At 47.9% G+C, this 45,530-nt stretch carries 38 protein-coding genes and 1 pseudogene (1 of these 39 only partly in view); 34 read left to right on the top strand and 5 right to left on the bottom strand.

What is annotated here, in order from left to right; translation table 11 throughout:
- Positions 1–105: pseudogene (locus WG89_RS32035) on the top strand (IS5/IS1182 family transposase); the annotation flags it as partial.
- A gap of 317 nt (positions 106–422) precedes the next feature.
- Positions 423–1,832 (top strand): ankyrin repeat domain-containing protein, encoded by a 1,410-nt coding sequence (locus WG89_RS09570; RefSeq protein ID WP_216638460.1) that lies wholly within the window; start codon positions 423–425, stop codon positions 1,830–1,832.
- Between the two features lie 56 nt (positions 1,833–1,888).
- Here the strand turns inward: WG89_RS09570 and glnD are convergent, their stop codons facing one another.
- From glnD to WG89_RS09555, 3 genes are all read right to left on the bottom strand, one after another.
- On the bottom strand, positions 1,889–4,600 hold the full coding sequence (gene glnD, locus WG89_RS09565) for a [protein-PII] uridylyltransferase (protein ID WP_062264777.1): 2,712 nt from the start codon (positions 4,598–4,600) through the stop codon (positions 1,889–1,891).
- Between the two features lie 119 nt (positions 4,601–4,719).
- Complete coding sequence (gene map / locus WG89_RS09560; protein ID WP_062264774.1) at positions 4,720–5,520, bottom strand: type I methionyl aminopeptidase; 801 nt, start codon at positions 5,518–5,520, stop codon at positions 4,720–4,722.
- 206 nt (positions 5,521–5,726) lie between these two features.
- Complete coding sequence (locus WG89_RS09555) at positions 5,727–6,722, bottom strand: TLC domain-containing protein (protein ID WP_062264771.1); 996 nt, start codon at positions 6,720–6,722, stop codon at positions 5,727–5,729.
- A 352-nt stretch (positions 6,723–7,074) separates the two neighbouring features.
- On the opposite strand from WG89_RS09555, the gene rpsB reads away from it, so the two are divergent.
- From rpsB to rpoS, 30 genes are all read left to right on the top strand, one after another.
- Positions 7,075–7,866: a 30S ribosomal protein S2 gene (rpsB, locus tag WG89_RS09550; RefSeq protein WP_062264768.1), complete on the top strand. Its 792-nt coding sequence runs from the start codon at positions 7,075–7,077 to the stop codon at positions 7,864–7,866.
- 176 nt (positions 7,867–8,042) lie between these two features.
- Entirely contained in the window at positions 8,043–8,903 is an 861-nt protein-coding gene (gene tsf / locus WG89_RS09540; RefSeq protein WP_062264763.1) for a translation elongation factor Ts, read from the top strand.
- Between the two features lie 296 nt (positions 8,904–9,199).
- On the top strand, positions 9,200–9,946 hold the full coding sequence (gene pyrH / locus WG89_RS09535; RefSeq protein ID WP_062264760.1) for a UMP kinase: 747 nt from the start codon (positions 9,200–9,202) through the stop codon (positions 9,944–9,946).
- A complete protein-coding gene (gene frr, locus WG89_RS09530) occupies positions 9,943–10,500 on the top strand; it encodes a ribosome recycling factor (RefSeq protein WP_062264758.1) in 558 nt (185 codons plus the stop codon). The genes pyrH and frr overlap by 4 nt, the downstream gene beginning before the upstream one ends.
- Before the next feature lie 286 nt (positions 10,501–10,786).
- Positions 10,787–11,560: a polyprenyl diphosphate synthase gene (gene uppS / locus WG89_RS09525; protein WP_062264810.1), complete on the top strand. Its 774-nt coding sequence runs from the start codon at positions 10,787–10,789 to the stop codon at positions 11,558–11,560.
- A complete protein-coding gene (locus WG89_RS09520; protein WP_062264755.1) occupies positions 11,554–12,354 on the top strand; it encodes a phosphatidate cytidylyltransferase in 801 nt (266 codons plus the stop codon). The genes uppS and WG89_RS09520 overlap by 7 nt, the downstream gene beginning before the upstream one ends.
- Before the next feature lie 2 nt (positions 12,355–12,356).
- A complete protein-coding gene (gene ispC, locus WG89_RS09515; RefSeq protein ID WP_216638459.1) occupies positions 12,357–13,544 on the top strand; it encodes a 1-deoxy-D-xylulose-5-phosphate reductoisomerase in 1,188 nt (395 codons plus the stop codon).
- 176 nt (positions 13,545–13,720) lie between these two features.
- Positions 13,721–15,097 (top strand): sigma E protease regulator RseP, encoded by a 1,377-nt coding sequence (gene rseP, locus WG89_RS09510; RefSeq protein WP_062264750.1) that lies wholly within the window; start codon positions 13,721–13,723, stop codon positions 15,095–15,097.
- A 47-nt stretch (positions 15,098–15,144) separates the two neighbouring features.
- A complete protein-coding gene (bamA, locus tag WG89_RS09505; RefSeq protein WP_062264808.1) occupies positions 15,145–17,460 on the top strand; it encodes an outer membrane protein assembly factor BamA in 2,316 nt (771 codons plus the stop codon).
- A gap of 355 nt (positions 17,461–17,815) precedes the next feature.
- Positions 17,816–18,313, top strand: coding sequence for an OmpH/Skp family outer membrane protein (locus WG89_RS09500; RefSeq protein ID WP_172806763.1), 498 nt, complete (start codon positions 17,816–17,818; stop codon positions 18,311–18,313).
- A 3-nt stretch (positions 18,314–18,316) separates the two neighbouring features.
- Positions 18,317–19,345, top strand: a complete 1,029-nt coding sequence (gene lpxD, locus WG89_RS09495) for a UDP-3-O-(3-hydroxymyristoyl)glucosamine N-acyltransferase (RefSeq protein WP_062264744.1) — start codon at positions 18,317–18,319, stop codon at positions 19,343–19,345.
- A 150-nt stretch (positions 19,346–19,495) separates the two neighbouring features.
- On the top strand, positions 19,496–19,936 hold the full coding sequence (fabZ, locus tag WG89_RS09490; protein WP_062264802.1) for a 3-hydroxyacyl-ACP dehydratase FabZ: 441 nt from the start codon (positions 19,496–19,498) through the stop codon (positions 19,934–19,936).
- A gap of 2 nt (positions 19,937–19,938) precedes the next feature.
- On the top strand, positions 19,939–20,754 hold the full coding sequence (gene lpxA / locus WG89_RS09485) for an acyl-ACP--UDP-N-acetylglucosamine O-acyltransferase (RefSeq protein ID WP_079253750.1): 816 nt from the start codon (positions 19,939–19,941) through the stop codon (positions 20,752–20,754).
- 156 nt (positions 20,755–20,910) lie between these two features.
- Positions 20,911–22,068, top strand: a complete 1,158-nt coding sequence (gene lpxB, locus WG89_RS09480; RefSeq protein WP_062264742.1) for a lipid-A-disaccharide synthase — start codon at positions 20,911–20,913, stop codon at positions 22,066–22,068.
- A gap of 1 nt (position 22,069) precedes the next feature.
- A complete protein-coding gene (rnhB, locus tag WG89_RS09475; protein ID WP_062264800.1) occupies positions 22,070–22,687 on the top strand; it encodes a ribonuclease HII in 618 nt (205 codons plus the stop codon).
- 105 nt (positions 22,688–22,792) lie between these two features.
- A complete protein-coding gene (gene dnaE / locus WG89_RS09470) occupies positions 22,793–26,302 on the top strand; it encodes a DNA polymerase III subunit alpha (RefSeq protein ID WP_062264740.1) in 3,510 nt (1,169 codons plus the stop codon).
- A 289-nt stretch (positions 26,303–26,591) separates the two neighbouring features.
- Entirely contained in the window at positions 26,592–27,542 is a 951-nt protein-coding gene (locus WG89_RS09465) for an acetyl-CoA carboxylase carboxyltransferase subunit alpha (protein ID WP_062264738.1), read from the top strand.
- Complete coding sequence (gene tilS / locus WG89_RS09460) at positions 27,542–28,885, top strand: tRNA lysidine(34) synthetase TilS (protein WP_062264736.1); 1,344 nt, start codon at positions 27,542–27,544, stop codon at positions 28,883–28,885. The genes WG89_RS09465 and tilS overlap by 1 nt, the downstream gene beginning before the upstream one ends.
- Before the next feature lie 189 nt (positions 28,886–29,074).
- Positions 29,075–30,706 (top strand): CTP synthase, encoded by a 1,632-nt coding sequence (locus WG89_RS09455; RefSeq protein ID WP_062264733.1) that lies wholly within the window; start codon positions 29,075–29,077, stop codon positions 30,704–30,706.
- Positions 30,707–30,715: 9 nt separating this feature from the next.
- Positions 30,716–31,570 carry a 3-deoxy-8-phosphooctulonate synthase gene (kdsA, locus tag WG89_RS31120; RefSeq protein WP_062264729.1) on the top strand — a complete coding sequence of 285 codons (855 nt, stop codon included), beginning with the start codon at positions 30,716–30,718 and terminating at the stop codon, positions 31,568–31,570.
- 554 nt (positions 31,571–32,124) lie between these two features.
- Positions 32,125–33,417: a phosphopyruvate hydratase gene (gene eno / locus WG89_RS09445; RefSeq protein WP_062264726.1), complete on the top strand. Its 1,293-nt coding sequence runs from the start codon at positions 32,125–32,127 to the stop codon at positions 33,415–33,417.
- A 184-nt stretch (positions 33,418–33,601) separates the two neighbouring features.
- Entirely contained in the window at positions 33,602–33,874 is a 273-nt protein-coding gene (locus WG89_RS09440; RefSeq protein ID WP_062264723.1) for a septum formation initiator family protein, read from the top strand.
- Between the two features lie 92 nt (positions 33,875–33,966).
- Complete coding sequence (gene ispD, locus WG89_RS09435) at positions 33,967–34,701, top strand: 2-C-methyl-D-erythritol 4-phosphate cytidylyltransferase (RefSeq protein WP_062264720.1); 735 nt, start codon at positions 33,967–33,969, stop codon at positions 34,699–34,701.
- Complete coding sequence (ispF, locus tag WG89_RS09430; protein ID WP_062264798.1) at positions 34,701–35,204, top strand: 2-C-methyl-D-erythritol 2,4-cyclodiphosphate synthase; 504 nt, start codon at positions 34,701–34,703, stop codon at positions 35,202–35,204. Before ispD ends, ispF begins: the two co-directional genes overlap by 1 nt.
- Positions 35,205–35,310: 106 nt before the next feature.
- Complete coding sequence (truD, locus tag WG89_RS09425) at positions 35,311–36,369, top strand: tRNA pseudouridine(13) synthase TruD (protein WP_079253748.1); 1,059 nt, start codon at positions 35,311–35,313, stop codon at positions 36,367–36,369.
- Entirely contained in the window at positions 36,347–37,093 is a 747-nt protein-coding gene (gene surE, locus WG89_RS09420; protein WP_479686491.1) for a 5'/3'-nucleotidase SurE, read from the top strand. Before truD ends, surE begins: the two co-directional genes overlap by 23 nt.
- Before the next feature lies 1 nt (position 37,094).
- Positions 37,095–37,763 (top strand): protein-L-isoaspartate(D-aspartate) O-methyltransferase, encoded by a 669-nt coding sequence (locus tag WG89_RS09415; protein WP_062264715.1) that lies wholly within the window; start codon positions 37,095–37,097, stop codon positions 37,761–37,763.
- 107 nt (positions 37,764–37,870) lie between these two features.
- Entirely contained in the window at positions 37,871–38,806 is a 936-nt protein-coding gene (locus WG89_RS09410) for a polyprenyl-phosphate transporter (protein ID WP_079253747.1), read from the top strand.
- Positions 38,807–39,504: 698 nt separating this feature from the next.
- Positions 39,505–40,236 carry a peptidoglycan DD-metalloendopeptidase family protein gene (locus tag WG89_RS09405; protein ID WP_216638461.1) on the top strand — a complete coding sequence of 244 codons (732 nt, stop codon included), beginning with the start codon at positions 39,505–39,507 and terminating at the stop codon, positions 40,234–40,236.
- Positions 40,237–40,336: 100 nt separating this feature from the next.
- Entirely contained in the window at positions 40,337–41,365 is a 1,029-nt protein-coding gene (gene rpoS, locus WG89_RS09400; RefSeq protein ID WP_062264709.1) for an RNA polymerase sigma factor RpoS, read from the top strand.
- Positions 41,366–41,488: 123 nt separating this feature from the next.
- Here the strand turns inward: rpoS and fdxA are convergent, their stop codons facing one another.
- Both fdxA and mutS read right to left on the bottom strand, forming a co-directional pair.
- Positions 41,489–41,812: a ferredoxin FdxA gene (fdxA, locus tag WG89_RS09395; RefSeq protein ID WP_062264706.1), complete on the bottom strand. Its 324-nt coding sequence runs from the start codon at positions 41,810–41,812 to the stop codon at positions 41,489–41,491.
- Between the two features lie 187 nt (positions 41,813–41,999).
- Positions 42,000–44,606 (bottom strand): DNA mismatch repair protein MutS, encoded by a 2,607-nt coding sequence (gene mutS, locus WG89_RS09390; RefSeq protein ID WP_062264703.1) that lies wholly within the window; start codon positions 44,604–44,606, stop codon positions 42,000–42,002.
- A 240-nt stretch (positions 44,607–44,846) separates the two neighbouring features.
- Here mutS and WG89_RS09385 point away from each other — a divergent pair, with 240 nt between their 5' ends.
- Together WG89_RS09385 and recA are read left to right on the top strand one after the other, a co-directional pair.
- Positions 44,847–45,341 (top strand): CinA family protein, encoded by a 495-nt coding sequence (locus tag WG89_RS09385; RefSeq protein WP_062264700.1) that lies wholly within the window; start codon positions 44,847–44,849, stop codon positions 45,339–45,341.
- Positions 45,342–45,460: 119 nt separating this feature from the next.
- Positions 45,461–45,530 carry the 5' end (the start) of a recombinase RecA gene (recA, locus tag WG89_RS09380; RefSeq protein ID WP_062264698.1) on the top strand. 986 nt of this gene lie beyond the right edge of the window, so only the first 70 of its 1,056 coding nucleotides appear in the window; the start codon lies at positions 45,461–45,463; the stop codon falls past the right edge of the window.

Raw genomic sequence — 45,530 nt, 5'->3', positions numbered from 1 at the left:
AAAGCCAGGTATCGAGGTTTGAAGAAGAATGACAATAAACTGTCTACTTTATTTGCCCTGGCGAATATTGTTCGACTGGATCAAATGATCCGGGCACAGGGTTAGTCCGCCCTGAAGTCACGAAAGTGGCTAAATATCATACAAATAAGGGGTTGAGACCTCTGATTTCAGTCCTACTTCGAACTCGATTCAAGAAGGGAAGTAAATTAGAGGTTATTCGCAGGTTCCTTAGCTATCGATGAGGCTAAAGCTCGATACAAACAATTTCAAGATTCTCATAAATCGTCAGAAAGCGGACTTTTTTTTTTGATAGATTCGCTGATGCGGAGCCTGAAGCTTTCAGGCTTCTTGAGTTACGCCCGTGGATCGAGATGTTACTATTGAATCAAGAGAGCTTCTGTACATCACTAAAGCCATTCACTTTGATTCAGGATTTGGCTGACTTGAGCAAATGGTCGGCTTCAAGAGATTTAGGGCATGCCACAAAGGGTTCTGGTTGTAATTCAATATGGACTAGTCAATATCAAATTCTTATCTTAGATATGAAAGGTTTGGAGCAGCTGTTAGAAAAACTGCCAAGGGGGCACTTTATTATAAGTACAGAAAAGCATGCCCTTGCACTCTCTGTGACTGGAGAAACTTATACCCTGTTCGATGTGAATAACCGCTTGTACTTCAGACAATACCCGTGTGAAAGAAAAGGCCTTTGTTCCCGGGAACTCTTTGAGGCTTTAACCGATAGCATGCCTGCACAGTTTGATTACCCGGCTTTTGGCCTTGCTTGTGTCTATCCTGATGCAGGATCATTTAATAAGTTTTATCGAAGAAAAGAAAATCAATTGAAAGAGATTGCCTGTCAGGTCAGGAAGGACAGACCTGTCAGGATTTCTAAAGAGGATCATAGAGAACTGGTTTTGGCCAGTAAGATGGGTAACGCTGAGGAAGTTAGAAGACGTTTGGAGCAGTCTCCTGAACTGCTTCATAGTATTGGAAGTCAACTGCTATGCAAGACACATAGCTCTGCAGTGGTATTGAGCTTAATGGAAATGAAAGTTGATCCGAATCAGGAGTACGATGGAATAACGCCATTATCATACGCGATAATGCGAAGTAATGTAAAGGGGGTGCGTATTCTGCTTGATCACAAGGCTGACCCGAACAAAGCCTTTGGTGAAGACAATCCGCTTTGTACAGCATGTCGTAATGGTAATCTTGAGATGGTAAAGATGCTGATTGCCAATGGGGCTAAAGTCAATACTCGAAGTAAGAAAGGAGTCAGTGCGCTTGAAGTGGCTATTTTATGCTGCAATCTTCCCTTGGTTAAGTGTCTTGTTGAGTCTGGAGCAGACATTGATCAGTCTTATAAGGGTAAAACTCCGCTCATGTATGCTTGCAAACAAGGATATCTGCCCATTGTAAACTATTTACTGGAAAAGGTAGAGGATGTTGATAAGGTCGCCAAGGGTAGTACTGCGCTTCGATATGCCAGTAAGAAGGGTAATCTACCTGTAGTTGATGCCTTACTTAAGGCTAAAGCCAAACCAGATCATATAGGTAATCTAACCACTCCATTGCAAGATGCCGTTATGAATGACCATCTGGAGGTGGCAAAAAGACTGGTTGAAGGTGGCGCAAAGGCAGATCTTCGCAGACAGAACAAAACGCCACTTTTCATTGCCTGTGAACAAGGGAATCTGCCGTTTGTTCAATGGCTGCTAGAGCAGGGGGCAAACCCGGATAGGAAGTTGGAAAATGGGCTTACCCCTTTGCAGAAAGCCCATAGTTGTGGTCATTCAGAAATAGTTAAATGTATTAAAGCTTATAAAAAGTAGTGCAGAACTTTCTGCCCTCAATGATTGAAGGCAGAATTTGGCGTACTTATAGCTTCTTAATGTCGAATAACATCCTGCTCGGAAGCCTGTTGCAAAATCTCTTTTAGCGTTTCGCAAATATGTTCTGCAACGGCAGGATCGCTGATAGGGTTGTTATCTTTATCAGTAATAAAGAAACTGTCTTCCAGTTTTTCACCAAAAGTGGCGACTTTTGCGTTGTGAACCTGCAGTTCCAGGTCAACAAAAGTTCGTACGACTCGAGCCAGAAGGCCGGGGCGGTCCGTGGCTTTTATCTCCAGCAGGGTTTTCTTAACACCGGGCAGATTACTGATGGTGATTTGCGGCTCTTTGGCGAAGTGTCTGAGCTGGCGTGGGGTTCTCCGTTGAGAGGAGGATGGCATCTTGTCTTTTTGGCTGAGCACCTGTGTCAGATAGTCTTTGATTTGATGAATACGAGATTCGTTGGGCCCGATAGCAGAACCGTCTTCTTCCAGTACAGTGTAGGTATCCAGGCTGAACTGGTCTTTGGAGGTTATGATTCTTGCGTCCTGAATGCTCAGATGAAGCAGGTCCAGTCCTGCCAAAGTAGAGGCAAACAAGTTAGGGCGATCAGGCGTATAAATAAACACCTGAGAACCACTGTGTTCCCGGTCAGTATCGGTTTCCCGGGTGAGGATTAATGGTCCCTGTTCCTTGTGATTCAGAATGCCCTGGGTGTGCCAGGCAATTTCGTGAGGATCGTGTCTGGAGAAATAGTCGTCATCCAGACTGTCCCAAAGCGTTTCAATGGATAGAGTATCCAGATTTTCGTCTTCGAGCAGATCCAGGGTTTCCTGCTGAATATCCTGCAGTCTTTCGTCACTGTCTGGCATATTCTCAATGCCGTATTCCAGAACCTGACGGGTTTGACTGTAGAGTTGCTGCAGCAAGGAAGATCGCCAGCCGTTCCAGAGTTCAGGGTTGGTGGCGTTAATGTCGGCAACGGTGAGCAGATAGAGGTGGTTCAGGTTGTTAAGGTTGCCCACTTTGCGGGCAAAGTCGTGAATCACTTCGGGGTCTGAAAGATCTTTTTTCTGAGCTGTAACCGACAGGGTAAGATGTTCTCTTACCAGCCAGACAATTAATTTGGTGTCGACTCGGCGCAAACCATGTCGACGACAGAAGACTTCTGCATCCACGGCGCCTAGCTGTGAGTGGTCTCCACCTCTTCCTTTACCAATGTCATGATAAAGGCTTGCCACGTAAAGCAGTTCAGGTTTTTTGATGTCGTTAATAATGCGTGAAGCAATCGGGTAGCGTTGCTTGTTCTCTTCATAACGAAAACTGCGCATGTGTTTGATGAGTAGCAGAGTGTGAGCATCAACCGTGTAGGTGTGGAACAAATCAAACTGCATTTGTCCGATAATGCGGCCAAACTCAGGCAGATAACGCCCAAGAACGCCGTAACGAGCCATGCGTCGCAGGCTGATGGTTAAACCGTAAGGTGCCTGGAGAAGTTGCAAGAACAACTTGGCGCATCTGGGGTCTTTTCTGAACTGGTTGTCTACGGTGTGTCGGATGTCGCGCAATAAACGGATGGTTTCCGCTCTGGGTCCGAGTATGTCGGGGTTGCGGGTCATCAGGACGAACATTTCAAGAATCGCAGGTGGGTGCTCTGTGAACACCTGGTCGTGAGTGACTTCAATATACTGATTATGTATCTGAAATCGTTCATTAATGGGAATGATGGTTTGGGCTTTGTCGGCGTTAAGAATCTGATCGTCAAAGTTTTGCAGAATCAGATCCTTTAACTGGGCAACGATCAGGACGGTACGAAAATAGCTCTGCATGAATTGCTCAACGGCCAGGGAGCCAGGGTGATCCTGATAGCCAAACTGTTCAGCCAGAGTGCGCTGGTGATCAAACAGAAGTCGGTCTTCACCACGGCCTGCATGGGTGTGAAGAGCCCACCTTACTTTCCATAAAAATGCACGACAGCGGATTAACTGCTCATACTCGGCTTCAGTCAGAAAGTTCAGCGCCATCAATTTAATGGGGTCCTGAGTGCCGAAGTGGCGTCGTGCAGCCCAACCCAGCATGTGCAGATCCCTGATGCCACCGGGGGAGCCTTTTACGTTGGGTTCCAGGCTGTACTCAGTATCTGCATACTTCTTGTGACGGGCTTTTTGCTCTTCAAATTTGGCCTGCAGATACGTTTTGCTGGGCCACATCTGACTGACATCAATCTTTTTCTGAAGCGCTTTGTTAAGGTTTTCCGGATCGGACAGTGCCCGTGCTTCCATCAGGTTGGTGATGATGGTCAGGTCATTGCTGGCCTGATCGGCGCATTCCTGAATGGATCGAACGCTGGAGCCTACTTTCAGGCCGATGTCCCAGAGAGTGGTAAGAAAAGCCTCGATCTCTGTCTGATGATCCTGGTAACTATCGCTTTCCAGAAGAATTAGGATATCGATGTCAGAGCCCGGATGAAGTTCTCCGCGACCATAGCCCCCCACGGACAGCAGGCTGATGGCAGTAGAATCCTTCCAAGGCAACTGTTCCCATGCGGTAATCAGAACTTGATCAATAAGCCATGTGTGACTGTAGACCAATTGATCAATGCTGACTTCTTCCTTGAACCACTGATTCAGGGTCTCTCTGCCCACCTTGATGATGTTCTTATAGAGTGGAATGGCTGGCTCGCCGGCTTCCAGTGAGGCGATAAAGGCATCTTTATCATAGAGGGCAGATTTGAACTGATCCGGGACCAGTGGGCTTGCATGATTCATAGTGGGTCTTTGTGTCGAGCTGGTTTGTTATCTTGCATTCCGTCGCTTGGCGGTCATGAGCTTTTGCTTCATGAATTTTGCGCAAAAAAAAGGCCCGCCATTGGCGAGCCTGTCAGGAATCAGAAAGGTAAGGTTTCATCATTCCTGAGCGTTAATATTTCTACGCCGTCTGCTGTCACCAGGATGGTATGTTCCCATTGTGCAGAGGGGCGACGGTCTTTGGTGACGGCTGTCCAGCCATCACCGAGTAGTTTGGTGAATTTCTTGCCGGCGTTGATCATGGGTTCAATAGTGAAGGTCATGCCTTCCTGCAGAACGCAGTCGTTGTGATCGCCGTAGCCATCGTAATGAAGTACCTGGGGGTCTTCGTGGAAAACCTGGCCAATACCGTGGCCACAGTATTCTTCAACTACAGAGTAGTGGTTTGCGTGTGCGTGTTGGGCAATAACGCGGCCTATGTCACTCAGGCGAACGCCAGGCTTCACTATTTCAATGCCTTTGTACATGCATTCCTGGGTGACTTTTACCAGCTTTTCAGCAAATGGCTGGGCGGAACCCACCAGAAACATCTTGCTGGTGTCACCGTGGTAACCATCCTTAATAACGGTGACGTCAATATTGAGCATGTCGCCGCTTTTCAAAGCCTTCTTGTCATTGGGGATGCCGTGGCAGACAACATGATTCAAGGAGGTGCAGATGGATTTCGGGAAACCGGGGCGACCAGGTGCAGCACCGTAGTTCAGAGGCGCCGGAATAGCGTCCTGTTCGTTGACAATATAATCGTGACAGATCCGATCAAGCTCACCCGTGGTAATACCGGGTTTGACGTGAGGGGTGATCATCTCAAGTACTTCAGCTGCCAGCTTGCCGGCAATGCGCATTTTTTCGATGTCTTCAGGAGTTTTGATCGTAACGTTCATTTCAAATGTTCTTTGTGGTGCCAGGTGTCTGCTCAATAATCGGTTATCGGCATTTTTCCGGGCTATACGGATACACTGACGGAAATTCTACCAGAAAACTATGGATGGTTGGGCATACTGGCCCGGAAATTTCATAAAGTGTCGAGCTTCACTTCTCCGGCCTTGAACCCGTTGAAAGCGATTTTATGAATTTTCCGGGCTAATGCTCAGAGATATTTTTTTACGCTTCTTAGAATCAATATGCCCCAATAAAGGTTGAGAATATCGCCGGCAAAACCTGTTACGGTTATAACTGTATTCATAAAAGGAGCCTTGCGGTATTCCTCCTCAACCATATAGGTGTCTCTAATAAACTTGTAATGTTCCCATGGAAAGATGATCCAGCGGGAGCCAAAGAAAAAGAGCGTGAAAGGAACAAAGAATTTTTTGGAAGGACGCTTTCTCTGATAATAAGTCTTGTGCAGGTAGCCAGCATTAAAAAATACCTGGGACGTCTCTGTTACCATGCCGTATATAGCCAGACGGATTTTACCTTCGTGATGAGTTGCTGCACAGCCTGTAATCATGGCAAAGCCGTGAGCGATATACTCTACTTTTCCCGTCAGGAGAGCTTCGGAAAACTCATAAATGGCATAGGAATAGAGAACGAGGGGGGACAGGTTCTCCAGGTTGTTCTCATAGGATGAGGGTTCTGCAGCAATGCTGGTCATCGTTCTATTGTTCTGTCTGTTATCAAAATAGGTGTACGCTGCTGCTGGTGCGGTAATCATGGAATTAACCAGTGAGGGGGCATTAGTGTGGCCAGTCAAGAGGCGAATGGTGACAAATCCGGTGGTCATGAATAAAACGTAGTATTGCTGATTTCTGGACTGTCGTGCTTGAAGTGCGGTTACGGCATCGGACAGGGGTACTGCTTGATGGTTTTCTCCGATTTGGCAAATGGCTAATAGCTTCGGGGTGTCATCATTTGCATCTTCGTGCTCGTTCAGGATGCAGTCTTTTACCGGGAGGAATTCCGGGTTTTCTGTGCATTCGTCTTCCAGGGCGAAACGGATGGCGCTCTCCATAACAGGGGTAATTGAGGAAGCCTCAGCTGAAGAAGGTCCGATGGGGTGCGGGTTGTTAATGGTTTGAGGTGTTGCGATGAGTAATGTCGGGTTGAGGCTGACCATAAACAGGACCACAAGCCTGAGGGTTTTCATAAGGATGGCGCCTTATTTGCTGGGAGGGTGTATGGGGCTATGAGAGCCATACAGTTGAGTACTGAACGTTTTAGCAGTCGAGCGGAGATAAAGAGTAGTATCAATGTGAGGAGGCTTCACGATTCTTCGGCAAAGAGTGGTCTTCTGCTTTGAAAATTCGTCCGTTTATGGTATAAATCCGCGTCCTCGTGATCAGGGTCTCCTGAATGCGAGGTTTTTTATTGATTTTGTAAACAGAACTCACATACACCGACACATGATTCAGGGTGCCCGGGTGCTATCAGTTCACGCTGATCATCGGGTCGAACTCATGGGGTGTGTGGAGGCCTAACCCTGTAACAGGAGAATTCTCATGTCTCAAGTCACTATGCGTGACATGCTCAAGGCTGGCGTGCACTTTGGTCACCAGACTCGTTTCTGGAACCCAAAGATGAACAAGTTCATCTTCGGTGCTCGCAACAAGATTCATATCATCAACCTTGAGCACACCATGCCTGCCTTTAATGAAGCTATGAGCTTCATTCGCAAGCTGTCTGAAGGTAAGAACAAGATTCTGTTCGTTGGTACCAAGCGTGCTGCCGGTAAAATCATCCGTGAAGAAGCTGCTCGCTGCGCTATGCCATTCGTGGCTCACCGCTGGTTGGGTGGTATGCTGACCAACTACAAGACCATTCGTCAGTCCGTTCGTCGTCTGCGTGACCTGGAAGTTCAGGCTGAAGACGGAACGTTCGAAAAACTGACCAAGAAAGAAGCCCTGATGCGCCGTCGTGATCTGGAAAAGCTGGATCGCTCTCTGGGTGGTATCAAGGAAATGGGTGGTCTGCCAGACGCACTGTTTGTAATCGATGTTGAGCACGAGCGCATCGCTATCCAGGAAGCCAACAAACTGGGCATTCCTGTAATCGGTATCGTTGACACCAACTCCAGCCCGGAAGGTGTTGACTACGTTATCCCAGGTAACGACGATGCGATCCGCGCTATCCAGCTCTACATCAAGGCTGCTGCTGATGTTATTCTCGAAGGTCGTGCGGCTGCCAATACTGGTGCTGAGAGCGAATTCGTAGAAGTAGAAGCGGAAGCAGAAGCTGTTGAAGCAGCTGAAGCCAAGGCTGACGACGGTCAGGAAGAAGCTAAGGAAGCTTGATTTTCTGAGCGTTTTGAAAAGGGGGCGTAGCCCCCTTTTTCAGATTTAAAAAAGCGTTTGTCATATCGGGATGGTCTTTGACAAGAGCTTCTGCATACGCAAGCTTCTGTGTATGTCTTAAAAGCTTGAAAGCTGTCCTGAACCCCTTATTTGAATATTTGCGAGAGGAACCCACCATGGCAGCAATTACTGCAGCACTGGTTAAGGAACTGCGTGAACGCACTAGCCTGGGCATGATGGAGTGCAAGAAGGCTCTGGTTGCTTCTGAAGGCGATATCGAAAAGGCGATTGAAGAGCTGCGTAAATCTGGTCAGGCTAAAGCCGCCAAGAAAGCAGGTCGTACTGCCGCTGAAGGTATTGTCGCTACCAAGGTTGCTGAAGACGGCACCTTCGGTGTAATGGTTGAAGTTAACTCCGAGACCGACTTCGTTGCTCGTGATGACAACTTCCTGAACTACGTTCAGAAAGTAGTGGATGCTGCTTTTGATCGTAAGGAAGCTGACGTAGCCAAGCTGATGGAAGGTGAGCTGGAAGAAGCTCGTCTGGCTCTGGTTCAGAAGATCGGTGAAAACATCGGTGTTCGTCGTATTGAAATCGTTGAAGGTGGCGTGATCGACGCTTACGTTCACGGTAATAAGCGTATCGCTGTTCTGGTTAGTCTGGACGGTGGTAACACTGAACTGGCTCGCGACGTTGCCATGCACGTTGCTGCTGTTAACCCTCAGGTGGTTAACAAGGACGACATGCCAGCTGATCTGGTTGAGAAAGAGAAGGAAATCTTCAAGGCTCAGGCTGAACAGTCTGGCAAGCCAGCTGAAATCATCGAGAAGATGATCGTTGGTCGTATCAACAAGTTCCTGGCTGAAAACAGCCTGACAGAACAGCCTTTCGTTAAAGATCCTGATGTTAAGGTTGGTGCTCTGGCCAAGAAAGCTGGCGCTACTATCACTGGCTTCGTTCGTTACGAAGTGGGTGAAGGTATTGAGAAAGAAGAAGTGGACTTCGCTGCAGAAGTTCGCGCTCAGGCTGGACTCTAATCCTGATACTGGTTATTACTGGTTAATGGATGGTGCCTGACCTGTTAGCTGAATAGACTCTTGGGAGTTTCTTCAGTAGGTCTGCAGGTTTATCCCTTATTCTGGTGTCTGAGCTAAAGATGACACTTAGAAGACCTTTAAAGTCTTCTCTCGATAAGCTGATTAGCGACGTTTTAACGACATATGTTAGCGGCTTATAAAAAGTGTCATAAGCTCATTCATCAGGGTGTGGGCTGAGCCGGCAGGCTGTCGGGGTCGGGTGCTTCTTCGCCTAACTCTGAATCGGAAAGCTGAAAATGCCGGCAAATGATCGACAACCGAAATACAAGCGCATTCTGCTCAAACTCAGTGGCGAGGCCCTTCAGGGAGAAGGGGACTTTGGTATTGATCCCAGTGTTCTTGACAGAATGGCCCTGGAGATCGGCCAGCTGGTAGGTATCGGCGTTCAGGTTGGTATCGTAATCGGTGGCGGAAACCTCTTTCGTGGAGCAGCGTTAAGTGCTGCTGGCCTTGACCGAGTGACTGGCGACCATATGGGTATGCTGGCCACCGTCATGAATGCTCTGGCCATGCGTGATGCCCTTGAGCGTTCAAACATCAATACCCGTGTCATGTCTTCCATTCCGATGGATGGTGTTCTTGAACACTATGATCATCGTCGTGCAATGCGCTACCTCAGTGGTGGTGATGTAGTGATCTTTTCTGCGGGTACCGGTAACCCTTTCTTTACAACAGATTCTGCGGCCTGCCTGCGTGGCATTGAGGTTGAGTCTGATGTCGTTCTGAAAGCAACCAAGGTTGACGGTATTTACGACAAGGATCCTGTCAAACACCCGGATGCAGTAAAGTTTGAATCCCTGACCTATGATGATGTGCTGGAGCGCAAGCTCGGGGTTATGGATTTGACGGCTATCTGTCTGGTCAGGGATCAGCAGATGCCTGTTCGGGTTTTCAATATGAATAAATCCGGTGCTCTGCTCAATGCAGTGGTAGGTGGCGAAGAAGGAACACTGGTCTCTGGGGAAAGTGTGGGTGATAAATGATTGAAGAAATTAAGCAAGATGCGCAAGAGCGCATGAGCAAAAGCGTAGATTCTCTGGATGGTGCATTTGCCAAGATTCGTACTGGTCGTGCTCACCCAAGTCTGCTGGATAGTGTTCGGGTTTCCTATTACGGTTCCGAGACACCCCTGAGTCAGGTATCCAATATCTCGACCGAAGATGCAAGAACTCTGGCCGTTCGTGTCTGGGAAAGACAGATGGTGCCTGATGTTGAAAAAGCCATTCTGAAGTCCGATCTGGGTCTGAATCCTTCTACTGCTGGTGAGGTGATTCGTATTCCTCTGCCACCACTGACGGAAGAAACTCGAAAAGGTTATACCCGTCAGGCTCGTCAGGAAGCTGAGAACGCGAAGATCGCTATCCGCAATATTCGTCGTGATGCTCTGGCTGATATCAAAGAGCTGGAGAAGGAAAAGGAAATCAGTGAAGACGATGAGCGTCGTGCACAGGATGATATCCAGAAGGTAACTGACCGATATATCGCTGCTGTTGATTCAGCGCTGGCCAGCAAGGAAAAAGATCTGATGGAAGTCTAAGGGCTTTCTCTTCTTTTTATAGGATTGCTCCTGATTAAACTCTGTTTAAAGAGTGGCGGATGACTTTACAGTGGCTGTCTGTTTGTCTTTTTAGAAAGGGTTTTAGGGCTTGGGAGTGAGTGCCTGGAGGAGCTTGCATTTTATTGTGAGCTCCTGCAAGGTGTTGTAAATAGATTGTTTTTTCAGATCAACAAACAGCCTTGAGCTGGAAATACTGTTCGTTCCGGACCATGAAGATGAGTGCAGAACATGGGAAGGCAGTATTTTTTATAGATAGTGAATGGCCATGATATCGCAAGAGGAAAACGGCAGCTTAGAGGGAGTTTCGATAAAGAAGTTGCCCCGCCATGTGGCCATCATTCTCGATGGAAATAACCGCTGGGCTAAACGACGAATGCTCCCCAGTCTGGCTGGTCATCGTGCTGGTGTTAAGGCAGTCAGGGAGGTGGTTGAAGCCTGTGGTGAAGTGGGTGTTGAAGTTCTGACTCTGTTTGCTTTCAGTAGTGAAAACTGGAATCGGCCAAAGAATGAGGTCGACGGTTTGATGGAGTTATTCCTGAGAACCCTGCGCAGAGAAACCCGTAAGCTCAAGAAGAATAATATCAGGCTTAAGATTATAGGCGACATAAGTCGCTTTAGTCCTGCAATTCAGGAACATATTGCTGAAGCAGAAGCCCTTACGGCGGACGAAGCGAAAGTGACATTAGTGATTGCTGCCAATTACGGTGGCATGTGGGATGTTGCTCAGGCTACACGCAAAGTGGCTAAACTGGTAGAGCAGGGAGAGCTGTCCGCAGATCAGATTGATGAATCAATGATCGGTGAACATCTGAGTACTGCAGGTTTGCCTGACCCTGATCTTCTAATCAGGACCAGTGGCGAGCAACGTATCAGTAATTTCCTTTTATGGCAGTGTGCCTACAGCGAATTTTATTTTACCAAAACCTTATGGCCGGATTTCGGTCGCAAGGAATTTGAGAGTGCGCTCCTGTCTTATGTGAATCGTCAGAGACGTTTCGGTAAGACCAGTGAGCAAGTGGAGGCTGAGGCTACGTGTTAAAACAGAGAATTCTCACGGCGGTGGTTCTGGCGCCATTAGCCCTGGCGAGTGTGATTTTCCTTCCTCCTTCTATTTTTTCGGTTCTTATTGCATTGGTCATCATGCTGGGAGCGTGGGAGTGGGCTAATCTGTCCGGTTTTGAAGATTCAATGACCCGGATAGGTTATGTGTTGCTGACAGGTGTGGCCTGTTGGCTCGTAAAAGATGTATCGGCTCACCTGCTGCTGGCTATTTCTGTGGTCTGGTGGCTGGTGGCCTTTGCTCTGGTTAAAGGCTATCCGGGCTCGGCTCGTTTTTGTAGCAGTCGGGTGCTGAGATTGGTCATGGGCTTTTTGACACTGGTTCCAGCCTGGTTCGCCCTTTCAAAGCTCAAACTTCATGATCAGCAGGGGTGGACTATTATTCTCGTCTTTCTTCTGGTTTGGGCGGCGGATGTGGGTGCCTATTTTGCTGGAAAAAATCTTGGTCGTCATAAGCTGGCGGAAAGGGTTAGTCCCAAGAAAACCATTGAAGGTCTGGTGGGCGGGCTGCTGATGTCACTGCTGGTAGCAGCTTGTGTAGGCCTGTATTTTGACTTTACTTTTGCCCGTGGGCTGGGTCTTTTAATGCTTTCCATTGCTGTGGTTCTGGTTTCAGTACTGGGCGATCTGTTTGAAAGCATGCTCAAGCGTGAGCGAGGAATAAAAGACAGTAGCAATCTGCTGCCGGGGCACGGCGGCATTCTGGATAGAATAGACAGTCTGACAGCAGCCATTCCAGTCTTTACTCTGGCTCTGGTTGTCAGCGGGAGTTGAGTATGCAACAGGTTTGTGTTCTGGGTTCAACCGGGTCGATCGGGAAAAGTACTCTGGACGTGATTGCCAGGAACAGTGAGCGTTATAGAGTGCGTTCACTGGTTGCATGCAGAAGTCACGATGCCATGCTGGAGCAGGTCAGAACTTTTCAGCCGGATTTTGCGGTTATGTCCGATCCGGCCGTTGCAGATCAGTTAAGGGTTTCTGTAAAAGAGGCCGGACTTAAAACAGAAGTGCTTGGTGGTACGCGCTCTGTGGCGCAGGTAGCGGCTGATTCCGAAGTCGATGTGGTCATGGCGGCCATTGTCGGGGCGGCAGGGCTGTTGCCAACATTGGCAGCTGTAAAATCGGGTAAGAAGGTTTTGCTGGCTAACAAAGAGGCACTGGTGATGACCGGTGCTCTTTTTATGGACTCAGTTAAAGAGTCAGGCGCCCAGCTATTACCCATTGATAGCGAGCATAATGCGATTTTTCAGTGTCTGCCTCACGGATACCGTGATGGTTTGGGAAAGGTGGGTGTGAGAAGAATCCTGCTGACAGCTTCTGGCGGACCTTTCAGGGATGTGCCTGTAGAGATTTTGCCTACAGTGACTCCGGATCAGGCTTGTGCTCATCCGAACTGGAGTATGGGACGAAAAATTTCAGTTGACTCGGCCACAATGATGAATAAGGGGCTTGAGTTTATAGAAGCTTGCTGGCTTTTTGGTGCTCGTCCCTCTCAGGTTGAAGTGGTGATTCACCCTCAAAGCATTATTCATTCCCTGGTCGATTATGATGATGGTTCTGTGTTGGCTCAGATGGGTAATCCTGACATGAGAACGCCCATTGCTCACGCCATGGCCTGGCCTGAACGAATTCAGTCAGGTGTAGAACCACTGTCTCTGGCTGATGTAGGCAGGCTGGATTTCCAGAAGCCTTGCATGAAACGTTTCCGCTGTTTGCAGTTGGCACAGGATGCCGCTTCAACGGGTGGTACGGCTGCAGCCATGCTTAATGCAGCAAATGAAGCGGCTGTAGAAGCTTTTCTGGGTGACTATCTTCGCTTCGACCGCATTCCCGATGTGATTGATGCTACCCTGCAGGCACTTCAGGTGAACAATGCAGGTGATATTGAACAGGTGCTGGATGCTGATCGCAGGGCAAGAAGTCATGCAAAAAACCAGATAGAGCGGTGGTGCAAGTCGGCTTGATCAGGAAGGTCGTTGAATAGGACTTAAAGTCATATAATTCGCTGTTCTTCTGGCGATATTCTATTTACAGTCGTACTTTAAACATAAAATACTGCCAGTCGCAGCTGTTGTGACAATTGGGGCTAAAGGCGGTTCAAGGTAGAAAGGCAGGCGTGCCGGAGGTTAGGTAGCGCGACATGATATTCGGAACTTTACAGACGTTTCTGGCTTTTGTCATAACGCTGGGGATTCTTGTCAGTATCCATGAGTTCGGGCACTTCTGGGTGGCCCGTCGCTGTGGTGTTAAAGTGCTGCGCTTTTCAGTGGGGTTTGGTAAGCCGCTCTGGAAAAGAACGGATCGTCATGGAACAGAATATGTTGTTGCCGCCATTCCTCTGGGTGGTTATGTCAAGATGTTGGACGAGCGTGAAGGACCTGTGCCTGAAGCTGAGAAAGATCAGGCGTTTAACAGTAAGCCGGTTCTGTCTCGTATTGCGATTGTTGCTGCAGGTCCTATAGCCAACTTTCTGCTGGCCATTGTCGCACTTTGGCTTATGTATGTTCTGGGGGTTAAGACAGTACTGCCCCAGGTTGAAAAGGTAGTGCCGGATTCACCTGCTGCCCTGGCAGGTATTCAACCGGGTGATGAAATTGTACGGATAGGCTCGACAGATACTCCAGGCTGGCAGCAGGTTAATATGGAGCTGTTGTCGTTCATTGGCGAGAATCGTTCTATTGATGTCACCGTAAGGTCCGGTATACCGGGTGAAAAGCCCGAGGGTAGTGAAGTCATCAAGCAGGTTCCATTGAACGACTGGTTGGTGGGGCAGGAGGATCTTAATCCTGTCAAATCATTGGGCGTTGTGCCTTACTCACCACAGATTCCAGCTGTGGTAGGTCAGGTGGTTGCTGGTGGAGCCGCTGAGCAGGCGGGTCTGGTCCCCGGTGACAAGATACTTAAAACCAATGGTGAACCTGTACAGGATTGGCTGGCTTGGGTTAATCTGATTCGTAGCCATCCGGGTAAGACCCTGCAAGTCGAAGTAGAGCGTAATGGCAGTATTCAGCAGCTTGCTATTACACCGGGCGAAAAAGAAGTAGAAGGCCAGCGTATTGGTTATATTGGTGCAGGAGTTCAATCGGTATCCTGGCCAGACGATATGATCAGAACGCTGCAATTCAATCCACTGTCAGCTGTTCCCAAAGCGGTTGAGACTACGTCAGCCTTGACGGGAATGACTCTTGAGTCTCTGTGGAAGATGGTGGTAGGGCTGGTTTCGGTAAAAAACTTGAGCGGTCCGATTACCATTGCTAAAGTGGCTGGCGCATCCCTGCAATCAGGGTTGGAGAATTTTCTCTATTTCCTGTCAATGTTGAGCGTCAGTCTCGGGGTTTTGAATTTGCTGCCCATTCCTGTACTGGATGGAGGACACCTGTTGTTTTATCTGGTGGAGTGGGTCAGAGGCAAGCCTCTATCTGAAAAAGCCCAGTTGGTTGGGTTGAAAATTGGGGTGACTCTGGTGGTCAGTGTAATGATGCTGGCTCTTTATAACGACATAAGCCGGCTATTCTGATGCGAAAAACCAGAGTAAAAGATGAACACGGACTAAGAACGGATTCCATGAAGCGATCACTGTTGTCTCTGCTGATTGGCTCAATGGCCTATGCGTCAGGCGCCAATGCTTTTGTAGTGTCTGATATCCGGATTGATGGCCTGCAGAGGGTTTCAGCCGGGACGGTATTTAATGCGTTACCCATAGAAGTGGGGGACGATATTGAATCCGTGCAGATTTCCAGTGCAGCTAAATCCCTGTTCCGGACAGGGTATTTCAAAGATATTCAAATGGCCAGAGACGGTGAAGTCCTGGTGATTTCGGTTATTGAGCGACCTTCCATCAGTGAAATCGTCATCAAGGGTAACAAGGCTATTAAGACGGAAGACCTTAAGCAGGGTCTTAGCAAGTCGGGGCTGGCAGAAGGTGAAATCTTTCAGCAGGCTACTCTTGAAGCCATCCGGCTTGAGCTGGAGCGTCAGTACGTTGCCCAGGGGCGTTATGGTGCCAGTATTACTGCAGAAGTCGAAGCTCAGCCTCGTAACCGCATCAAACTGACCATTAATGTAAAAGAAGGTAAGGTTGCAACGATTCGACATATTAATGTCGTAGGCAACACGGTCTTTCCTCAGGAAGAAGTTGTTGATCTCTTTGAGTTGAAAGAGAGCGGCTGGTTCTCATTCTTTGGTTCCAGTGACAAGTATTCCAGAGAAAAATTGTCGGGTGACCTTGAGCGTCTGCGCTCTTACTACCTTGATCGTGGTTATATTAATTTCAATATTCGCTCAACTCAGGTATCTATCAGTCCGGACAAACAAAGCGTATTTATTACTGTCAACATTGATGAGGGTGATAAATATACGGTGAGTGATGTCAAACTGGCGGGTGACCTGATCATTCCTGAAGAAGAAGCAGAACGGTTGCTTTTGGCCAAGCCAGAGCAGGTTTTCTCTCGCAGGGTGATTACGACTACGGAAGAAATTCTGAGCAGGCGTCTCGGTAATGAAGGTTATACCTTTGCCAATGTTACCGGTATTCCAACACCGGACCATGAAAAGAAAACCGTTTCCCTGACCTTCTTTGTTGATCCTGGTAAGCGGGCTTATGTTCGCAGAATTAACTTCTCAGGGAATACCAAAACAGAAGATGAAGTTCTGCGTCGTGAAATGCGTCAGATGGAAGGGGCTTCTGCTAATACTCAGAAAATTGAACAGTCCAAGGTTCGTCTGGAGCGTCTGGGTTACTTTAAGGAGGTCAATGTTGAAACGCCTCCGGTTCCCGGTACCAGTGACCTCATTGATGTCAATTACACAGTGGAAGAGCAGCCTTCCGGCAGTATTACTGCCAGTGTGGGTTATTCCCAGTCGGATGGCTTGTTGCTGGGTGGCTCGATCAGTCAGAATAATTTCCTGGGTACCGGTAATAAGGTTTCTGTCGGCCTGAACAAGAGTGATGTCAGTCAGCTTTATAACTTAAGCTTCACCGACCCTTATTACACCGTTGATGGTGTGAGTCGTGGCTTTAGTGTATTCCATCGTTCTTACGACTACAGTAATACCGATATTTCAAATTACGCAGCAGACACTACCGGCGCAAACGTAAACTTTGGCTATCCCATTTCTGAAACACAGTCCATCAGTATGGGGTTGGGTGTGGATGCCACCAGTATTAAAACCGGTACTGAAACGCCGGATTATATTCTGGATTACCTGAAGGCCAACGGTGACAGCTTTACGAATCTGAAGGCTACTCTGGGCTGGTCTGAAAGTGAGTTGAACCGTGGATTGTTGCCAACCCGTGGTTATTCTCAGAGTGCCTCTGCACAGGTTACCATTCCGGGTTCCGACGTCAGCTTCTATAAACTGGTTTATAGAGGCCAGTACTTCCAGCCTATTACCCAATCCCTGACCGGTCGTGTATCCACTCGAATAGGTTATATTGGTGCTTACGGCGATACGACTGACATCCCGTTCTTCGAGCACTTCTATGCTGGCGGTTTTGGTTCTGTAAGGGGTTACAAAGATAACTCTCTGGGTCCCAAGGCTAAAGAGAAGAATGGCAGTGACTATAACTCCATTGGTGGTGATCTGGTGATCGAAGGTACTGCGGAAATTCTGTTCCCGCTGCCTTTCGTAAAAGATCAGCGTTCTCTGAGAACCAGTCTGTTCTTTGACTTTGGTAATGTGTTTGACACCAGCTGCCCCAGCGGTGATATCAAGGATTGTTCAAATCCTGATTTTAAAGAACTGCGCTACAGTGCGGGTATTGGCCTGACCTGGATTACACCGCTTGGTCCATTGACATTCAGTCTGGCTAAGGCGTTGAATCCAAAAGGAGAGGACGAGACCCAAGTGTTTGCCTTCTCTCTGGGTACACCTTTCTGATCGTTTGAAAGCCGGCCAGAACTTTTCTGGCCGGTTTTTTTCTGACTCTTTCTTTTTATCTTATTTGAACCTGCTAAGTAGGGACTCTCGTGCAAATTTTTTGCTGGGGACAGATTTTTCATAATCAGATGTAAGGGTTCAGTTATTACGGATTGTGTAAAGGCAGTGCAGCATTAAATAGATGCGATATAGTGTCTTTTCATTATAATGAAGCCATTCACGAACACTGCTGTTGAGAGGCAATCGAGAAGCTCTGGTCATCATCGTTCGACTTTTGGCGGTGTGTAGAGCGATCACCCTCTGTTTAGTGGATTGTTCTGGCTTAGATTTAGCGTTTTTTTTCAGGAGAATGAACTTGAAATCGATCAAACTGGCGTTTATTGCTTTACTGATGCTCTCTCCATTGGCTCAGGCTCAGAAAATTGCCGTTGTGGACTCAGAAATGGCCGTATTGGAGTCTGATGCCGCTAAAAAATATGCCAAAGAAGCAGAAAAGCTGTTTGCTCCAAGAATCAAGCAATTGAAATCCTTGCAGGATGAAATCAAGGGTCTGGAACAAAAACTGCAGAAAGACGGTCCTACCCTGACAGAAAGTCAGCGTGATAACCGTCAGCTTGAAATCAAGCGCAAGTTTGAAGATCTGCAGCTGCAGGATCGTCAGCTGCGTGGTGAGAAGGCTCGTTCCGATCAAGCTGAGCTGGGCAAGATGAGACCAAAGCTTGAAAAAGCCATTGATGAAGTTTCCAAAGAGCAGAACTATGACCTGGTTCTTGAGCGTGGAGCAGCCCGTTTCGTCAAGCCTGAGTTGGACATCACCCGTAAGGTGATAGAGCGCATGAACAAGTTGAAGTAATCCATGAAGCAGTCTTTTTCCTATACCCTGTCTGAACTTGCAGGCAGGGTGTGTGCTGAGCTGAAGGGGGATGCAGGACAGCTGATCTCCGGCTTGAACACCCTTCAGGGTGCCAGTGCTGGAGATTTGGCTTTTCTGGCAAATCCAGCCTATGCCCGCTATCTGGAAACAACGGGCGCCAGTGCTGTCATTCTGGCTCCTGCCCAGGCAGAAACCTGGACAGGTAATGCCCTGATACTTGAAAACCCCTATCTGGGCTATGCTTCCTTGTCGCATCTGTTTGATACCGACAGAGGCAAGCCTGTTGGTGTACATCCGTCTGCTGAAATTGCATCCGATGCTGAGATTCATCCTACGGCGGCTATAGGTCCAAAGGTGGTGGTGGAGTCTGGAGTGCAGATTTCAGAGGGTGTCAGGGTCGATACAGGTGCTGTCATCGGGCATGACTCAGTGATTGGCAGGGGCAGTCATATCTGTCGCAATGTTACTGTCTGCCATGGGGTGTTCATTGGTGAGCGCGCTATCATTCATGCCAATGCTGTAATTGGTGCCGACGGGTTTGGTAATGCCCGTGCTGACGGCAAGTGGCATAAAATTGCCCAGATTGGTGGTGTAGTCATCGGTGATGATGTTGAAATAGGTTCCTGTACCTGTATTGATCGCGGCGCTCTGGGCGATACCATTATTCATGAGGGTGTGCGCATTGATAACCTGGTACAGGTGGCTCACAACGTTGTGATTGGCAAGCATACGGCTATTGCGGCAAATGTGGGTATCTCAGGCAGTACACGAATTGGTGAATATTGCACCATTGCCGGTGCAGCGGGACTTGCAGGTCATATTACCGTTGCTGATCATGTGCATTTGTCTGGTATGGCTATGGTCACCAAGTCCATTACCCAGCCAGGTGCCTATGCATCGGGTACCGGGATTATGGAAGCCGGAGAATGGCGGAAGAATGCAGTCCGGTTCAGAAAGCTGGATGACATCGCGAAACGTTTAAAGCAGTGCGAGCGTCGGCTCGATAACTGAATGAGAGAGTGTCCTGGTATACCCTGACGAGGGCACTGATACCTAAAAAGGCTGGTTTACCAGCCTTTTGTTGTAAGCAGACAGGTATTAAATGCAGTCATGAAGTCTGCATTGGCGGATTTTACTGGCCAACCTATTGAGTTGAATTGCATGATCAATATTGAGGAAATTCAGTCCATTCTTGCGCATCGCTACCCTTTCCTTCTCGTGGATAGGGTGGTTTCTGTAGATCTTGAGAAAAATGCGATTGAATGCCTCAAGAATATCACTGTTAACGAGCCGCAGTTTACCGGTCATTTTCCCGATCATCCCATTATGCCTGGGGTTCTTTTGATTGAGTCCATGGCGCAGGCAGCTGGTATTCTGGGATATCAGATGAAAGCTAGAGAGGAAAAGGACGGCAGTATCTATTATTTTGCCGGTGCTGATAAAGTCCGATTTCGTCAGCCTGTATTGCCTGGTGACCAGGTCGTTTTGAGGGCTGAATTTGTGGCGATGAAAAGAAATATCTGGAAATTTTCCTGCCAAGGCTTGGTTGATGGTAAGATAGCCTGCTCTGCTGAAATAACCTGTGCAAGAAAGGAACTATAGTCTTGATTGATTCCCGTTCCAGCCAAGAATCAAATGCTGTTCAAGGTGAGTTTATCCACCCGACAGCAGTCATCGATCCGAGCGCAACCCTCGCGCCGGATGTGAAGGTCGGACCCTATGCCGTTATTGGCGCTAATGTTGAAATTGACTCTGGAACAGAAATTAACGCCCATGTCGTGATCAAAGGGCATACCAGAATCGGCAGAAATAATCGTATTTTCCAGTTTGCCAGTGTTGGTGAGGATTGTCAGGATCTGAAATATGCAGGTGAGACAACCTGGCTGGAGATTGGCGACAATAATGTGATTCGTGAAGGCTGTACCATTCATCGTGGTACAACTCAGGACAGTGCGATAACCCGTATAGGCAGTAATAATCTGCTTATGGCCTACGTTCATGTGGCTCACGATTGTATTGTGGGTAATAACATCATAATGGCTAACAATGCCACGCTTGCAGGTCATGTAAGAGTCGGTGATGGTGTCATTCTGGGTGGTTTTACCACAGTTCACCAGTTTTGTGTCATTGGTGATTACAGTATGAGTGCAGCGCACACGGCTGTTTTCAAGGATGTTCCGGCCTTTGTCATGGTCAGTGGTAATCCTGCCAAGGCGCATGGTATGAATTTTGAAGGCATGAGACGGCGTGGATACAGTCCTGAACTGATTCGTGAATTACGTCAGTGCTACAAGCTGATCTACAGGCAGGGTCTGCGCACCAATGAAGCGTTGGATCGTCTTGAGTCTATGGATCAGCAGCCTGAAATCCAGTTGCTGATTGATTCCCTCAAAGCGTCTACCCGCGGTATTACTCGCTGATCCAAAGACTGATCTGTTTCCCCTCCGTTACCTCTGTATTGATTTCCTGTTTCAAGTTTGATCGCTCAGAGGTTATGGCGGGGGTTTAGTTTGTCCTCAAGCCCATGATTTCGTTAGAGTGGCAATAAGCTACATCTTCAAAGGTGATAAAAAGGAATGTCCAGAACGCTGTCATTTGCTCTGGTGGCCGGAGAGGCCTCAGGGGATCTTCTTGGTGCTGCTCTGATTCGGGAGATCAAAAAGCATCATCCCGATGCCCGTTGTTATGGGATAGGTGGTCCCATGATGATGGCGGAAGGGTTTGAAAGCCTTTTTCCCATGGAGCGACTTTCTGTCATGGGGTTGGTAGAAGTTTTGGGTCGCCTTAAAGAGTTGCTGGGTATTCGCAAGCAGTTAAAAGAAACTTTTGTGGCCCAAAAGCCCGATGTGTTTATCGGGATTGATGCCCCTGATTTTAACCTGCCACTTGAGAAATATCTGAAAGCAAACAAGATTCCTACGGTGCATTATGTCAGCCCTCAAGTCTGGGCCTGGCGTGAAGGTCGTCTGAAAAAAATCAGACGTTCAGTGGATCATATGCTGGCACTGTTACCTTTTGAGGCAGATTACTACAAAGGTCATGGAGTGCCCGTCACTTTTGTAGGTCACCCGCTGGCTGATCAGGTTGACTGGGAGCCGGATGCCACAGAGGCAAGAAAAAAACTGGGTATCGATGAAGAAGGTACCGTAGTTGCGCTGCTTCCCGGTAGCCGAAAAGCTGAAGTAGGTCGTCTGGGTGATCTGTTTTTAAAAACGGCCCGGCTGCTCAAGAAAGATCATCCGGATATTCGCTTCCTTATTCCTTGTGCCAGTGAGAAAAGAAAACTTCAGCTACTTCCCATGCTGGAAGGCTTTTCAGATCTTGATGTCACTGTTGCTGTGGGAAAAGCGTCCGAAATGATGGCTGCGGCAAATGCCATTCTGATTGCCTCTGGCACTGCAACACTTGAAGCAGCTTTGCATAAAAGACCTATGGTAATCAGCTACCGAATGGCCTCTCTGAGTTTTGCCATTCTAAGTCGTCTGGTAAAAGTTGAGCATGTCGGTTTACCCAACTTGCTGGCCAAAGAGCCATGTGTGCCCGAGTTGTTGCAGGACGATGCTACACCCGAAAAACTTCATGAAGCTATGACCAAAGCATTGGATGATCAGCAGTGGCGATCCCATCTGGTGCAGGAGTTTACGGGGATTCATAAAACATTGAAACGTGATGCCAGTGCGCTGGCTTATCAGGCTGTCATGTCAGTTGTAGGAAAGTACGATGCAGCAGAATGAGATGGATTTATTTTCGTCCCCTGAAACATTAACTCTGGTTTGTGGTGTTGATGAAGTGGGTCGCGGACCTCTCTGTGGGCCGGTAGTAACTGCAGCCGTGATTCTGGATCCTGAGAATCCCATTGATGGTCTGAATGATTCAAAAAAGCTTTCTGAAAAGAAGCGGGACCTGCTTTTTGATGAAATTAAAGCCAAAGCGCTTTCCTGGTCAATAGGACGGGCCGAGGTTGAAGAGATAGATGAACTCAATATTCTCCACGCTACCATGTTGGCCATGCAAAGAGCAGTTGCAGGTTTGTCGGTTAAGCCTGAACTGGCATTGATTGACGGCAATCGTTGTCCGGAATTACCTTGTCGTGCTGAAGCTGTGATCAAAGGAGATGGTCGAGTACCTGAGATAGGCGCGGCCTCAATCCTTGCTAAGGTCACTCGTGATCGGGAAATGGCAGAACTGGAAAAGATGTACCCGGGCTATGGTATGGGTGGGCATAAAGGCTACCCAACAAAAGTGCACATGGATGCATTAAAAAAGCTGGGTGCGACGCCTATTCATCGTCGTTCATTCAAGCCAGTACGAGAAGCGCTTGAAGCTTCTGAAGCTGTTCAGATATCTAACTGATAAACTGACAGAAATGCAGTGAGAGTTACAGCCTTTAGCTTGTAGCTCTTTCGCGTTAACGTATAGTGATGACTAATCCCTTCTTAACCGGATCAATCTAATACCATGCCTGCACGTTTCATACATCTGAGACTTCACACAGAATTTTCCCTGAGCGATGGCCTGGTTCGCATCAAACCTCTGATTAAGGAAGTGGCTGAGCAAGGCTTTCCAGCCGTTGCTGTGACCGATCAGTCGAACCTCTGCTCACTGGTGAAGTTTTATAACGGTGCTCAGGGGGCGGGCATCAAGCCAATCAGTGGTGCTGACCTTTGGATAACTCATCCTGATCCTGAGCACGAACCGGTCCGGATTGTACTGCTTTCCATGAGTGAGAAGGGGTATAGGAATCTGACAGAGCTGATCTCTCAGTCGTTTCTGGAAAATCAGGTACATGGCAAGGCGATTGTTAAAAGAGAATGGGTTCAGGAAAAATCGGAAGGATTGATTGCTTTATCCGGTGCCAAAGAAGGGGATGTAGGACAGGCGATTCTCAGCGGAAATACTGAGCTGGCTGGTTCGCTTTTGACAGAATGGATGGAAGCATTCCCGGGTCGCTATTATCTCGAGCTCCACAGAACTTTTCGCGGAGGCGATGAGGCATGCCTGCACGGTTCTGTTGCATTGGCTGAGCAGTACAATTGTCCCGTTGTGGCAACCAATGATGTGATGTTCATCAACAAGGAAGACTTTGAAGCTCATGAAGCCCGTGTCTGCATTGGCGAAAGCTCGACTCTGGACGACCCTCGTCGTGTTAAGCGTTACAGTGAAGAACAGTATCTGAAGTCTGAAGAAGAGATGGTTGAACTCTTCTCGGATATTCCTGAAGCTCTGGAAAACTCAGTTGAAATTGCACGCCGCTGTTCGGTTTATGTGCATCTGGGTGAATACTTCCTGCCTGAATTCCCGATCCCGGAAGGGATGACCATGGATGAGTTCTTTCGAAAGTTCTCCCATGATGGCTTGACTGAGCGTTTGCAGTCCATTCTGGAACCCTCTGATCCCGAGTACGCAAAAAAAGAAAAAGTGTACCGGGATCGACTGGATTTTGAACTGGATATCATCCTGCAAATGGGATTTCCAGGCTACTTCCTGATCGTAATGGACTTTATTCAGTGGTCCAAGAATAACGGTATTCCGGTAGGTCCGGGTCGTGGTTCCGGTGCTGGCTCTCTGGTGGCCTATGCACAAAAGATTACTGATCTTGATCCTATCCAGTACGATCTTCTGTTTGAGCGATTCCTGAACCCTGAACGGGTTTCGATGCCTGACTTTGACGTTGACTTCTGTATGGATGGTCGAGACAAGGTGATCGACTATGTGGCCAGAACCTATGGCCGCGATGCAGTTTCCCAGATTATTACCTTCGGAACCATGGCTGCCAAGGCGGTAGTCAGGGACGTAGCGAGGGTACAAGGGAAATCCTATGGTCTGGCAGACCGTCTCTCGAAAATGATTCCCTTCGAGATTGGTATGACCTTGAGCAAAGCCTTTGAGCAGGAGGCTATGATCAGGGATTTTCTTGATGTCGATGAAGACGGCAAGGAAATCTGGGATATGGCCCTTAAGCTTGAGGGTGTCACCCGAAATGTGGGTAAGCATGCGGGTGGTGTTGTTATTGCGCCGACCAAATTGACGGACTTTGCTCCACTGTATTGTGATGAAACCGGCAGTGGTGTGGTGACCCAGTACGACAAGAATGATGTTGAGTCAGCCGGACTGGTTAAGTTTGACTTCCTGGGGCTGAGAACCCTGACCATCATCGACTGGGCTCTGAAGATGATCAATCCCCGCCGCCAGCAGCGTGGCGAGGATGAGCTCGATATCATGATGATCGATCTGGAGGATAAATTCTCCTACGACATGCTCAAGCGAGCGGAAACCACAGCGGTGTTCCAGCTTGAATCCAGGGGCATGAAAGATCTGATCAAGCGTCTGCAGCCTGACTGTTTCGAAGACATTATCGCCCTTGTAGCACTGTTCCGCCCCGGCCCGCTGCAATCGGGCATGGTAGATAACTTCATCAACCGGAAGCACGGTCGTGAAGAGTTGTCCTACCCCGATGCTCAATACCAGCATGAATGGCTTCAGCCGATTCTCCAGCCTACCTACGGCATTATCCTGTATCAGGAACAGGTTATGCAGATTGCTCAGGAGCTGGCAGGTTATACCCTGGGTGGTGCAGACATGCTGCGTCGTGCCATGGGTAAGAAAAAACCCGAGGAGATGGCCAAGCAGAGATCCATTTTTGAAGATGGAGCTAAATCCAAAGGGGTTGATGGCGAGCTGGCCATGAAAATCTTTGACCTGGTGGAAAAGTTTGCCGGGTACGGTTTTAACAAATCTCACTCAGCTGCCTATGCCCTGGTTTCCTATCAAACGCTCTGGTTGAAAGCGCACTATCCGGCGGAATTTATGGCTGCGGTTATGAGTTCGGATATGCAGAACACCGACAAGGTGGTGACCTTTATTGAAGAGTGTCGTGAGATGGAACTCACAGTCTTGCCACCGGATGTGAACAGTGGCGACTATATGTTCGGTGTTAACGATGATGGCCATATTGTTTATGGCCTGGGAGCGATCAAAGGGGTGGGTGAAGGACCCATTGAGTCGATCGTTGAGGCGAGAAAGGCTGGTGGGCCGTTCAAGGATCTCTTCGACTTCTGTGAGCGTGTGGATGCCAAGAGTATTAATAAGCGTGTGCTGGAAGCTCTGATTCGATCCGGTGCTGTTGATCTGTTGGGCCCCATTCCAGGTAAGAAGTCTAAATACAACTTTAACCGTGCTGTGCTTGAGGTCAGTCAGCCTGAAGCTATGAAAGCTGCTGATCAGGCGGCTAAAAGTTTCGATTCGGGTCATGGTGATCTTTTTGGAGCACTGGTTCCGGCAGGCGAAGAAAATGTCTACGACAAGTATCAAAAGGTCGAGGAGTGGACAGATAAAGTCCGGTTGAGTGGGGAGAAGGATACGCTTGGTCTTTATCTTACCGGTCATCCCATTGATGAATATGAGCATGAAATAAAGCACTTTATCCGTAACCGTATTCGTGATCTTCAGCCTGCCAGAGGCGAGAGCCAGAATATTGCCGGGCTGGTTGTGGCCATGAGGGTTATGAAGAACAAACGCGGCGACAAGATGTGTTTTGTAACATTGGATGATCGTACTGGTCGAATCGAAGTGTCTATCTTCGCGGACGTCTTTGAACAGTGTCAGGCCCTGATTAAAATGGATACGGTGATCGTGTTTGAAGGGGAAGTCAGCTTTGATGATTACTCTGGCAGTTTGAAGGTTCGAACCAAGAAAGCGATGAACCTGATAGATGCCCGAAGCTACTATGCCCGGCGGCTGCTGGTGGATTTGAGCAGTCAGCAGGTTGATCGGGAGTTCCATTCCAAAATGTCTGGGTTGCTGGGACAGCACCCCGGGCGATTACCGGTTCAAGTTAATTACTTCCGTGAGGATGCCTCTGCCAGTGTTCAATTGGGCGAACAATGGAATGTCAGTCCAAGTGATGAACTGGTGCTCGGATTAAGGCAGTGGCTGGGCAAGGAATCAGCGAAAGTAGAGTATCAGTAACGGACGCTTACGCTTTTTAACTCGACATATTGATCGCTTTTACGTATTTTTCTTGACAAATTTATGTGAAAAGCAGTTTCTGCTCAGGTGCTTGAAACCAGCTGCTGTAGATTGCTTTTCTTTTGATATAGGCATTTTTGATTATTTAGCGCCTGAAGCTTTGTGAATTTGCTCAAAGCTTCCGTACGATGCGTCAGATCAGGTTCATTGGGGTGGGCTGTTTAATTCCAGAGAAACCGACTGGCCTTTGTCATTGTATTGCTGATGCTGAACGCTTGAAGTGGAATCTATGAACCCGAACTATCTGGATTTTGAACAGCCGATCGCTGAGTTGGAAGCAAAGATCGAAGAGCTGAGACTGGTCAGCAGCGATGCCGAACTGAATATTACTGATGAAATCAGCCGCCTGCAGGACAAGTGCAAGACCCTGACTGAGCAGATCTTTTCTGATCTTTCTGCCTGGCAGGTGGCACAGTTGTCCAGGCATCCCCGTCGTCCCTATACACTGGATTATGTTCAGCACCTGTTTACGGAGTTTGATGAGCTTCACGGTGACAGGCACTTTGCTGACGATCCTTCCATTGTGGGCGGTATTGCTCGTTTTAATGGTCGTCCGGTGATGATTATTGGCCATCAGAAAGGCCGCGAAATCAAAGAAAAAGTACTGCGTAACTTTGGTATGCCAAAGCCTGAAGGCTATCGTAAGGCCTGCCGTTTGATGGAAATGGCTGAGCGTTTCAAAATGCCGATCATGACCTTTATTGATACACCGGGCGCTTATCCCGGTATCGGTGCTGAAGAGCGTGGTCAGAGTGAAGCTATTGCTTATAACCTGGCCGTGATGTCCCGTCTGAGAGTGCCCATTATCTCTACCGTCATTGGTGAAGGGGGTTCCGGTGGTGCTCTGGCTATTGGTGTTTGTGATCAGCTACTGATGCTCAAGAACTCTATCTATTCTGTTATTTCTCCAGAGGGGTGTGCTTCTATTCTCTGGAAGAAGTCAGAGTATGCCTCGACAGCTGCGGAGGCAATGGGTGTGACCGCTGGGCGCTTAAAAGAGCTGGGGCTGGTAGATCGTTTAGTTGATGAGCCTCTGGGTGGTGCTCACAGTCATCCAGAAATCATGGCAACGGCTCTGGGTAAGGCTTTGGAGGAAGAGCTTCAGAAACTGGAATCCATGGACGCTGATGCTTTGATTGAAAGCCGTTACAAGCGTATCAGGGATTACGGCGCGGTCTGATGACTGAGCAGCCTCTGCGGCAATACCTTTTCTCTCAGATTGAAGCCATTGCTGGGCAACCGTTGACGGTTGCCTATAGCGGTGGCGTTGATTCCACTGTCCTCCTCCACCTGCTGGTTTCTCTTAAGCAGCAGGGGCTGATTAAATCTCTTACCGCGCTCCACATTCATCATGGTTTAAGTGTTAATGCAGATCGCTGGGCTGATCATTGTAAGGGGTTGTGCTCGCAGTGGGATGTTCCTTTGAAAGTGGTGCGGGTGTCTATTGAAGACTCATCTGATATAGAGCGTCAGGCACGAGAAGCGCGATATGCGGTCTTTGAAGAATATTTGCCTGAGGGCGGTTATTTGTTGATGGGGCACCATCAGGATGATCAGGCAGAAACGGTTCTGTTTCGATTGCTGCGTGGAAGTGGGCTTGATGGTGTTGCCGGTATGTCTGTCAGCAGAAAGTTAGGTCATGGTTATTTGTTAAGGCCTTTGTTGAATATTAGTCGTCAAGCTATTGAAAAATATTCAAAAAATAACAGGCTTGTTTATGTCGAAGATGACTCGAATACTGACCAGCGCTTTCGTCGAAATTTCATTCGTCACAATCTAATGCCCCAGATCGAAGCCCAGTGGCCTGGTGTAGCTACTCGTCTTGCTCGTTTCTCTGAAGATGTTACTGAGGCCAATGATTTGCTCTTGAAGCAGACTGAAAGACAGGCTCAGGTAATCATTCAGGCTCCTCCTTCCCGTTTATGGGGCAGTCGAAAGATTATTGATATTGAGGCTCTCGAGAAACTGGATGATGCTTCTGCTCGCAGAGTTGTTCGATTCTGGTTGGCTAATCATGGTGTGAATATGCCAGACAGGGTGCGTCTTCAGAGCGTGTTCGGTGATCTGATCAATGCCAGTGAAGGTGCGGATCCTATTGTTGACATTGAGTCTTTTCAGTTGCGCAGGTTTTCAGGAAAGCTGGTACTTGTTCCCAAGTCGGCAGAGAGTGAGCCGGCGGATGAAGTGATTTGGAACTGGCAAGAGCAGAGTAGACTTCCATTGCCTTGTTCCGGAGGCGTTCTTTCAGTTGAGCCTTGTGGCGGTGTTTCTCTCCCGGCTGCAGGGGTGAAGGTCTTGAGTCGATCTCAGCTGCCATCTGGACTCAAAGTGGCTGCTAAGGGGCGGAGAGGGCGTAAAACCATCAAACGCTGGCTGCAGGACTATCAGGTGCCTCCCTGGGTCAGGGAGATTATTCCTTTTGTTTTTTATGAGGATGAGCTGGTGGCTTTGCCCGGTGTTTTCGTGACTGAAAAATATGGCTGTGAGGCAAAGCAAGGGTATCAATTGATCTGGAAGCCCTGATTTTTGACTGGCCAGATTGATGATCGTACATTCGTTATCTATTTTTCTCGAGGTGGGATTTTGGGGCAGGACAGAACTTTCTCGGTATTTTTGCAGTATCTGTTTTACGTTTAGCAGTGATTTTGGTATCCTGATCTCCCATCTTGAGTATTCATTTTTTCACCCCGCATTAAGAGTCAGCAGATACTAATGACGCGTTATATTTTCGTCACGGGCGGTGTTGTTTCCTCATTGGGCAAAGGCATCGCATCGGCTTCCCTCGCAGCTATCCTTGAGGCTCGTGGTCTTAAGGTTACGATGCTCAAACTGGATCCCTACATCAACGTTGATCCAGGCACTATGAGCCCGTTCCAGCACGGTGAAGTCTTTGTTACTGAAGATGGCGCTGAGACCGACCTCGATCTGGGCCATTATGAGCGCTTTGTGCGCACAACCATGAAGCAGGGTAACAACTTTACCACTGGCAGGGTTTATCAGGACGTACTGCGTAAAGAACGTCGTGGTGACTATCTGGGCGGTACAGTACAGGTTATTCCTCATATCACCGATGAGATTAAGCGCCGTGTTGTTCAGGGTGCCGGTGATGCAGACATTGCCATGGTTGAAATCGGTGGTACCGTAGGTGACATTGAGTCCCAGCCTTTCCTTGAAGCCATTCGCCAGTTGAAGGTGGAGCTGGGTTCTTCCAGAGCCTTGTTGATGCACCTGACCCTGGTGCCCTACATCAAAACAGCCGGTGAAACAAAGACCAAGCCTACTCAGCACTCTGTTAAAGAGTTGCGTTCTATTGGTCTTCAGCCAGATATTCTGGTGTGCCGCAGCGAGCAGTTTATCGAGGCGTCAGCCCGTCGCAAGATCTCTCTATTCACCAACGTAGAAGAGCGTGCTGTTATCTCACTGGAAGATGCAGATACTATCTACCGTATTCCACAGATGCTGCATGAGCAGGGTCTGGATCAGATTGTTGTAGAGAAGTTCGGTCTGGATACACCTGCAGCTGATCTATCCGAATGGGCTGATGTTGTTGATCGTGACACCCATCCAGAAAAAGAAGTGACCATTGCCATGGTGGGCAAATACATGGAACTTCTTGATGCCTACAAATCCTTGATTGAAGCGGTACGCCATGCCGGTCTCAAGACCCGCACCAAAGTGAATATCCGTTATGTCGATTCTGAACTGCTTGAGCAGGAAGGACTGAGTCGTCTGGAAGGTGTTAATGCCATTCTGGTACCGGGTGGCTTTGGGCATCGTGGTGTTGAAGGCAAGATTCAGGCCGTTCGCCATGCCCGTGAGCAAAAGATACCTTATCTGGGTATCTGTCTGGGTATGCAGGTGGCTGTTATTGAATATGCTCGTAACGTTGCAGGCCTGGAAGGCGCCAACAGTTCTGAGTTTGATCAGAATGCAGAACATCCGGTAATAGGTCTTATTACTGAGTGGTTGTCTTCTGAAGGTGCTGTTGAGACCCGTACAGAAGCGTCTGACCTCGGTGGAACTATGAGGCTGGGTGCCCAGAACTGTAATGTTCAGCCAGAAACGCTGGCTCATGCAGCATACGGTTCTGATGTCATCACTGAGCGTCATCGTCATCGTTATGAGGTGAACAATAATTATCTGGAGCCTCTTGAGAACTCCGGTCTGGTGATTTCAGGTCGTTCTGAAGACAATGCCCTGGTAGAAATGGTCGAAGTGAAAGAGCATCCGTGGTTTGTGGCTTGTCAGTTCCACCCGGAATTTACTTCTACACCAAGGGATGGTCATCCACTGTTCAAATCATTTATTGAAGCTGCGCTGGATTACCAGGCTCAACAGGATTGAGGGTAGAGTATGTCTGAGCAGAAAGTGGTTGCGGTAGGAAGTATCCAGGTAGCCAATGACAGGCCTTTTGTACTGTTTGGTGGTATGAATGTTCTGGAATCCCGTGACATGGCCATGAAGGTGGCTGAGCATTATGTGTCTGTTACAGAGAAGCTGGGTATTCCCTATATTTTCAAGGCTTCCTTTGATAAGGCTAACCGCTCTTCCATACACTCATACCGTGGTCCGGGTATGGAAGAAGGTCTGAAGATCTTTCAGGAGTTGAAAGAGACCTTTGGTATGCCAGTTATAACTGATGTGCACGAAGTGCATCAGTGCCAGCCTGTTGCTGAAGTGGCTGATGTAATACAGCTCCCGGCTTTTCTGGCGCGTCAGACTGATCTGGTGTATGCCATGGCCAAAACGGGTGCAGTGATTAATGTGAAGAAACCTCAGTTCCTGAGTCCTTCGCAGATGGGTAATATCGTTGACAAGTTTGCTGAGGCAGGCAATGAGAAGGTGATTCTCTGTGAGCGGGGCTCGTCTTTTGGTTACGATAACCTGGTGGTGGATATGCTGGGCTTTCGTACCATGAAGGAAGTCAGTGGTCAGTCTCCGGTCATATTTGATGCTACTCATGCGCTGCAGTGTAGAGATCCTATGGGGGCTGCTTCTGGTGGTCGTCGTCATCAGGTGACTGAGTTGTCTCTTGCAGGTATGTCTACACGTCTGGCAGGTTTGTTTCTGGAATCTCATCCTGATCCGGATTCTGCCCGCTGTGATGGTCCCTCTGCTCTGCGCTTATCTCAGCTTGAAGGTTTTCTGAGTCAAATCAAGGCTATAGATGATCTGGTTAAATCGCTACCAGAACTGGATACTCACTGAGTTGGTTCTATTTGATTACAAAAAAACCGTCCGTTAGGGCGGTTTTTTTGTATCAGCAAACTGTCATTATGATTTCTATATTGTGATCTATGTAATTCTTAGGCTTTGAAGCTCGGTCTTGAATGGAGAGCTGTCATTTTTCGGAAGTGTTCATTGCTTATCATCACTGTGATAGCAAGAGGTTAGGGTGAATTCATATGTTAATTTCTGCGTTCTCGGTGTTGCTATTTGCAATAGTTGATAACCCGCTCGGAGTTGGTATAGTGGCCGCATCGTAACGTTGGGGAAAGCAGAAAACAGTCCCATTGGATAATGGCATTGCGTCCTTGTGTTAGTACTATTATCCAATCAGGCTGGGACCGTTGATTCAACAGATGAAAGCCTGAAGATTCAATGGCCTGCAGAATGATCCCTCATGGCTCGAACTATCGAGCATATTTCCCTTCATAGACGATTGTATTATGAAAAATATTTTGTCTTGCTGTTTTCAAATATTTGGGTGATGCAAAGTATTTTTCGTTGGCTATCGGCATTTGTGTAGAGAGAAAGCTATCATGGCGAAAATTGTTGAAATCAAAGGCCGCGAAATCATGGATTCTCGCGGTAACCCAACTGTAGAAGCAGACGTTATTCTGGAATCAGGAGCCATGGGTCGTGCCGCAGCACCTTCCGGTGCTTCTACAGGCTCTCGTGAAGCTCTGGAGCTGCGTGATGGAGACAAGTCTCGCTATCTGGGCAAGGGTGTCCTTAAAGCCGTAGGCAACATCAATGGCCCAATTCGTGAAGCTCTGCTGGGCCGTGACGCTGCTGATCAGCGTGGTCTGGATCTGGCTATGATTGAGCTGGATGGCACAGAAAATAAGAGTGTTCTGGGCGCCAATGCTATTCTGGCTGTTTCTCTGGCTGCTGCCAAAGCCGCTGCTGCTGACAAGAAAATTCCACTGTACCAGCACATTGCTGACCTGAACGGTACTTCCGGTCAGTTCACCATGCCTGTTCCCATGATGAACATCCTGAACGGTGGTGAGCACGCAGACAACAACGTAGATATTCAGGAGTTCATGGTTCAGCCAGTAGCTGCCAAGACTTTCTCTGAAGGTCTGCGTATGGGTGCTGAAGTATTCCACGCTTTGAAGAAAGTTCTCTCTGCCAAGGGGTTGAATACAGCTGTAGGTGATGAAGGCGGTTTTGCTCCAAACCTGGCATCCAATGCTGACGCTCTGGCTGTCATCAAGGAAGCGGTTGAAGCGGCTGGTTACAAACTGGGCACTGACATTACTCTGGCTATGGACTGTGCAGCTTCTGAATTCTACGTTGACGGTCAGTACAACATGAAAGGCGAAGGCAAGATCTTCTCCTCCAATGAGTTCTCTGACTACCTGGCCAAGCTGACTGAAGAATATCCAATCATCTCTATCGAAGACGGTCTGGACGAATCTGACTGGGACGGCTTCAAGTACCAGACAGATATTCTGGGTGACAAGATCCAGATTGTCGGTGATGACCTGTTTGTAACCAATACCAAGATCCTGAAAGAAGGTATCGAGAAAGGTGTTGCTAACTCCATTCTGATCAAGTTCAACCAGATCGGTTCCCTGACCGAAACTCTGGAAGCTATCAAGATGGCTAAAGACGCGGGTTACACAGCTGTTATCTCTCACCGTTCCGGTGAAACTGAAGACGCTACTATTGCTGACCTGGCAGTAGGTACTGCGGCAGGCCAGATCAAGACCGGTTCCCTGTGTCGTTCTGACCGTGTCTCCAAGTACAACCAGCTGTTGCGCATCGAAGAAGAGCTGGGTGCCAAGGCTCCATACCGTGGTCTCGCTGAATTCAAGCGTGCCTGATACGTTATCTCGATAGCGTGATACAAGAGGGGGGCTTCGGCCTCCCTTTTTTTATTTGGATTCTCGCCCTGATTTCCTTCAATACCATCTGCGGTCTCATATATACTGATTTTTTTCATTTTCCTCGTGGGCACACTTTTCAGGCTTTGATAGACTCAATTGCTGCAAACAATGAGAATTTCAGATGCGTAAGCTGGTGCATACCTTATTGCTACTGGCACTGGTAGCTCTTCAGATCCAACTTTGGATGGGGGAGGGCAGTGTGGCCGAAATGGTAGCGATCAAGAATCAGATTGATCTGCAGAGCAGGGAAAATGACCGACTTTACCGTCGTAACCGTCTGCTCGCTACCGAAGTGATTGAGTTGCAGAATGGTCTGCAAACTCTGGAGGAGCAGGCTCGTCTTGATCTTGGCATGATCAGAAAAGATGAAACGTTTTATCTGATTTATGATTGATGGGCTGAATGGATTTTCTGACAGGTACAGTCTCTTTTTTCTGTGCCAGTCTGTTTAAAGCAGGTCCCTGATGACCTTTCGTAGGTGGCAATGTGAGTACTGCGAGAAACCCTCATAAAACCCGTTTTTGGGCTATTGTTCCTGCAGCAGGCGTTGGTCGTCGAATGCAGAGTAATGTTCCCAAGCAGTATCTTGAGATTCACGGTCGTACCTTGATGGAGCACACGCTGGAAAGACTTCTGAGCTACAAAACCCTTGAGAAGTTGATCGTAGTGATTGGTGCAGAAGATGAGTATTACAAGGATATCGAGCTACTCAGGGATTCACGCATTATGCTCGTACAGGGTGGAGAGGAACGATATCACTCTGTTTTAAATGGTCTTAAGGCTCTGTCTGAGCTGGCTGATGCTGAAGACTGGGTCATGGTACACGATGTTGCCAGACCCTGTATCAGGCATTCTGATCTGGAGTGGCTGGTCAAGCAGCTGACAGATCATAGCATCGGTGGCCTGCTTGGTATGCCAGTGAGGGATACCATGAAACGGACCTCTTCAGCGGGTGAGGTCACAGAAACGGTGGACAGGGAGACGTTGTGGCATGCGCTGACACCTCAAATGTTCAGAATGAAGTTGCTTTATGAAGCCCTCAAAAAAGCGCTTGATGATGAGATGCCAGTAACCGATGAGGCCAGTGCTATAGAGTATGCTGGCTTTAAGCCTCTGATGGTCGAGGGACACAGTGACAATATCAAGGTGACCCGTGGGGCTGATTTAGCGCTTGCTGCCCTCTACATTCAACAGCAAGCCAAACTGATAGAGACAGTATGATGCGAATAGGTCACGGTTTTGATGTTCATCGATTTTCCGATGAAGCAGCAACGGGTAGTCAAGTCATTCTGGGTGGGGTCAATATCGACTACAGTCACAGCCTGCTGGCGCATTCAGATGGTGATGTGCTTTTGCATGCAGTATGTGACGCATTGTTAGGTGCAGCGGCCTTAGGTGATATTGGTCAGCATTTTCCGGATACAGACCCCAAATATAAAGGCATTGATAGCCGGCAACTCTTGCGTCATGTAGTTGCTCTGATTCACGAGAATGGTTTTCACGTCATCAATGTTGATAGCACGATCGTAGCTCAGGCCCCCAAAATGGCACCTCATATTCCGTGCATGCGTGAAAATCTGGCCAAAGATCTTCAGGTTGAACTTAATGTTGTCAATGTAAAGGCAACAACGACGGAAAAGCTCGGTTATACCGGACGTAAAGAGGGAATTGCAGTCCATGCTGTGGTTTTGCTGGGAACGTCCAAGTTGCTTAATACGCTTTGATATCTCACGACTAAGGTCTCTTTTAATACCAGAAGTTTTAGGTTTCTGGCTTGTTGTGTTTATCCTGAACTCAGGGTAACCAGCCTTTCACACAAGATTGTTTTTAATGAATCAAGTTTCTTATACGCCTGCCTGGGCTTTTGCCTGGGGTGGGCCATTAGGTCAATGTCAGTTCAAGTCTTTGCCTGAAGACTTTATTGTAGAAGAAGAGCTGCCGTTTGAGCCTGATGGCGAGGGTGAGCACGCCTACATTAATGTACAGAAAACCGGAGAGAATACTGACTGGGTAGCAGGTCAGCTTGCCAGGTTTGCCGGCGTCAAGCGCTCTGCTGTCAGCTATGCCGGGCGGAAGGATCGACATGGTGTAACACGTCAGTGGTTCAGTGTTTGGTTACCAGGTCAGGATTCACCGGAATGGTCAGAGCTGAACAGTGAATCATTGGTCATAATTTCTGCCACGCGTCATGGCAAGAAGCTGAAAACAGGCGCACTAAAGGGCAATCGCTTTTTGATCACGCTGAGAGAGGTTGGTGCTTCTAAAGAGTCTCTCGATACTCGCCTGAATCAGGTCTCGCAACAAGGTGTTCCAAACTATTTTGGTGAGCAGCGATTTGGTCATGAAGGCATTAATATTGATCGTGCACTGTTGATGTTCTCAGGAAGCTTCAGGGCTCACAGAAACAAGCGATCCATGTATCTGTCTGCCGCTCGTTCCTGGCTCTTTAATCAGATTGTGGCAGAAAGAGTGGAAAAACAGAGCTGGCTAAGTTACCAGGATGGGGATGTTCCGGGTTTTCAGGACAGTGGTAGTCTCATTCTACGTGATCATGATGATCTCTTGATGGCCAGAATTCGCTCCGGAGAAGTTTCCCTTACAGCACCTTTGTGGGGGCGCGGAGAGTTGCTTTCCAGCTCGGATTGCAGAAAGATGGAAGAAGACATTGCTGGGCGTAATCTGCTGTTGACTGAAGGTTTGGAGAAAGAGGGGCTGAAGCAGGAGAGAAGGGCTATCAGACTGATACCGAATGGTATGAGCTGGCAATGGTTGGAAGGTGATATTTTGCAGCTTGAGTTTTCTCTGCCAAAAGGCTGCTTTGCAACAGCAGTTCTGAGGGAAGTGTTGGAGTGTATTGAGGGACGATTTGATGAGAATACTGCTGAGTAATGATGATGGTGTTGCAGCTTTCGGGTTGGCGACACTCTTCAATTCGCTGGAAGGTACTGGCGAACGAATCGTTATTGCACCGGACAGAAACAGTTCCGGCCTGAGTAGCTCCCTGACACTTGGACGACCACTTCGAGTAACGGAGCATCCGAATGGCTTTCACAGTGTCGATGGCACGCCGGCTGACTGTGTCCATCTCGCTGTAAATGCTCTGTTGGATTATGAGCCGGATATTGTTGTTTCCGGTATCAATCATGGTGCAAACCTTGGTGATGATGTGCTCTATTCAGGAACGGTTGGAGCTGCTTTGGAAGGTCGTTTCATGAGCCAGCCTGCTATTGCTGTTTCGGCTTGTGGTAAAGGTGAGCAGGGCTTTATTACTGCTGGGCGCGTGGTTAGGGATTTAATTCTAAAGCTGGGTCAGCAATCCTTGCCCGCTGGAACCATCTTGAATGTTAATGTCCCTGATTTGTCATACAACGAACTACAGGGGGTTGCTGTCACTCGCCTGGGTCACCGGGAAAGAGCGGAAAAGCCGGTTAAGGTATTTGATCCCAGGGGCAAGCCGGCCTATTGGATTGCGCCTGTTGGCAAAGAGCAGGACGCCGGTGAGGGGACAGATTTTCATGCGATAGCGGAAGGTTATGTTTCGGTAACGCCCTTGCAATACGATCAGACGCACCATGCGACATTATCCCAGCTCAGTGAATGGCTGGGTGACTGAAATGAATAAAGTAGATATTCATGGGATTGGGATGACCTCCCGAAGAACTCGGGATCGATTGATTACTCGTCTCAAGGACCAGGGGATTCGTTCTCTGGAAGTGCTGGATGTCATTCGGAATACGCCAAGACACCTGTTTGTTGATGAGGCGCTTTCCCATCGGGCTTATGAAGATACAGCCTTGCCTATAGGATATGGGCAAACGCTTTCACAGCCCTATATTGTTGCCAGAATGACAGAGGCTTTGCTGGCGGCCGGTCCATTGGAAAGAGTGCTTGAGATTGGCACAGGCTCCGGCTATCAGACGGCGGTGCTGTCTCCTCTGGTAAAAAAAGTGTACTCGGTAGAGCGAATTAAACCTTTGCATGAACGGGCCAGGAAGCTTTTGAGGACGCTTTCTATCAAAAATGCTCAACTCAAACTCAGTGATGGGGGGATGGGCTGGCCTGTTATGGACCCTTTTGATGGCATTATGGTCACGGCTGCCCCGGATCAGATACCCGAAGAGTTGTTGCAGCAGCTCTCAGAAGACGGTGGTCGGCTTATCATTCCTGTGGGGGACAGAGGTGTGCAGGATTTATTACTGATTACCCGTCAGGGCAATGCATTCAAGAGGGAGAGTCTTGAAGCCGTTCGTTTTGTTCCATTGCTCGCTGGAATACAGAAATAATGCTTCAGGTATGTCACAGTAATATTCTAAAGCTATCAATAATTCGGGTAGTGATCAGCAAACCTATTGCACTGAATCTCCCTTAACAGAATAAGACAGGTTGGATCATGTCACAAATGAAAGAAGGCCTGGGCATTCTGCTCAGGGGAATAGCGATGGGTGCCGCTGATGTTGTGCCGGGAGTATCGGGTGGAACCATTGCTTTTATCACCGGTATTTATGATCGCTTACTGAATGCTTTGAAAAGTATTAATCCAGCTTTGTTGGTCAGGTTGAAGTCAGAAGGTATTGCCTCTTGTTGGAAATATATTGACGGTAACTTTCTTGTTTTTCTGTTTGGCGGGATTCTATTTAGCATCCTGAGTTTTGCCCATCTTATTACCTTCCTTCTGGAGAGCTATCCTGAACTGATCTGGTCTTTCTTTTTTGGTCTGATTCTGGTGTCTGGTGTTCATATGCTGAAACAGATCAAGCATTGGAGTGCTATCTCAGGAGTGCTTCTGATAGTGGGTTGCGGGGTTTCTTATTTTATTGGTACTTTAACACCTACCAGTCTTACGCCTTCTTACCTGATGTTGTTTTTTGCTGGATGCATAGCTATCTCTGCCATGATTCTTCCCGGTATTTCAGGTAGCTTTATTTTGCTGCTTATGGGGCTTTATCCAGCGGTTCTGGCGGCAGTAAAAAGTTTTGATGTTGTTGTTCTTGCCATCTTTGGATCCGGTTGTGTCGTCGGGTTGTTAACTTTTTCTCATGTTCTTTCATGGCTTTTAAAGCATCATCGTGATCTGGCGCTTTCTCTCTTAACGGGATTGATGTTAGGTGCGCTTGGTAAGGTTTGGCCATGGAAAGAAACCCTTGAGACAAGGATAAACAGTTCGGGTCAGGAAGTTCCTTTCCTGGAACGTAATATCTCTCCCTGGGCGTATGAAGCCCTCTCTGGGCAGTCTGCTTATCTATTGCCGTCCATTGTCGTCATGTTGTTAGCTATTTTTCTGGTAGTTATGCTGGAAAAATTTGGAAGTCGTTTATCTGAAGACTGATTTCTGGTTCCAACACTACCCTGTCAGTAGAAGCTCATTAACTGTTATTAATGGGCTTTTCTTTTAATTTCTAATTAGATATTGAAAAGTGAACTGCAGATTGCCTCGCCATCAATTGAGCTTGGTCTTCATCGGCTTTCACCATCCTTTTTTTGCGGTTTGAAATAATATACAGAAGTATGGTTTGGTTGTGATCTTAAAAGGGTCTAGGAGCCTGTCGGACTTATGCTTTCGAGCATAAATTTCAGCAGAACGAGTCAAATTATTCGATGGATTCGTGCGAATAGTTGACCTATTTAATCGAATTCATCGAATAATTAGGCCGTTCTTTCTGGTATTTAGGCCGAAATTGTCTTAAGTCCGGCAGACTCCTAGCTCAACAGAGTCATGAAATTACAGTTTTACAGGGGGAGGGAGCCTTTGCGGTTTAGCCATTTTTTAGTAAAGAATTGCCCCGGAAATTCGTTAATTTGCATAGTGATGGGTAGGTGTTGGGCTGGGTGTTCGAATTTTGGTAAAAAAGCGATCAAATATAGGTGATGTTACTTCCTTTGATATATTTTTTTAGATTAAGCAAATTTAAATATATCCGAATATATTATATGGTGAGGGGCGCCTCAGGGGGTAAGTGTGGAGCAGAGTGAATGACAAACAGTGATCTTGAGCTAAATTTTAATTTGAGTGTTTGCTCAAGAATAATGTGTTTGGCTGCAATATTTCTCTTGCTGGCTGGCTGCTCTCATGACCCTTCTTCTGTTCAGGTTAAAGAGCTCAGATTACCACCCAAGGTGACCAGTGGCAGTCATATTGTCCGCGATGGTGAAACGCTCTTTTCCATTGCTTGGCTTTATAGTCGAGATTACAAAGAGTTAGCAGCAATAAATGGAATACGTTCACCTTATACCATCTATCCTGGCCAGCATGTCAATCTAACGGCTTCAAGGTATGTTTCTCGTTCACCAAGCTCGAAAACAAGCAAACCTTCCTACACACCTAAGCCGTCGGTGGTTAAAAAAGCACCAGCTCCGGTTTATCGGAAGCCGGAACCATCATCCAAGGCTTTAAGCTGGCACTGGCCTGCCCAGGGAAAAGTGGTACAGATATACAGCAATGCCAACGGGCTGAACAAAGGGATTGATATCAGAGGCAATTTGGGAGAGCCTGTAAGTGCAGCTGCCACTGGTGAAGTGGTGTATGCCGGTAGCGAACTCGCTGGATACGGCAAGCTGATCATTATGAAACATAACAATAGCTATCTGAGCGCTTACGCTCACAATAAGGAATTGCTTGTGCGTGAAGGAGACTCAGTTAAAGCAGGCCAGAAGATAGCCGAAATAGGTTCTACAGGAACGACAGAGCCTAAGCTGCATTTTGAAATTCGGCATAATGGCAAACCGGTCGACCCGATGCGATTCCTGCCAAAACGCTGATTTCTTAGTGCGGTGTCGGTAGAGGGATCTCACGGGTGTCGACCCAACTACCAGTTGGTTGTTCGACAGACAGTGGGGCTTTCGGATAGGACTGACTCTTATGGCAGCGAAGAGGGAAAACTCAGAGCAAAGCAGTTTTGCTGAGGATTTTACCCAGGGAAAGGGTGAAGTTGATATGGCGCTGGATTCTGAAATCAACGAAGAAGTCGAAGAAAAAGAACCGGCGGCGCAACAGCCTGTAACACCCAGTGCGTCAGATTATAGTAGGGCTCGTCGAGATGATGATGGCTTCTATAAGTCAATTGATGCCACGCAGCTCTACCTCAATGAGATAGGATTTTCTCCTCTGTTAACACCAGAGGAAGAAGTTCATTATGCACGTCTTGCCCGTCGCGGAGTTGAAGCAGGCAGGCGTCGTATGATTGAGAGTAACCTGCGGCTGGTGGTGAAAATCTCAAGACGTTACGTTAATCGTGGACTGACCCTTCTCGACTTGATTGAGGAAGGTAATCTGGGCTTAATCAGGGCCGTTGAAAAGTTCGATCCAGAGCGTGGATTCCGTTTTTCAACTTACGCTACCTGGTGGATTCGTCAGACGATCGAACGGGCAATTATGAATCAGACACGTACTATTCGTCTGCCTATTCATGTTGTCAAAGAGTTGAACGTTTATCTCAGGGCTGCTCGTGAGCTCACTCAAAAGCTGGATCATGATCCGACTCCTGAAGAAATTGCACAGCTGCTGGATAAGCCGGTAGATGATGTGAAAAGAATGTTGGGGCTGAATGAACGTGTTACTTCGGTTGATACGCCGCTGGGTCCTGACTCTGACAAATCCATCCTTGATACGATTTCAGACGAGAAAGAATCTGATCCAGCTGAATTGCTTCAGGATCTGGATCTTAATGACAGTCTGGATAAATGGTTGGGTGAGTTATCTGAAAAACAGCGTGAAGTGGTTGCTCGCAGATTCGGCTTGAGGGGTTATGAGACCAGCACGCTTGAAGAGGTTGGCAAGGAAATTGGCTTGACCCGAGAGCGGGTGAGACAAATTCAGGTGGAAGCCCTCAAGCGCTTGAGATCCATTTTGGAAAAGCAGGGGTTATCTGGAGAGTCGCTGTTCAGTTAAGCTTCGCTGAGGCAAAACAAAAAAGCCATGATCTTGGGGTCATGGCTTTTTTTATGGAGAAGTTTCTGAACCAGTCTTTTGAGGTTGGATCAATGGCTTCTCTCAATGATGGATACCCGGATATCAGCGTTCCAGGTGTTCCAGCTTACCTTTTACACCGTCCCATTTTTCTGCGTCAGGCAGGGCATCGGTTTTTTCGGTAATGTTTTCCCAGACGTCAGCGAGTACTGCATTGAGCTCTATAAACTCCTGCTGATCTTCAGGTACTTCATCCTCGGAGAAGATCGCGTTGGCAGGGCACTCAGGTTCGCAGAGGGCACAGTCGATGCATTCGTCCGGGTGGATAACCAGAAAGTTAGGCCCCTCATAAAAGCAATCTACGGGACACACTTCCACGCAATCGGTGTATTTGCACTTGATGCAGTTTTCACCCACTACGAAAGTCATGATGGTTACACTCCGTTTGTTCAGGCTGATGATAAGTCAGTCACAATACATTTATGAAATGTCACCATCAGAAAATGACATTTCTACTCGCTTATCCCTGACTGGTTGCTAAGCAGTGCAACCAGTCGAGGCGACAAGTCTACCAGTATTGTCTCTAAGGTAGTAGTTCAAGCAGTTATGAGCATAGTCAGTTTTTTGCAGTCATTGTCTTCAGATCATATAAGAGTTCCAGAGCTTGTCTTGGAGACAGGTTATCTGGATCAAGATCCTTGATCGCATCGACTGCAGGATGTGGCTCAGTAGCGGCAAACATATCTGCTTGAACGGGATTGTCGTCGCACACAGTTGTAGCGTGGTTTGAAGCTTGCAGCATAGTCTGATCAGACGACCCTTCCTCAAGTTGTTGCAGTCTGGATCGTGCCTGAGTCACTACATTTCTGGGAACGCCGGCCAGTTGAGCCACCTGCAAACCGTAACTCTGGCTGGCAGGACCTTCTTGAACAGAATGTAAAAATACAATTCTATCGTCGTGTTCTGTGGCGTTCAGGTGAACATTGGCTACCGAGTTGCACTCCTCAGGCAGTTGAGTCAGCTCAAAATAGTGTGTTGCGAATAGTGTGAAAGCTTTAACACTGTCTGCAAGGTGGTGTGCGCAGGCCCATGCCAGTGAAAGCCCGTCAAAGGTGCTGGTGCCTCGACCGATTTCATCCATCAATACCAGACTGTTTGAGGTTGCATTATGCAGAATATTAGCGGTTTCTGTCATTTCAACCATAAAGGTTGATCGACCGCCAGCCAGGTCATCCGATGAGCCTATCCGGGTAAAGATTCTGTCTACAAGCCCCATCTTTGCATGACTGGCAGGTACAAAACTACCAACATGAGCCAGAAGTACGATCAGAGCTGTCTGTCGCATATATGTCGACTTACCGCCCATATTAGGGCCGGTAATGACCAGCATTCTTCTGGCGGGATTCAGAGCAACATTATTGGCAACAAAGGGTTCTGTCAGCACCTGTTCAACCACTGGATGGCGCCCGTCTTCTATATGAATGCCAGGTGTTGTACTGAGTTCAGGCTGGCAGAAGTTAAGCGTTTCAGCCCTTTCTGAGAGGTTATTCAGTACATCCAGTTCAGCAATGTTCATGGCTGTTTCCTGGAGTGGACCCAATACCTCCAGAAGTTTCTCTAACAGCTCGTCGTATAAAGCTTTTTCTCTGGAAAGTGCTCTGCTTTTACTGGACAGAGCTTTATCTTCGAATTCTTTCAGTTCGGGAGTGATAAACCTTTCGGTATTCTTTAGAGTTTGTCGACGTATATAATCGACTGGCGCATCATCAGATTCTCTTCGGCTGAGTTCAATGTAGTATCCATGAACCCGATTGAAACCGACTTTCAGACTTGCCAGCCCCGTTCTTTCTTTTTCTCTTCTCTCAAGCTCAACAAGATAGTCGCCCGCATTTTGGCTAAGGGCGCGGAACTCATCCAGATCCGAGTCGTAGCCTTCTGCAATCACGCCTCCGTCTCTAATGATGACGGGAGGGTTTTCAATAATTGCACGGGTCAGCAGGTCTGCAACCTCAGGGTGTTCACTGATAGCATCAGCCAGTTTATGAATGTCTTCGTTGTCGATCGTACCAAGAGTTGCCTGCAATTCTGGAAGTTGATTCAGTGCATCTCTAAGGCGTGCAAGGTCTCTTGGACGTGCTGATTTTAATGCTACCCTGGCCAGAATCCGCTCAATATCACCAATTCCGCGCAATAATGGTTGAATCTGTTCGAAGTGGTAGCCTGACTTTAATGTTGAAATGATGGATTGACGTTTTTGCAGCTTCTTGAGGTTTCTAAGTGGGCGATTGAGCCAGCGTGAGAGCAGTCGGCTGCCCATGGCCGTGGCTGTTTTATCAAGTACCGACAACAGTGTGTGGTCTCTGCCGCCATTCAGATTTTGGGTGAGCTCCAGATTTTTACGACTGGCGGCATCCAGTACGACGCTTTCTTCTCTGATTTCCTGCTGTATGCTGCGAATATGGGGCAGGGATGTTCTTTGAGTTTCTTTGGCGTATTGCAGCAAGCAGCCTGCAGCCTCAAGACCCATGGTCAAAGACTCGCAGCCAAAGCCTTGCAGGTTTTTAGTTTGGAATTGTCGTGTGAGTCCTTCGTAGGCGCTGTCACGATCGAAATCCCAGGGTGGACGTTTGATGGTGCCAGGACGCCCTGTGATTTGGGCAGGCCATTCAAAACTGTCATTAACAAGAATTTCGGCAGGGCTAATACGTTCAATTTCCGCCAGCAGGGCCTCTTCTCCCTTCACTTCAACAGCAGTAAATTGGCCGCTACTGATATCCAGGGAGGCAATGCCAAACTGATCTTCTGAGCGACTCAGAGCTGTTAAGAGGTTGTCTTGTCTTTCATCCAACAGTGCTTCGTCACTGACGGTGCCAGGGGTTAGAATCCGGACTACTTTTCTTTCCACAGGGCCTTTTGATGTGGCTGGGTCTCCCACCTGTTCACATATAGCCACTGAAACACGGAGCCTGACCAGTCGAGCGAGATAACCTTCTACTGCATGGTAAGGGATGCCCGACATGGGAATAGGCTCACCGGCAGACTGTCCCCGGGTTGTTAGTGTGATATCCAGTAACTCGGCAGCTTTACGGGCGTCGTCATAGAACAGCTCGTAAAAGTCACCCATGCGATAAAATACCAGGTGTTCCCGGTGCTGCTGCTTGATGCGCAGGTACTGCTGCATCATGGGTGTGTGCTGACTTTGGGTATCTTTACTCTGGCTCATAGATGAGGGTAAGCCTTGAATTCAGGTTGCTGACAAACAATCTGACATTTTACTATGAAAAGCCTGCTGTTTTCATGGGGGCAATGGTTTATCTTTAGCCTTCTTACTGCTAACAGCAATTGAGTGGTTGGATTCATGGAATCTTGTTTGGTTAGCTTATCTAAAGCGTTAACATAGTGGTTTTTCGCTGATAAAGACGTTTCATCAGGTCTGAATGTGCTGGAGCCAGAGGCTAATTTGATGTCGAAAGATTTTGAAAGCAAGCTGAAGAGCCTGGCTGTAAAGCTGCAGGCGGCAAACTTGAAAGTAGCAACAGCAGAGTCCTGTACAGGCGGCTGGCTCAGTCAGGTTTTTACTTCCATACCGGGCAGCTCATCCTGGTTTGAAGGCGCTATTATCAGCTACTCCAATGCCATGAAACATAAGTTTCTGGATGTTCCTGTTACCCTGCTTAATCGTTATGGGGCTGTGAGTCAGCCAGTAGTTGAATGTATGGCACTGGGAGCGGTTAAGAATCTGTCTGTACCACTGAGTGTTTCTATCTCGGGCATTGCAGGGCCTGAAGGTGGAACAGATGAGAAGCCAGTTGGTACTGTTTGGATAGGCTGGTGTTTTGATAATCAAGTCAGTACCGAAGTATTCCTGTTTCCCGGCGATCGGGAACAGGTGCGCAGGCAGGCTGTTGAAGCGGCTCTGGATGGTCTGATTAAAGTTGTGGATGCAATTTCCAGATAAATACTGGACAAATATACAGATAGTGTTTAAATATACAGTATCTGAAGTTTTTAATTTTGATTTAGTGGTTACAACCGTTGGTTGAAAGAGTGGCCAGCACTAAAAGGTGGATCTGAACAATGGATGACAACAGAAAGAAAGCATTGGCAGCGGCCCTGGGCCAGATTGATCGTCAGTTTGGCAAGGGCA

The sequence above is a fragment of the Endozoicomonas arenosclerae genome, from assembly GCF_001562015.1.
Classification (GTDB): domain Bacteria; phylum Pseudomonadota; class Gammaproteobacteria; order Pseudomonadales; family Endozoicomonadaceae; genus Endozoicomonas_A; species Endozoicomonas_A arenosclerae.
This window is presented reverse-complemented; position numbering and strand designations above follow the sequence as displayed.

Bases quoted from the DNA above. Each gene is read 5' to 3' on its own strand.
- glnD (WP_062264777.1), bottom strand. From the start codon at position 4,600: ATGAATCATGCAAGCCCACTGGTCCCGGATCAGTTCAAATCTGCCCTC.
- map (WP_062264774.1), bottom strand. From the start codon at position 5,520: ATGAACGTTACGATCAAAACTCCTGAAGACATCGAAAAAATGCGCATT.
- WG89_RS09555 (WP_062264771.1), bottom strand. From the start codon at position 6,722: ATGAAAACCCTCAGGCTTGTGGTCCTGTTTATGGTCAGCCTCAACCCG.
- rpsB (WP_062264768.1), top strand. From the start codon at position 7,075: ATGTCTCAAGTCACTATGCGTGACATGCTCAAGGCTGGCGTGCACTTT.
- tsf (WP_062264763.1), top strand. From the start codon at position 8,043: ATGGCAGCAATTACTGCAGCACTGGTTAAGGAACTGCGTGAACGCACT.
- pyrH (WP_062264760.1), top strand. From the start codon at position 9,200: ATGCCGGCAAATGATCGACAACCGAAATACAAGCGCATTCTGCTCAAA.
- frr (WP_062264758.1), top strand. From the start codon at position 9,943: ATGATTGAAGAAATTAAGCAAGATGCGCAAGAGCGCATGAGCAAAAGC.
- uppS (WP_062264810.1), top strand. From the start codon at position 10,787: ATGATATCGCAAGAGGAAAACGGCAGCTTAGAGGGAGTTTCGATAAAG.
- ispC (WP_216638459.1), top strand. From the start codon at position 12,357: ATGCAACAGGTTTGTGTTCTGGGTTCAACCGGGTCGATCGGGAAAAGT.
- rseP (WP_062264750.1), top strand. From the start codon at position 13,721: ATGATATTCGGAACTTTACAGACGTTTCTGGCTTTTGTCATAACGCTG.
- bamA (WP_062264808.1), top strand. From the start codon at position 15,145: ATGAAGCGATCACTGTTGTCTCTGCTGATTGGCTCAATGGCCTATGCG.
- lpxD (WP_062264744.1), top strand. From the start codon at position 18,317: ATGAAGCAGTCTTTTTCCTATACCCTGTCTGAACTTGCAGGCAGGGTG.
- fabZ (WP_062264802.1), top strand. From the start codon at position 19,496: ATGATCAATATTGAGGAAATTCAGTCCATTCTTGCGCATCGCTACCCT.
- lpxB (WP_062264742.1), top strand. From the start codon at position 20,911: ATGTCCAGAACGCTGTCATTTGCTCTGGTGGCCGGAGAGGCCTCAGGG.
- rnhB (WP_062264800.1), top strand. From the start codon at position 22,070: ATGGATTTATTTTCGTCCCCTGAAACATTAACTCTGGTTTGTGGTGTT.
- dnaE (WP_062264740.1), top strand. From the start codon at position 22,793: ATGCCTGCACGTTTCATACATCTGAGACTTCACACAGAATTTTCCCTG.
- WG89_RS09465 (WP_062264738.1), top strand. From the start codon at position 26,592: ATGAACCCGAACTATCTGGATTTTGAACAGCCGATCGCTGAGTTGGAA.
- tilS (WP_062264736.1), top strand. From the start codon at position 27,542: ATGACTGAGCAGCCTCTGCGGCAATACCTTTTCTCTCAGATTGAAGCC.
- WG89_RS09455 (WP_062264733.1), top strand. From the start codon at position 29,075: ATGACGCGTTATATTTTCGTCACGGGCGGTGTTGTTTCCTCATTGGGC.
- kdsA (WP_062264729.1), top strand. From the start codon at position 30,716: ATGTCTGAGCAGAAAGTGGTTGCGGTAGGAAGTATCCAGGTAGCCAAT.
- eno (WP_062264726.1), top strand. From the start codon at position 32,125: ATGGCGAAAATTGTTGAAATCAAAGGCCGCGAAATCATGGATTCTCGC.
- WG89_RS09440 (WP_062264723.1), top strand. From the start codon at position 33,602: ATGCGTAAGCTGGTGCATACCTTATTGCTACTGGCACTGGTAGCTCTT.
- ispF (WP_062264798.1), top strand. From the start codon at position 34,701: ATGCGAATAGGTCACGGTTTTGATGTTCATCGATTTTCCGATGAAGCA.
- truD (WP_079253748.1), top strand. From the start codon at position 35,311: ATGAATCAAGTTTCTTATACGCCTGCCTGGGCTTTTGCCTGGGGTGGG.
- WG89_RS09415 (WP_062264715.1), top strand. From the start codon at position 37,095: ATGAATAAAGTAGATATTCATGGGATTGGGATGACCTCCCGAAGAACT.
- WG89_RS09410 (WP_079253747.1), top strand. From the start codon at position 37,871: ATGTCACAAATGAAAGAAGGCCTGGGCATTCTGCTCAGGGGAATAGCG.
- WG89_RS09405 (WP_216638461.1), top strand. From the start codon at position 39,505: ATGTGTTTGGCTGCAATATTTCTCTTGCTGGCTGGCTGCTCTCATGAC.
- rpoS (WP_062264709.1), top strand. From the start codon at position 40,337: ATGGCAGCGAAGAGGGAAAACTCAGAGCAAAGCAGTTTTGCTGAGGAT.
- fdxA (WP_062264706.1), bottom strand. From the start codon at position 41,812: ATGACTTTCGTAGTGGGTGAAAACTGCATCAAGTGCAAATACACCGAT.
- mutS (WP_062264703.1), bottom strand. From the start codon at position 44,606: ATGAGCCAGAGTAAAGATACCCAAAGTCAGCACACACCCATGATGCAG.
- WG89_RS09385 (WP_062264700.1), top strand. From the start codon at position 44,847: ATGTCGAAAGATTTTGAAAGCAAGCTGAAGAGCCTGGCTGTAAAGCTG.